The sequence below is a fragment of the Colwellia psychrerythraea 34H genome (assembly GCF_000012325.1).
GTDB classification, from domain to species: domain Bacteria; phylum Pseudomonadota; class Gammaproteobacteria; order Enterobacterales; family Alteromonadaceae; genus Colwellia; species Colwellia psychrerythraea_A.
In genome coordinates this window covers 3748646-3806316 of the sequence record NC_003910.7, presented here as the reverse complement: position 1 = coordinate 3806316, position 57671 = coordinate 3748646, and the positions used below count along the sequence as shown (strand labels likewise).

The 57671-nt window shown below is 37.9% G+C and carries 48 protein-coding genes and 1 pseudogene (2 of these 49 running past the window's edge); 36 read left to right on the top strand and 13 right to left on the bottom strand.

The genetic code is table 11. From position 1 onward, the window contains the following. On the top strand, positions 1–1112 hold the 3' portion of the coding sequence (locus CPS_RS16380) for a PilT/PilU family type 4a pilus ATPase (RefSeq protein ID WP_011044415.1). 16 nt of this gene lie to the left of the window's left edge; the window shows 1112 of its 1128 coding nt (coding positions 17–1128); its start codon lies off the left edge, out of view; the stop codon is at positions 1110–1112. Positions 1113–1268: 156 nt separating this feature from the next. Here CPS_RS16380 and CPS_RS16375 read toward each other — a convergent pair whose 3' ends face one another. Beyond that, the gene (locus CPS_RS16375) at positions 1269–1817 is read right to left on the bottom strand and encodes a hypothetical protein (protein WP_011044414.1); all 549 of its coding nucleotides are present in this window, start codon (positions 1815–1817) and stop codon (positions 1269–1271) included. Positions 1818–2263: 446 nt separating this feature from the next. Here CPS_RS16375 and cobT point away from each other — a divergent pair, with 446 nt between their 5' ends. The 6 genes from cobT (at position 2264) to CPS_RS16345 (ending at position 7887) form a co-directional block, all read left to right on the top strand. Next, a complete protein-coding gene (gene cobT / locus CPS_RS16370; RefSeq protein WP_011044413.1) occupies positions 2264–3442 on the top strand; it encodes a nicotinate-nucleotide--dimethylbenzimidazole phosphoribosyltransferase in 1179 nt (392 codons plus the stop codon). Next, positions 3439–4326 (top strand): adenosylcobinamide-GDP ribazoletransferase, encoded by an 888-nt coding sequence (locus CPS_RS16365; RefSeq protein ID WP_011044412.1) that lies wholly within the window; start codon positions 3439–3441, stop codon positions 4324–4326. The genes cobT and CPS_RS16365 overlap by 4 nt, the downstream gene beginning before the upstream one ends. Continuing rightward, entirely contained in the window at positions 4323–4883 is a 561-nt protein-coding gene (gene cobU / locus CPS_RS16360; RefSeq protein WP_011044411.1) for a bifunctional adenosylcobinamide kinase/adenosylcobinamide-phosphate guanylyltransferase, read from the top strand. Before CPS_RS16365 ends, cobU begins: the two co-directional genes overlap by 4 nt. Positions 4884–4900: 17 nt before the next feature. Continuing rightward, on the top strand, positions 4901–5734 hold the full coding sequence (locus CPS_RS16355; protein ID WP_011044410.1) for a histidine phosphatase family protein: 834 nt from the start codon (positions 4901–4903) through the stop codon (positions 5732–5734). Continuing rightward, complete coding sequence (locus tag CPS_RS16350; RefSeq protein WP_011044409.1) at positions 5724–7334, top strand: cobyric acid synthase; 1611 nt, start codon at positions 5724–5726, stop codon at positions 7332–7334. Before CPS_RS16355 ends, CPS_RS16350 begins: the two co-directional genes overlap by 11 nt. Positions 7335–7470: 136 nt before the next feature. Further along, on the top strand, positions 7471–7887 hold the full coding sequence (locus CPS_RS16345; protein WP_011044408.1) for a putative zinc-binding protein: 417 nt from the start codon (positions 7471–7473) through the stop codon (positions 7885–7887). 262 nt (positions 7888–8149) lie between these two features. Here CPS_RS16345 and CPS_RS16340 read toward each other — a convergent pair whose 3' ends face one another. The 3 genes from CPS_RS16340 to CPS_RS16330 form a co-directional block, all read right to left on the bottom strand. After that, the gene (locus tag CPS_RS16340; protein ID WP_138140305.1) at positions 8150–9307 is read right to left on the bottom strand and encodes a hypothetical protein; all 1158 of its coding nucleotides are present in this window, start codon (positions 9305–9307) and stop codon (positions 8150–8152) included. A 111-nt stretch (positions 9308–9418) separates the two neighbouring features. After that, positions 9419–9721, bottom strand: a complete 303-nt coding sequence (locus CPS_RS16335; protein ID WP_011044406.1) for a DUF3301 domain-containing protein — start codon at positions 9719–9721, stop codon at positions 9419–9421. Positions 9722–9749: 28 nt separating this feature from the next. Then, complete coding sequence (locus CPS_RS16330) at positions 9750–10802, bottom strand: DUF3549 family protein (protein ID WP_011044405.1); 1053 nt, start codon at positions 10800–10802, stop codon at positions 9750–9752. Between the two features lie 147 nt (positions 10803–10949). Here CPS_RS16330 and CPS_RS16325 point away from each other — a divergent pair, with 147 nt between their 5' ends. Together CPS_RS16325 and CPS_RS16320 are read left to right on the top strand one after the other, a co-directional pair. Then, positions 10950–11297, top strand: a complete 348-nt coding sequence (locus CPS_RS16325) for a YqcC family protein (protein WP_011044404.1) — start codon at positions 10950–10952, stop codon at positions 11295–11297. A 1-nt stretch (position 11298) separates the two neighbouring features. Then, positions 11299–12213, top strand: a complete 915-nt coding sequence (locus tag CPS_RS16320) for a tRNA pseudouridine(65) synthase TruC (RefSeq protein WP_011044403.1) — start codon at positions 11299–11301, stop codon at positions 12211–12213. A 140-nt stretch (positions 12214–12353) separates the two neighbouring features. Here the strand turns inward: CPS_RS16320 and CPS_RS16315 are convergent, their stop codons facing one another. Both CPS_RS16315 and CPS_RS16310 read right to left on the bottom strand, forming a co-directional pair. Further along, a complete protein-coding gene (locus CPS_RS16315; protein ID WP_011044402.1) occupies positions 12354–12932 on the bottom strand; it encodes a 5-formyltetrahydrofolate cyclo-ligase in 579 nt (192 codons plus the stop codon). A gap of 154 nt (positions 12933–13086) precedes the next feature. Then, positions 13087–14526 carry a peptide MFS transporter gene (locus CPS_RS16310; protein ID WP_011044401.1) on the bottom strand — a complete coding sequence of 480 codons (1440 nt, stop codon included), beginning with the start codon at positions 14524–14526 and terminating at the stop codon, positions 13087–13089. A 382-nt stretch (positions 14527–14908) separates the two neighbouring features. Between CPS_RS16310 and CPS_RS16305 the strand changes: the two genes are divergently transcribed. From CPS_RS16305 to CPS_RS16265, 9 genes are all read left to right on the top strand, one after another. Next, entirely contained in the window at positions 14909–17671 is a 2763-nt protein-coding gene (locus CPS_RS16305) for an SLBB domain-containing protein (RefSeq protein ID WP_011044399.1), read from the top strand. A 94-nt stretch (positions 17672–17765) separates the two neighbouring features. Beyond that, positions 17766–19046: a Vi polysaccharide biosynthesis UDP-N-acetylglucosamine C-6 dehydrogenase TviB gene (tviB, locus tag CPS_RS16300; protein ID WP_011044398.1), complete on the top strand. Its 1281-nt coding sequence runs from the start codon at positions 17766–17768 to the stop codon at positions 19044–19046. A 95-nt stretch (positions 19047–19141) separates the two neighbouring features. Continuing rightward, the gene (locus tag CPS_RS16295; protein WP_011044397.1) at positions 19142–20176 is read left to right on the top strand and encodes an NAD-dependent epimerase/dehydratase family protein; all 1035 of its coding nucleotides are present in this window, start codon (positions 19142–19144) and stop codon (positions 20174–20176) included. A 346-nt stretch (positions 20177–20522) separates the two neighbouring features. Then, the gene (locus CPS_RS16290; RefSeq protein WP_011044396.1) at positions 20523–22859 is read left to right on the top strand and encodes an ABC transporter permease subunit; all 2337 of its coding nucleotides are present in this window, start codon (positions 20523–20525) and stop codon (positions 22857–22859) included. 185 nt (positions 22860–23044) lie between these two features. Beyond that, positions 23045–24682, top strand: a complete 1638-nt coding sequence (gene pstA / locus CPS_RS16285; RefSeq protein ID WP_011044395.1) for a phosphate ABC transporter permease PstA — start codon at positions 23045–23047, stop codon at positions 24680–24682. A 151-nt stretch (positions 24683–24833) separates the two neighbouring features. Further along, on the top strand, positions 24834–25673 hold the full coding sequence (gene pstB / locus CPS_RS16280; protein ID WP_011044394.1) for a phosphate ABC transporter ATP-binding protein PstB: 840 nt from the start codon (positions 24834–24836) through the stop codon (positions 25671–25673). A gap of 48 nt (positions 25674–25721) precedes the next feature. After that, positions 25722–26423 carry a phosphate signaling complex protein PhoU gene (phoU, locus tag CPS_RS16275; RefSeq protein WP_011044393.1) on the top strand — a complete coding sequence of 234 codons (702 nt, stop codon included), beginning with the start codon at positions 25722–25724 and terminating at the stop codon, positions 26421–26423. A 217-nt stretch (positions 26424–26640) separates the two neighbouring features. Continuing rightward, positions 26641–27321 (top strand): TIGR00153 family protein, encoded by a 681-nt coding sequence (locus CPS_RS16270; RefSeq protein WP_011044392.1) that lies wholly within the window; start codon positions 26641–26643, stop codon positions 27319–27321. Positions 27322–27331: 10 nt separating this feature from the next. After that, on the top strand, positions 27332–28627 hold the full coding sequence (locus tag CPS_RS16265; RefSeq protein ID WP_011044391.1) for an inorganic phosphate transporter: 1296 nt from the start codon (positions 27332–27334) through the stop codon (positions 28625–28627). A gap of 131 nt (positions 28628–28758) precedes the next feature. Here the strand turns inward: CPS_RS16265 and CPS_RS16260 are convergent, their stop codons facing one another. Further along, entirely contained in the window at positions 28759–29037 is a 279-nt protein-coding gene (locus tag CPS_RS16260; protein WP_011044390.1) for a peptidylprolyl isomerase, read from the bottom strand. Positions 29038–29755: 718 nt separating this feature from the next. Here CPS_RS16260 and CPS_RS16255 point away from each other — a divergent pair. The 10 genes and pseudogenes from CPS_RS16255 (at position 29756) to CPS_RS16215 (ending at position 41794) form a co-directional block, all read left to right on the top strand. Continuing rightward, positions 29756–30307: a DUF2058 domain-containing protein gene (locus tag CPS_RS16255; protein ID WP_011044389.1), complete on the top strand. Its 552-nt coding sequence runs from the start codon at positions 29756–29758 to the stop codon at positions 30305–30307. 202 nt (positions 30308–30509) lie between these two features. Beyond that, entirely contained in the window at positions 30510–30878 is a 369-nt protein-coding gene (locus tag CPS_RS16250) for a glutaredoxin family protein (protein WP_041738008.1), read from the top strand. A gap of 152 nt (positions 30879–31030) precedes the next feature. After that, a complete protein-coding gene (gene msrP / locus CPS_RS16245; protein WP_011044387.1) occupies positions 31031–32047 on the top strand; it encodes a protein-methionine-sulfoxide reductase catalytic subunit MsrP in 1017 nt (338 codons plus the stop codon). A gap of 63 nt (positions 32048–32110) precedes the next feature. Beyond that, positions 32111–32350, top strand: a pseudogene (locus CPS_RS24170) (hypothetical protein). Then, the gene (gene msrQ, locus CPS_RS16240; RefSeq protein WP_011044386.1) at positions 32328–32957 is read left to right on the top strand and encodes a protein-methionine-sulfoxide reductase heme-binding subunit MsrQ; all 630 of its coding nucleotides are present in this window, start codon (positions 32328–32330) and stop codon (positions 32955–32957) included. Before CPS_RS24170 ends, msrQ begins: the two are co-directional and overlap by 23 nt. A 121-nt stretch (positions 32958–33078) precedes the next feature. Further along, entirely contained in the window at positions 33079–35274 is a 2196-nt protein-coding gene (locus CPS_RS22970; protein WP_049757910.1) for a bacteriohemerythrin, read from the top strand. Between the two features lie 250 nt (positions 35275–35524). Beyond that, on the top strand, positions 35525–36970 hold the full coding sequence (locus CPS_RS16230) for an amidohydrolase (protein WP_138140390.1): 1446 nt from the start codon (positions 35525–35527) through the stop codon (positions 36968–36970). An 8-nt stretch (positions 36971–36978) separates the two neighbouring features. Next, positions 36979–38271: an amidohydrolase family protein gene (locus tag CPS_RS16225; protein WP_011044383.1), complete on the top strand. Its 1293-nt coding sequence runs from the start codon at positions 36979–36981 to the stop codon at positions 38269–38271. A gap of 244 nt (positions 38272–38515) precedes the next feature. Next, complete coding sequence (locus tag CPS_RS16220) at positions 38516–40723, top strand: patatin-like phospholipase family protein (protein WP_011044382.1); 2208 nt, start codon at positions 38516–38518, stop codon at positions 40721–40723. A 147-nt stretch (positions 40724–40870) separates the two neighbouring features. Continuing rightward, positions 40871–41794 carry a D-hexose-6-phosphate mutarotase gene (locus CPS_RS16215; protein ID WP_011044381.1) on the top strand — a complete coding sequence of 308 codons (924 nt, stop codon included), beginning with the start codon at positions 40871–40873 and terminating at the stop codon, positions 41792–41794. A 21-nt stretch (positions 41795–41815) separates the two neighbouring features. Here CPS_RS16215 and mutH read toward each other — a convergent pair whose 3' ends face one another. Beyond that, on the bottom strand, positions 41816–42484 hold the full coding sequence (gene mutH / locus CPS_RS16210) for a DNA mismatch repair endonuclease MutH (protein ID WP_011044380.1): 669 nt from the start codon (positions 42482–42484) through the stop codon (positions 41816–41818). A 151-nt stretch (positions 42485–42635) separates the two neighbouring features. Here mutH and rppH point away from each other — a divergent pair, with 151 nt between their 5' ends. The 5 genes from rppH (at position 42636) to CPS_RS16185 (ending at position 48482) form a co-directional block, all read left to right on the top strand. Further along, complete coding sequence (rppH, locus tag CPS_RS16205) at positions 42636–43151, top strand: RNA pyrophosphohydrolase (protein ID WP_011044379.1); 516 nt, start codon at positions 42636–42638, stop codon at positions 43149–43151. A gap of 151 nt (positions 43152–43302) precedes the next feature. After that, a complete protein-coding gene (ptsP, locus tag CPS_RS16200; RefSeq protein WP_011044378.1) occupies positions 43303–45657 on the top strand; it encodes a phosphoenolpyruvate--protein phosphotransferase in 2355 nt (784 codons plus the stop codon). A gap of 84 nt (positions 45658–45741) precedes the next feature. Then, a complete protein-coding gene (locus tag CPS_RS16195; protein ID WP_011044377.1) occupies positions 45742–46536 on the top strand; it encodes a sulfite exporter TauE/SafE family protein in 795 nt (264 codons plus the stop codon). A gap of 222 nt (positions 46537–46758) precedes the next feature. Next, positions 46759–47631 (top strand): prolipoprotein diacylglyceryl transferase, encoded by an 873-nt coding sequence (lgt, locus tag CPS_RS16190; protein WP_011044376.1) that lies wholly within the window; start codon positions 46759–46761, stop codon positions 47629–47631. Then, entirely contained in the window at positions 47631–48482 is an 852-nt protein-coding gene (locus CPS_RS16185) for a thymidylate synthase (protein ID WP_011044375.1), read from the top strand. The genes lgt and CPS_RS16185 overlap by 1 nt, the downstream gene beginning before the upstream one ends. 173 nt (positions 48483–48655) lie before the next feature. On the opposite strand, the gene purU is transcribed toward CPS_RS16185, so the two are convergent. Continuing rightward, positions 48656–49525 (bottom strand): formyltetrahydrofolate deformylase, encoded by an 870-nt coding sequence (gene purU / locus CPS_RS16180; protein WP_420794797.1) that lies wholly within the window; start codon positions 49523–49525, stop codon positions 48656–48658. Positions 49526–50064: 539 nt separating this feature from the next. On the opposite strand from purU, the gene CPS_RS16175 reads away from it, so the two are divergent. Together CPS_RS16175 and CPS_RS16170 are read left to right on the top strand one after the other, a co-directional pair. After that, positions 50065–50526, top strand: coding sequence for an SRPBCC family protein (locus tag CPS_RS16175; RefSeq protein WP_041738004.1), 462 nt, complete (start codon positions 50065–50067; stop codon positions 50524–50526). Then, positions 50523–51347 carry a sterol desaturase family protein gene (locus tag CPS_RS16170; RefSeq protein ID WP_011044372.1) on the top strand — a complete coding sequence of 275 codons (825 nt, stop codon included), beginning with the start codon at positions 50523–50525 and terminating at the stop codon, positions 51345–51347. Before CPS_RS16175 ends, CPS_RS16170 begins: the two co-directional genes overlap by 4 nt. 120 nt (positions 51348–51467) lie before the next feature. Here the strand turns inward: CPS_RS16170 and CPS_RS16165 are convergent, their stop codons facing one another. The 3 genes from CPS_RS16165 to pabB all read right to left on the bottom strand — a co-directional run bounded on the left by CPS_RS16165 (position 51468) and on the right by pabB (position 55753). After that, a complete protein-coding gene (locus CPS_RS16165) occupies positions 51468–52844 on the bottom strand; it encodes an L-serine ammonia-lyase (RefSeq protein WP_011044371.1) in 1377 nt (458 codons plus the stop codon). Between the two features lie 549 nt (positions 52845–53393). Then, a complete protein-coding gene (locus CPS_RS16160) occupies positions 53394–53969 on the bottom strand; it encodes a CoA pyrophosphatase (RefSeq protein WP_011044369.1) in 576 nt (191 codons plus the stop codon). 290 nt (positions 53970–54259) lie between these two features. Further along, positions 54260–55753 carry an aminodeoxychorismate synthase component I gene (gene pabB, locus CPS_RS16155; protein ID WP_011044368.1) on the bottom strand — a complete coding sequence of 498 codons (1494 nt, stop codon included), beginning with the start codon at positions 55751–55753 and terminating at the stop codon, positions 54260–54262. Positions 55754–55897: 144 nt separating this feature from the next. On the opposite strand from pabB, the gene CPS_RS16150 reads away from it, so the two are divergent. Further along, entirely contained in the window at positions 55898–57421 is a 1524-nt protein-coding gene (locus CPS_RS16150; RefSeq protein ID WP_011044367.1) for a fumarate hydratase, read from the top strand. A gap of 137 nt (positions 57422–57558) precedes the next feature. Here CPS_RS16150 and CPS_RS16145 read toward each other — a convergent pair whose 3' ends face one another. Next, on the bottom strand, positions 57559–57671 hold the final stretch of the coding sequence (locus CPS_RS16145; protein ID WP_011044366.1) for a hypothetical protein. It continues 127 nt past the right edge of the window; only the last 113 of its 240 coding nucleotides appear in the window; its start codon lies beyond the right edge, outside the window; its stop codon occupies positions 57559–57561.

Sequence of the window (57671 nt, the reverse complement as noted above, 5' to 3'; positions counted from 1 at the left end):
TATTAGAAAGGATGGTAAAGCAAGACGCCTCAGATATGTTCGTTACGGCAAAATTACCAGTGAGCGCTAAAATAAATGGTGATTTACAGCCTATAGATGACGTGGTACTGACTGCTGAACAGTCATTAGCTTTAGTTTATGACTCCATGAATGAGAAGCAAAAAAATCAATTTGATACTGAAAAAGAATGTAATTTTGCCATTCAAATTGATGACATCGGTCGTTTTCGTATTTCTGCTTTTTGGCAACGAGATATGGCGGGCATGGTTGTTCGTCGTATTGTTACAGATATTCCTGATGTTGATGATTTAGGCTTACCTCCGATTTTAAAAGATGTGGTTATGTCTAAACGTGGTTTAGTGCTTTTTGTGGGTGGTACCGGTACTGGTAAATCGACATCGATGGCTTCATTGATAGGTTATCGTAACCGTAACTCTTGTGGGCATATTCTTACTATTGAAGACCCAGTGGAGTTTGTTCATGAGCACGGAAAGAGTATGGTCACTCAGCGTGAAGTTGGCTTAGATACCGTATCCTTTGATGCGGCACTGCAAAGCTCATTACGCCAAGCACCTGATGTCATTTTAATTGGTGAGATTCGAAACCAAGAGATAATGGAGCATGCGCTTAGTTTTGCAGAAACGGGGCATTTATGTATAGCTACCTTGCATGCAAACAATGCTAACCAAGCTATTGACCGGATTATGCACTTAGTGCCAGCGGACCAGCATGGAAAGTTGTTGTTTGATTTAGCGTTAAATCTGCGCGGTATTATTGCCCAGCAACTGGTACCGACAAAAGATGGTCATAGCCGAGTTGCCGCCATCGAAGTATTGCTTAATTCTCCTTATATTAGTGAACTCATTAAAAAAGGTGACATTGGTGGTATTAAAGAGGTGATGGAAAAATCAAATGAATTAGGTATGCAAACGTTTGACCAAGCATTATTCAACCATTACCAACAGGGTATGATTACTTATGCGGATGCATTACATCATGCGGACTCGCCGAATGATTTACGTTTAATGATTAAATTGCGCAGTAATGAGCAGGGTGGTACAGGCGGCTTATCAGGTGTCACATTAGATGGCTTCGACTCTACAGATAACTAGAAACGAGTAAGTTTTTAGATTATGAATGAAAAAAGCTGATATTTACCCAGTATAACTTAGGTAAATATCAGCTTTTTACTCTATGAAATACGTATGCTTATATCATAGAGTATCTTTAGATAATCATTAGCCTACGTTTTAAAATCAAATTCATGATTACTTATTATTACTTGGCTTTGAGCTATTGCCAACATAATAGTAAACTGTCCATGTTGTGGAAAATAAACCTGAAGTAGGTACTAAGTGCGTTGAAAAAGTCACTTTCTCATTCGGTTTAGCATCATGGTTGGTAAAGGTCGTTTTCATACCATCGTCATGTTTTCTTTTACTTTCTTCCAACTGCCATTGTTCACCTAAACACTCTTGGGTGACTCTTTTAGCACTTTGGTAATAGCTTTTAGCCGTTTCTTCATTCGGCGCTACTAAGTTGCAAGAATAGGTATGCTGTTTTCCACCCCATGAGAACACCTGGCAGTTTTCACCAAAAAGCTGATATTTAGCTTTCCATATATTACTGGCTCTCCCTGAAACCTTAATCTCTTTTAATGAAGAAAAATCATCATAATAAGCACTCTTAAGTAAATCGAGTTTAGTACAAGCATTAGTGGTGGGCATGATGTTTGTGGCAATTTTTGTATTTTGATTAACGCAACTTGTTAATAAAATGCTAGAAAGGATAAGGGTATATTTTGCATATTTTTTCATAAAACTATATCAGCCTGACGTAAAATTTTAAGGTAATACCAATAAGTAATACCACTTGTATTAATTAAGGTTACATAATTCAGTGAGGATAAATTTGCAAGAACAAGGCGCTTGATTGAGTAATAGCTGGCTATTGGGATTGAAAGCAACAATGTTATTGGATATTTAGACCTCTTGAAAATGATCAATTATTTAGTGCAATTGGTATTTGTTTGATTGGTATAAATACTTTCTAGTACTGATGGTACAGAGTTTTAACAGTTTTTCCTAGTTAACATCGGAGTAAATGTTATTAGGTAAAATATTAACATCTTATGTCAGAACATAAAATTATGATGTATTTAACGACATATCATAGTGAAAAAGAATTATATTTTTAGTGATTTAAATAGCTTAAAATACTGTCATTATTTTTTCTATATCCAACAACTATTTAGACTATCCCAATGATCCCCATCACGCCTTTAAATGTAAAAAGCATAGAATTTATACAAGCCCAAATTGATAACAAAACTAAACCATTAGGTGCATTAGGGGCACTAGAGCCTTTGGCGCTGCAACTTGCTTTGATCACTAATCAAAGGCATCAAAAAAATTCAGATTGTAATGACTCAGACTTTAGTCATTCTGAGCTAGAGAGTTCTAGCCAAATCAGTATAAATAATCCTGTTATGTTAGTTTTTTCTGGTGACCACGGTATTAATGATAATAATGTTAGTATTGCGCCCAGTGCAGTTACTAAACAGATGGTACTAAATTTTTTAATGGGTGGTGCTGCGATAAATTGTTTTTGTCAAAGTAATGATATCGCTTTAACTGTGGTCGACTGCGGTATATTACAGCCTATTTCCGCTGATGAAGTCCCTCAAGTTGCAAGCAAAACAATGAATAGTGTTAACTTTATTGAGCAACGACTTGGTGCAGGAACAAATGATTTCTCAGTTGAAAGCGCTATGTCTATCATAGCGGTAGAGCAAGGATTCGACTATGCAAGACAACTGGTTGAAGCACAAGTTAAGCAAGGTGCTGAGATATTGTTATTAGGTGAAATGGGCATTGCCAATACCAGTTCAGCTGCTGCATTAATGTCGGCTTTAACTTTATCTAGTGTTCCTGAGTGTGTTGGTCGGGGTACCGGTATTACTGATGAGCAATTAGAGAAAAAAATAGCCTTAATTGAAAGCGCACTTCAACGCGTTAAAGTATCAGAGAAGAATGTTGAAAATTTAACTCAAGATGAGATTATATTGCTGTTATCTGAGTTAGGCGGTTTTGAGATAGTTCAAATGGTCTCTGCTATATTATCAGCGGCGACTGCTAGTATACCGGTTGTTATTGATGGCTTTATTGTCAGTGTCGCTGCTTTAGTTGCACTGCGCTTAGATAAAGATGTGGCTAACTATTTAATTTTCTCTCACGTTTCTCAAGAAAATGCCCACCAAAAATTGCTTGAAGAACTGATCTCGGCGCAAACATTTAATGAGTCAAGCAGCCAACCTTTATTGAATTTAGGTCTTCGCTTAGGAGAGGGAACAGGTGCCGCACTTGCTTTTCCTTTAATAAAAGCCTCTGCAAGTTTTTATAATAATATGGCCAGCTTTGAAAGTGCAGGTGTTACGGTATGAGTGTATCAGTGAATGAGCCGCTAAAAAATAAAGTAGCTGCGCAGCTGAATTTATTTTATTTAGCGTTAAGCTTTTTTACTCGTTTGCCTGTTCCTAAAACCATGCATTATTCAGAAGCATTATTAAATAAAGCTAATCGATACTTCTCCTTAGTAGGCTTAGTCACTGGTTTACTGCTCGCGTTAAGTTATGTCTGTTTTAGTACCTTTTTACCCGCCAATATATCTATATTGTTAACTATGACGATAAGCTTGTTATTAACAGGCGCTTTTCATGAAGATGGTTTAGCTGATATGGCTGACGGTATCGGTGGTGCTTTCACCATAGAAAAACGACTGACTATTATGAAAGATAGTCGTATCGGCACTTATGGTGCCGTTACCTTAGTGATGGCTTTATTATTAAAATTTACATTACTGGTAAAACTAGCTGAGCAAGATAGTAATCACTTACTTTTAGCTATTTTATTAGCAGAGGTTTTATCCCGAGCGGTTGCTGGCAGCTTAATCTCATCTATGCCCTATGTAAGTGATATTGAACAAAGTAAGAGTAAACCATTAGCCCAAGCACAATCCTCATCAGAATTAACTATTTTGCTCTTGATAGGTCTCGCTCCGCTCATTTTTTATTCTAGTGAAGTGATTTTCTCGTTGTTGATCGTTTTAGTGTTGTTTCGTTGGCTTTTTAAGCAATGGCTTATGGCGAGGATAGGAGGTTTTACTGGTGACTGTTTAGGTGCCGGGCAGCAACTCTCTGAGTTACTTATCTATTTAACGATCGTTTCTTATATTAATAAAGATGTATTCATAGAAGTTGCTCTTACGGGGCACAACTTTATGGGACATAGCCTCACAGGACACAGTTTTATGGGAATAGTCGGATGATTCATCTTGTTTTAGGTGGAGCTAGATCGGGCAAGTCTCGATTTGCCGAGCAACAGACACTCGAGTTATCAGTAAAGCAGGGAAAACAAGCGGTTTATATTGCAACAGCAACCGCCATTGATCCAGAAATGGACAATAGAATAGCCCAACATCAAAGTGATAGAGGTGCTCGGGGTGAAAGTTGGCAATTAATTGAATGCCCATTAGCCCTCGCAGAAACATTGAGTGATCTTGATAACAATAATGTCTACTTGCTGGATTGCTTAACGCTGTGGTTAAACAATCAACTTTATGCGGTTCATGAAGAGAATCGTGGTCAGCAATCCCAACATTTACAAACTGAAATAGACAAATTAGCCACGGGCTTAGCCTCAGTAAATGCTGACATTATTATTGTTAGTAATGAGATAGGGTTAGGTGTAATACCCATGGGTGAATCTACCCGATTATATGTTGATTATTGTGGCTGGTTAAACCAGAAAGTTGCAGAAGTTTCAGATAAAGTCACCTTGGTTACTGCGGGTATCCCGCTTTGTATAAAAAGTAATGGTGAGTAATATAGTGAGCTTTCAATATGCTTGAAATTGACTTAATAAGACATGTTAAAGTCTTGGGCAAGCCAGCCTTATACGGCTCTACTAACGTTGCCCCTATCGCTGCAGAAAATGCGCGTTTGCTTGGACGTTTACTGGCACAACAAAAAACCTCTAACGCCTATCAAGGAGTTATTTCTTCTCCGTTGATACGTTGCCAAAACCTAGCAAGAGAATTTTCACAGTTAGGCCAATTATCCTTAGAAATATCACCTGAGTTACAAGAGATGAACTTCGGCAGTTTTGATGGTGTGCCTTTTGATGATCTTCTGTTCGAAGAAAGTGTTTTCGAAGGTAGTGTTGTTGAAACTGAACAAGAGGGTGTAGAGAAAACTCAACTGCATTGGTCACAACTTGAAGGCTTTTTTCAGGCACCTGCAAACATTGTATTACCACAAGCTGAAGCGTTGCCTGATTTTCATCTTCGCGTGAAACTGGCTTGGAAAAAGCTGATAGAACAGCAAGTCAGCATTGCCACTAAGCAAAAAGAAGCACTTATATTAGCGCAAGGCCAGGGGAAAAAAGAATCACAAAAAAATAAGCGAATTTTAGTTATCGTGCATGGCGGCGTTATTCGCATGATTTTAGCGCATATATTGCAGTTAGATTGGCAACAAGCCAGTTGGCATCAAAAACTACAGATTGGCCATGGCAGCATTTCCCGCATTTTAATTAGTCAGCCTTATCAAGATAAACAACTAGATCAAGCCGTAAAGCAAACTCAAACCAAAGACCAAGTACAGTACCAACAATTAACCCAACAAGTGACGACCATTGCTATGCCGTTTCTTGAGGAAATATCAGATGAACACTAAGCAAAGTAACAGCCATTCTACACCGAGTACTTTTGAGGGAGCTCAAATTAGGCAAGGCAAAGCGAGTCAATGTAAAACCTTGATGGTACAAGGAACGACATCTGATGCGGGAAAAACAACTCTCGTGGCAGGGCTATGCCGTGTGTTTGCTGATTTACAGGTTAAGGTCGCACCCTTTAAACCACAGAATATGGCGCTTAATAGTGCCGTGACACCATGTGGCGGTGAAATTGGACGAGCACAAGCGTTGCAAGCTAAAGCGGCGCGTTTAGCGTTAGATGTAGACTTCAACCCCATATTGCTCAAACCTAATAGTGATACTGGCGCGCAAGTTATTGTGCACGGTAAAGCACTTATGCATAGATCATCGTCTAATATGGAGGCTAGTGAGTACCAAGATTATAAAAAAGTGGCTATGCAAGCGGTATTGAGTTCGCACCAACGCTTAACACAGCAGTACGATTTAGTTGTTGTTGAGGGGGCAGGAAGTCCAGCAGAAATAAACTTACGCAAGGGTGATATTGCTAATATGGGCTTTGCCGAAGCCGTTGATTGTCCTGTATTGATTATTGCTGATATTGATAAGGGGGGCGTTTTTGCTCAGCTCGTTGGTACCTTGATGTTGCTGTCACAATCAGAGCAAGACAGAGTGGTTGGTTTTGTGATTAATCGCTTTCGCGGGGACATTAAATTACTTGAATCTGGGCTGACATGGTTAGAAGAAAGGACCAATAAACCTGTGCTGGGAGTTTTACCCTATTTACATGGCTTAGATATATCTTCTGAAGATGCCTTAGTCACACAACAGGCGCTAGTTGAGGGAACATCGACTTCATCAAAAGTGCGTATTGTAGTTTTAGTTTATCCACATATGAGTAATCATACCGACTTTGATGCTCTGCGCCATCATGAAGATATTGATTGCCAGTTCCTTTTTGCTAAGGGGTCGAAAGATGAGATTAATCCCGAAAAAATAGCTATCCCAGCGTGTGATCTTATTATTTTACCCGGTAGTAAAAATGTCCGTGGCGACCTTGATTTTTTAAGGCAACGAGGCTGGGATGACGATATTGCCAAACATCTACGCTATCAAGGCAAGGTAATTGGTGTTTGTGGTGGTTATCAAATGTTAGGGGCGTTGATTGCAGACCCCGAAGGATTGGAAGGACAACCTGGCGTAAGCGAAGGGTTAAGTTATTTTGCGATGAATACCGTTTTAGAGTCGAAAAAAACGTTAATTAATGTTTCAGGTATTTTGGAATTAACAGACAAAAAGGCTGATATTAGTGGTTATGAGATTCATGCTGGTGTGAGCACACTCAATAACTCTGGCGCGAAACTGTCTCATTTAATTACTATCGCAGGAGAAGGGCAAGGGTTAATAAGCGATGATGGTCAAATCGCTGGTTGCTATTTACATGGACTATTTGATCAACCTGAAGCGTTACAACTCTTTATGGGTTGGCTTGGTTATGATGTAAAAAAAGCGCCCAGCATAGAAATACTTGAAGAGCAGGCCATTGAGCGGGTAAGTAAAGCCTGTCAAGTACACTTAGATATGGTGAAAATAAAACAAATAGTTACAGAATGGTACAAATAACCACAGATATATCATGGGTATTATTTACTGTAATGATCTAAATCAATTCGTCGTTATGTTTACTTGTTAAAATACTCCTATTGGTCATGTTGCCAGCGCTAGTAAGGTAACTATAGGTAGCTTAGGAGTGACTTAAATGTCGAATGTACATAAATTATCGAAAATAATCAGTGACGAAAAAAATTGTAAACCAATAGTTTACTCTTGTTCTGGGTGCTCAAACCTTGCACAAATGGCGCATAATATTTCATTAACTCTAGATGGTGATGGTATTGCTGAAATGTCTTGTGTTGCTGGCGTAGTAGGTAAAATAGAGCCTATTATGGCGATGGCTAATTCAGGTCGACCTATTATAGCCATTGATGGTTGTGCGTTAGGTTGTACAAAAGCTTGTTTAGATAAAAGTGGCATAAAAACCGATCACTATTTTAAAATTAGTGATTTAGGATTCGAGAAACGTGACAAATGGGATGACTCTCTTACCGAGAACACCGTTGCGATGAAAAGTGTCTATGCGAGTTTAATAGAAGCAGGTATTGGCTTTACTCAATAAGTATTTTATACCAATTACACTAATTAATTGCCCATCTTCAAATGGTCTACATCTACAATTTCTGCGTTGCGCTCAATCCCAATAGCCAGCTATTGCTCAATCACGCGCCTTGAACTTGAAGATTTATCCTCGTTGAATTTAGATCACTAAATTAATGTAAATGGTATTATTAAAAGTTATTTTTAGCCTAAAGAACATTAAAAAAGCTGCCAAATATATTGAGCAGCTTTTTTTGTATCTTTTTTTGGAGTAAACCGCTTATTTAAGCGTCTTGTTCTAAGAAAGGTGCGTATAGGTTGTGCTTACCCAATACCGCTTGGCTGCCTTTAAGAGAAAAGCTATAACCACACAGCGAAAATTTACCGCGAAAAGCTAGCGCTTGAATTAACTCGCCACTATCAAGAGGAGAAAAACTAGCAAAATATTCACTACCATTTTCAACCAATACAGTTAAAGGACGTATTGAAGAGCCCTTGTTAAACTTAATACTTTGACAACTTTTATCACCGTTTGTGGATAATTGTGACCATAGCTCGCCATTAGCAACTTGATCGGCTTGCCAGTGAATAATTACGCCTTGGTATTCTGATAAGTATAAATTGAAATTATCAGGCATCGCGAGCAAATGATTTTTATTGGCAAGAATGGTAACGGATACATTGTTAGATACTACTTGCGGCTCACTCAACTCGGTGTTGTTAGTATTATTCTGCTCTGTGGGGATAGCATTAATTGCACTATTAACTAGTACACCGATAAAAATTAACGCGACACTGGCGATAAGCCCAAGCTGTATTTTGCGGTTACCAAGGAATTTTAAGCGAATAAGTTCGCCAATATCAGCTTGTTTACCATCAACCTCACGATCAATTTCATCATTAAATGTGTCGTTAGGTGTAATACTTTGTTCAGCAGTAGTGTTATACGCATAAAGCTGCTCACTAGCACCATCAGCAGCTAATGTTGGCTCAATGCGTTGATTATGAGTTTTCATGACGACGGTTTTTTGTTTATAACTACTAAGGTCAACAGGACCGTAATAACCCAAGATATAATTATTTTTTTCTTTTGTATTTTTACTTGGGTAGGTAAGTAGAAGGGCGGCGCTTAATAGAGGTAATATCAATAAATAATAACTACCACTGTTTTCAAGAAGTAAACTCAAGATACCAGTAAGTAACAGTAAACCACCAGGCACTAATTGCCAGTTTTTATTAAGTTTAGCGTCATGTAATCGACGTTTAGCGCTGCAGCTCAGTACCGCGGTTAATATTAATAACATGATAAAATTTACTGCCAAATAATTAGATAAAATGGCAGAGCAAAAGATAAAGCCCAAAATAGTAAGTATTGATGTTGCAAAAAATCGATTACGATCATCAAATCCTTTTAGACAAAAAGCGGCTTGTAAAAATGGCACGAAAACTCCAAAAAGATAAATTGAACTAGGTGTTAATTGCTCATAGCATAACACTAGTTGATGGTACTTATGACCGAGAATAACCATAACAATGGTTATTCTCGGGCAGTATTAACTCACTCGATAAGCGGGTAAGTCGATTTTTTCTAGTTTTAAGCCATAAAGTGTTAGGCAGCCCTGATTGTTGGATTCACCGTCACCACTAAAATCAAAGTCAAAAATGCTATAAATACAGGGGCCGTGTTTCTTGGTAAACTTTAATCTACTAGAACGTCTAGCGAGGGAAATAAACTGCAAACCACCGTCTTTACAGTAACGATGAATATGACGTTTAGCTGCTTCAGAGACCTGTCTTAAGTAAACAAAGTACCAGCAGAATAAACAAAAGAGTAATAAATAATAAATATTTTCCATAAATGATACTTTCCACAATTAATAATAACTAAGTTTGGCTCAATAATTGCCCAATGGCTTGTGCTAATGCTGGTGAGCGATCCTCACTACGAATACACTGGAAAGCAACAGGTCTAATTAATGGGATAGTCACTAAGTCTTTAAAAATGCTAGAAAATAGGGGTAAGTTATTATTACTGAGTAAATGTTCAAAATAACACATAAGCATTTTTTCATCAGCTAACGCTTGCCAGCATCTACCAGACAAAGTGATAAGTAATTCGCTGCTGACTTCTTGATTGCTCAACAGTTGTCCTACGACTTTTCTCACATGAGTATGGTCACTATTAGCGGCTAGTGATCGCAGTAATTGCATCGTTTTTACTGAATTATCAGGGATTATTAATGCGTTTTCTAATGCAGATACCAAAGCGTCAATTAAAACGACTGGATATTGCTCATTTTCTAAGGCGCTACAAACGGGAGATAGCACTTCATCAGGCAAGTGCGGTAGCGCGTTGAGTAACAACTCACTATGATTATCATGTTTAATTCTCGCAATAAAATCGGTGATACCTTGTACGCCGACACCTTGCCAATTACCCCAATCAGAACCATGGCTGAGATATTCTCTAAAAGGGGAGAAATACGCACTCGGTTGCTGTTTTAAATCCACTTTTATTTTGCTGTTTAAGCTAGCTAATTTATATTGTGCTGGGGTGAAAAGGTAAGGATTACTGCTGAGTAATTCTTCCTGTTTTTTAGAGGTTTCTTGAGTTAAGTCAGCGCCTAAAGCCTCAACAATAATAGCAATAAAGTGATTTCTTGCCCCTTGGTTTAATAAACCACGTTCATCAAGTGGTAATTTCAATAACCATAAATAAGGCTGAGAAGATTGTTTCTGCCAAAATGCTATAGCAATACAAGCACACCCTTGAGTAGGAGTAGGGTATGGCAATTGATTCAATTCAACTTTTTCAAATTGCTCTTTAGGTAATTCACTAACTAGTCGACCAATATCATAAAGGCGGTATTGTGAACCTGAAAGTTTAAGTAATTCTGATAGGGTAGCTATGTTAGCTGCTGGTGCTGTGTCAGTCATAAAGTCAAAAATATTGCTGCTTGTTATAGCGCGTTATTATAAGGATAATGACGCCATTAACATAGTAAATTATTTATCTGAGATAATTTACTGGTAATTATCGACATTGACTAATCACCTTAAAGAACCGACCTAAAATAATCACAGATGATGATAAAAACTGACCCTGAACATATCAGCACTTTGCTGGCTGACCTAGCTTTTGAGCTTAAATCACTTAATCTTTGGCAAATACCGCAGCCAAGTGCTGCAGAGCTTTCAAGTAACGCTCCTTTTTGCTGTGATACTTTAGCATTTGGTCAATGGTTACAGTTTATATTTATTCCTAAGATAACTATGATGATACATCAACAACAATCGTTGCCGACAAAGATTTCTTTAACGCCAATGGCTGAAGAGGCTTTTACACACTTATCAACGAGTGCTAAGCCTTTGATTGATGTTATCCAAAAAATCGATAAAGCATTAGCAGAAAAAGTAAGTAAAGGTGAATGATATGAATAATTCTACTTTAGAAGTAGCAATTTCCGAGGATATAGAGCCGGAAAAACCTGTACTTGATATCCTATATCAAGATGAGTATATGGTAGCGGTTGATAAACCTGCGGGGTTATTTGTACATCGAAGTTATATGGATAAAGATGAAATTTATTTTGCTTTGCAGTTAGTTCGAGATCAGGTAGGGCAATATGTTTATCCCGTTCATCGATTAGACAGACCAACTTCGGGTGTACTTCTTTTTGCTTTAACTAAAGACGTAGCGACTAAACTAAGTGAAGCTTTTGCCAATAAAAGTAGCCAAGCTGAGTTTAAGTCTGACACTGAGCTTGAGGGCAAGGTTCATGATAAGACTCAGACGGGTCAACAAGGCCAGCAGAGTATGACCGAAGGACTTACTACGGATAAAAATATCGATGGCAGTGATTTAGCTATGGTGAAAACCTATTATGCCTTAGCACGTGGTCACTTGGCAGTACCGGTAGATTTAATCGATCATCCACTGAAAGAGAAGCTAGATAAATTGGGGGATAAAAATGTTAGCCGTGACAAGCCAGCACAATCGGCGCAGAGTTATTATCAAGTAAAGCAGCAAGCGAGTTTGCCGATAAAAGTCGGTAAGTTTGATAGTGTGAGGTATTCTTTAATTGAAGTACGCCCTATTACTGGCAGACGTCATCAAATTCGTCGTCACTTAGCGCATTTACGTCACCCTATTCTAGGGGATATCAACTACGGCGATAACAAGCAAAACCCATTTTTCATCGAACACTTTGGTTTTAAACGCTTGATGTTAATAGCCAAGTCATTAGAATTTAACCACCCCATCAACAATGATAGAATTAAAATATCAGCGCCGTTTGATGAACAATGGCAGCAGGTTTTTACTACATTTGAATGGCCACTAAGTTAGGAAAATACTTTTGGTTACTGCTAATAGCCAAGCTAGCTAAACACATCATTGACTGATGTATAGCCTAAAATAGTCGGGCTTTAATTTGTATGCTAGCAATTAACTTGCACGAATAAAATATCGACTCCCTCCTGATATTGCTAAATAAATCGATAGTTTTTACTTGGCGTAATTATTTCAGGTAAGGGAATGTCCCAACCTTCTACTGGCACAGTATCGACCAGCTGGCAATCATGGGCTAAGCCGAGCGGGTATGTTTTATTTTGTTGCCAGTGAGCTAGGCTGCGGTCATAAAAGCCGCCACCCATGCCTAACCTTGCGCCTGAGTTATCAAAAGCGACTAAAGGCGTACATATAATATCAAGCTGCTCAAGTGGACAAACCAAAGTAACGTCTAACTTTGGCTCTAAAATGCCATACCTGTTGCTAACTAGCTCAGTATCTTGCTGGTAATGCAAGAATAGTAGGTTTCCCTTACTGAAAGGATGTACTACTGGTAAGTAGACCTCTTTGTTATTCTGCCAACACCAACTTATAAAGTTATCCGTTGATAATTCGCCATCATTACTTAAGTAGATTGCGATGCGTTTAGCTAGCAGAAGCTGACTATGACTAGACAATCTTTTGGTCAAAGCTATCGCTGCATTAGACTGTTCCGTTACGGATAGCGCATTACGGCGTTGTCTAATTTCTTTTCGCAATTGTGAACGTGCATTCATTAGAGGGGTCATCATTAAATAGTTAACGGCTATTAATTATCGACTATTATTACCAACATTAACATCTGCTTTAACGTCTGTTTTCAAATATAAAAAAAGCTGGGAGATTGCTCACCCAGCTTAATATTATTCTGTAACCTGTAACGTAAACTAATTAGTTATGAGTTTCAGCAACACCTTCGTGAGTACCGGTAACTGATATTTCTTGTTCGATTTTCTCTTCTAAATTAGAAGGAATATCGCCTTCTGCACCATGCATCCATTCAACTAACTTACCAGCAGATAGGTAGATGATAAGACCAGTAATTAAAGCACCGACACCAACACCCATAAAGATGTTTGCTGCATTATTAACCATTTCTTCACCTTCACCAACGAATGAACCAATAAATGCGGCTAAGAAGTTAGATAAGGCTGTAAAGAAGAACCAAATACCCATTAATAATGACGTAAATTTAAGTGGGGCTAATTTCGTTACCAGCGATAAACCAATTGGTGATAAACATAATTCACCCAAGGTATGAAATAGGTAAGCAAAAACAAGAAACAACATGCTCACTTTAACAGCAACATCACCACCTTGAACCATAGTAGCCCAGAACATAACGAAGAAACCTAAGGCTAAAAACAACATCGCCAAAGCAAATTTCTTCGGAGAAGTCGGTTCATTTGAACCCATCTTAACCCAAACTGAGGCAACAAAAGGTGCTAATAAAATAATGAACATAGCGTTTAATGATTGAAATGAAGAAGCAGCGATTTCAAAACCAAAGAGAGTACGGTCAGTAAAATCAGAAGCATAGATAGTGAATAAGCCACCTGCTTGCTCAAAACCCGCCCAGAAAACAACTGAGAACATGCTCATGATCAAGATAACTTTCATGCGGTCCATATCTTGAGACGTTAATGGTGCATGAGATTTTTGCTCTCCTTTAGTGCGCTTAGCTGATGGAACTACGCCAATATCACCTAAATATTTGTTAGCTAAAGTAAGCTGAAGGGCCAAACCAATCAACATACCACAACCTGCTAAGATGAAGCCGTAGTGCCAGTTAACTTGCTCACCTAATATACCGACAGTTATTGGCGCTAAAAAAGCACCTAAATTGATGCCCATATAAAAAATAGTGAAAGCAGCATCACGTCTGTGATCGCCATCGTCATAAAGCTCGCCCACCAAACTAGAAACATTGGCTTTAAATAAACCATTACCCGTAATAATAAGTGCTAAACCAAGGTAAAATACCGTTTCTTCCATGCCAACAATCATTGACTTTGGAATACCTAGGGTAAAATAACCTAATGAAAAAATTATCCCGCCCCAGATAATTGCTTTACGCTGACCAATATAGTTATCAGCTAACCAGCCACCTATTACCGGTGTTAAATAAACAGCCATAGTGAAAAAGCCATAGAGCCTTAACGCTTCTTGATTGGTCCAGCCAAAACCGCCGTCTTGAACAGAGGCAATAAGATAAAGTACCAATAGGGCACGCATGCCGTAATAACCGAAACGTTCCCACATTTCAGTACCAAATAAAAGGAAAAGTCCTTTTGGGTGGCCAAACAAGGTACCTGCATTAGGTTGAGTCATATCATTATCCTAGATTTTATTTTTATAATCATTAGCGTTAGTTTTTACCGTAACTTTTTAAGTTTAGTTTTTTTAGTTACGCGAGTGTTATACCCGTGTGAACAAATAAAGGCAAGTTTTGGCATAAATCAATGAATACCTTGCTTTGGGAGGTGTAGAGAAATCTTTCCTCGTGCTCACTGAATGACAACTCGATAATAAGGGCGGCTAGCTTAGTTAACATATTGTTTGCATAACGATATACTGGTAAACTTTGTCGTCACTAAATTTAGTGATTAAACTTAGGGTTCTTGGCATTAGCTTCTTGGAATTATTCAGGGATAGATTGAAACCTTCGCTTTATATGTATTACGCACGGGCCATATAGGAACTCTTTGTTAAAATGATAACCGCTATTGAAAATTTTTTTAAGAATAACAACGTTAATGTTGTAAAATCTTTATTTGGTATTTTACTGATATCGACTTTCCTCCTTGCTAATTTACCTTTGAAAGCGCTTGCTGCAAATCAGATAAGCCAACAGCAAATGGAGCAATTTAAAAAATTACCTCCTTCGCAACAAGAAGCGCTTGCTAAAAGTATGGGCGTTGATCTAAACAGTATAAAAGGTCAATTATCGAAAGGGGGTTCTAGTGAAGAAAAAAAGAATACAGAGACCTTCCCACGTGGAACTCAATTTGATGCTGAAGGAAACCCTATTTCTGAAGAAGAATTAGAGAAGCTAGAAAATAGCGATGAACTCAAACCTTTTGGTTATGATGTTTTTGCTAATTCACCGCAAACCTTTGCCCCTATGATGGATATTGCTATTCCTGCAGACTATATCATTGGTCCAGGTGATAACATTTCTATTCAAGTATTTGGTAAAGAAAAAGATGAACTTGAATTAACGGTAAACCGTGAGGGACAAATTATTTTTCCTTCTCACGGGCCTTTTACTGTTTCAGGTTTATCATTTAATGAAATGAAGCGTTTGTTGACCGCACGAATTAAAGAAAAAGTTATTGGTGTTGATGTTGTTGTCGGTATCGCTTCTTTGCGCTCTATGCGTGTTTTTGTTTTAGGTGACGCTCATAAACCAGGGCCTTATACTTTAAGTTCATTATCTAGTATTACCCATGCTATTTTTGCGGCTGGCGGTATTAGTGATATCGGTAGTTTACGTAATATACAACTTAAACGTGCTGGTAAGTTAGTTACCACCCTAGACCTATATGACTTGTTGATTAAAGGTGATTCACGTAGCGATGTACTATTGCAATCTGGTGATGTTATTTTCATTGCACCTAAAGGCAATACTATCAGTATTGAAGGTGAAGTTCGACGCCCAGCTATTTATGAATTAAGCCAAAACGAAAACTTTAATGATGTTTTGGCTATGTCCGGTGGGCTTTTACCTACAGCCTTTGCTAAAACAACTCGTGTTGAACGTTATAATCAAGACTCCTTACGTACTGTTGTTAATATTGATCTGACTAAAAAAAATGACTTAGCTAAAAAAGCACATGCAGGTGATGCGGTTTATGTGATGAAAGCTGCTGAGATGTTTGAACAGTCTATCACTGTTATCGGTGCAGTAACCCGTCCTGGAAAATACCAATGGCAAACCGGTCAGCGTATCACGGATATCTTCCCTAATATCGACTCTCATTTATTACATTCGGCCGACCTTAATTATTCTATTGTTGTGCGTGAAATTGATATTGCCCGTAATATTGAAATCTTACAATTTGATTTAGCTAAAGCTATTTCAGCGTCAAACTCAAAAGATAATATTATTTTACAAGGCAACGATAAGATCATAGTTTTTGCCAACATCATTAAATTAATTGACAGTAAAATCAACTTAGATTCTTTGGCTTTTACTCAAGATAACCTCACCAAAAAAGAACAAGATTTAGCGAAAGAGAAATATAAACAAAAACAATTTTGGTTGAAATACGGCGATAGTGAGCAAGTCGCTCAATTTGATAGTGAAGAAGCTGCTGCAGCTAAATTAGTTGAACAATCTATAGCTCAGTTTAGTGGTGGAGAATTAGAAGAAGAACTTGATCCTAAAGAATTAACAATTTTTTCTCGTCAACGTTTATTAATGCCTATTATTGAAAAATTAAAACGTCAAGGCAAGTCCGGTCAACCAATTCAATTAGTTGAAGCGGACGGTGAAGTGAAGTTTCCAGGGATATATCCTTTAGCTAAAAATGCCCGTGTATCTGATTTAATTGCCGCTGCAGGCGGCTTAACTGAGTCGGCTTATGTGGTACGTGCTGAGGTTTCTCGTAATCAGATTATTAATAATAGAGCACAACAAACGTCGCTAATGTTTAGTTTAAGTGGGGCTCTTGCTGGTGATGAAAAAGATAATGTTATATTAAACTCAAAAGATAGGTTGAATATTCATCAAGTTCCAGCCTGGAGTGAAAACAGCGTTGTTGAGCTACGAGGTGAATTTGTCTTTCCGGGTAAATATACCGTACGTCGTGGTGAGAGTTTGGCCGACTTAATAACTAAGGCCGGTGGTTTTACCAAATTTGCCCATCAAGAAGGCTCTGTTTTTACGCGGGTGCAATTACGCGAAATTGAGCAACAGAACTTGTTAAAATTGACCGCAGATTTACGTATAGAAATGGCCTCTAAATCCATGTCTGATCAAAACTATTCGCAATCTTATGCTGAAGTACAGCAAATGTTAGCAGATATGGCTAATGTACAGCCCGTTGGACGTCTAGTGCTTGATTTACCTAGGGTAATGAATAACAAAAGCTATGACGTTCTTCTTGAAGGTGGTGATGTGTTATATGTTCCTACTTTGAAAAATTCTATTAACGTTGTCGGCCAAGTACAAGTCACTTCATCACATATATACGATATTAATTTATCAGCAGATGATTATTTATCTCAAAGTGGTGGTAGCAAAAAACGTGCAGATGAAGACCGAATTTATATTATTTCTGCCAATGGTAGTATTAAAATGATGGACAGCGGTAATTGGTTTAGCAGTGATTCCGGTGATAACTTAAGACCAGGTGATACCATCGTTGTACCACTTGATGCTGAGTATATGAATAACTTAGCATTGTGGACCAGTGTAACAGGCATCATCTACAATTCGGCAGTGGCAATTGCTGCTATCAGCGGTATTTAAATAAAGCGACAATAGATAATGCTCAACTTATAGCATTATCTATTACCAAAAATTTAAAAGAAAGATTAATCAAAATACAATAAATGGACATAGTATGTTGCACTCATTAAAAAACGTGAAGCTAGGCATTATAGGTTTAGGTTATGTTGGTTTACCTCTCGCAGTAGAGTTTGGTAAAAAATACCCTACTTTGGGGTTTGATATCAACACCAAACGTGTTGGCGAATTAAAGCAAGGACATGACTTTACTTTAGAAGTATCGAGTGAAGAATTAGCTGATTCTGAATTTATTTCATATTCTGCTGACGTTGACGATTTAAAAAATTGTAATATCTATATTGTTACCGTGCCGACGCCTATCGACAAACATAAACAACCTGATTTAACCCCATTAGTAAAGGCGAGTGCTATGCTTGCTAAAGTGATTAATAAAGGTGATATCGTCATTTATGAATCTACGGTATATCCGGGAGCAACCGAAGAAGTTTGTTTACCGGAAGTTGAGCGTCACTCTGGTTTAGTGTTTAACCAAGATTTTTATGCCGGTTATAGCCCTGAACGCATTAACCCGGGTGATAAAGAACATCGAGTAACGAATATCCTTAAGGTAACTTCGGGCTCAACGCCAGAGATTAGCGACTTTATTGACAGTTTATATAAATCAATTATTACAGCAGGTACCTATCAAGCATCAAGTATTCAAGTGGCTGAAGCGGCAAAAGTCATTGAAAATACTCAGCGAGATCTAAATATTGCTTTGATCAATGAGCTTGCCGTCATTTTTAATAAATTGAATATTGATACTGAAGAAGTATTAAAAGCAGCCGGTACTAAATGGAACTTCTTACCATTTAGACCTGGTCTTGTCGGCGGTCACTGCATTGGTGTTGATCCTTATTATTTGACTCATAAAGCACAATCTATAGGTTACAATCCCGAGGTCATACTTGCTGGTCGTCGCATTAATGACTCTATGGGCGAATATGTGGTTTCACAGTTAGTGAAAACTATGCTTAAAAGGAAGTTACCAGTTAATGGCGCTAATGTTCTCGTTATGGGTTTGACCTTTAAAGAGAACTGCCCTGATGTGCGAAATACCAAAGTTGTTGATATTTTGTCTGAGTTAGCTGAATTTGATATTAATGTTGATGTATACGATCCTTGGGTTAATCCTAAAGACGCAAAACATGAATATGATGTTGACTTAATATCAGCACCTAAGCATAGCTTCTATGACGCGGTTATTTTTGCAGTAGCTCATGATCAATTTAAAGCATTATCCGCAGATGATATTAAGTTATTGATGAAAAAAGATCATGTGATTTATGATTTGAAATATATGCTAGACAAAGAATTAGCTGATATTCGCTTATAAATTATTTGACTATAACTTACTTAGATATAGATAAAACACCCTTAGTTGAAGATTCAGCTAAGGGTGTCTTTTTAAAGAAAGGACTATTTAAACAAATGACTCAATTTAAAAAAATTAAACAAGAACTACTCAATTCACCAAAGACTTGGCTTATCACAGGTTGTGCTGGTTTTATTGGTTCGAATCTTTTAGAAACATTACTTTTATTAAATCAGAAAGTTGTCGGTTTAGATAACTTCGCTACGGGTCATCAGCACAACTTTGATGAAGTTCAAACACAGGTTTCGGCTGAGCAATGGCAAAATTTTTATTTTGTTAAAGGTGATATTCGCCAATTGGAAGACTGTCAAACCGCGTTAAGCCATTACAAAAGTGGTGTTGATTATATCCTTCATCAAGCAGCGTTAGGCTCAGTACCTAGATCAATTGCTGATCCCCTATTAACTAACTCAGCAAATATTACCGGTTTTTTGACTATGTTAACGGCAGCGAAAGAAACTCAAGTTAAAAGCTTCGTTTACGCTGCATCAAGTTCTACTTATGGAGATCACCCAGCATTACCTAAAGTTGAAGATGCTATCGGTAAACCGCTATCTCCTTATGCAGTAACTAAATATGTAAATGAGCTTTATGCCGATGTGTTTCATAAAACCTATGGTTTGAATTGCACTGGCTTACGCTACTTTAATGTTTTTGGTAAAAGACAAGACCCTGACGGCGCTTATGCTGCGGTAATCCCTAAGTGGACAGTTGCAATGATCGCTAATGAAGAATTACTTATAAATGGTGATGGTGAAACGAGTCGCGATTTCTGTTTTGTTGAAAATGCCGTACAAGCTAATATTTTAGCTGCAACGGCCAATGATGCAGGTAAAAACCAAGTGTATAATGTTGCCCTCGGTGATAGAACGAGTTTAAATACCTTATTTAATAGCTTGAAAGTTGCCTTACAAGCAAATGGTGTTGATTATCAAAAGTCGCCAACGTATCAAGATTTTAGAGCAGGTGATGTTAGACATTCACAGGCTGATATTTCTAAAGCAAAATCTTTGATTGGCTTTGAGCCTGAGTTTAAAATTCAACAAGGTATAGACAAAGCGATGCCTTGGTATATTAAATTCTTGAATTAAAGGGGCTTAATACCCCCTAACATCGTTGAAATCAACCACAATAGCCAACTATTACTCAATCAAGCTCCTTGTTTTGGAACATTTATTTTCATTACTTATGTAAAACGAATAACTCCCTGTTAATTCATAGTCGCAAGGCTAGGTAGTCATAATATTAAAAAAGCAGCTCTCATTTAAAGCTGCTTTTTTATTCCCCCTGGTACTCCCAAAACAATTTTTTATCTAATCGATTTTCCGTTGTAATAAAATTGTCACATAACTGACTTATACTTCGCTCAGTTATTTTTATCATATTCTCTATATTGAATGAGCTATTTTTTAGCTTGTTGATAATAAGGTTAATTAAGTGGCAAGTCTTATTAGTTCGAACCGAAGCCGTGGGGTTAAAAATTCATTGGCAAAATGGTTAATAACCCTCGGTGGTATTAGCGTTTTATTTACCCTAGTGCTGATTTTTTTGTATTTACTTTACGTAGTAAAACCTATTTTTGACTCTGCTAAAATTGAGCCAAAGGTTAGTATTAGTCTAGACTTAACAAGTAATGAAAAAGTGTTAAGTACTGGCGTTGATGAGTTACAAGAAGTGGCTTATGAAATTACAGAAGCTGGTAACATTGATTTCTATTATTTAAAAGCCAGCGCCTCTGAATCAGACAACCAGTTTGCTGTTGGTGATAATGCGCTTTCTATGTCTTTATTTTCAAGTGAAGACTTCAATCAAGAACAAGTGGTTAATGTAGTTAATTCTTTTTCAGCGAATAAATTACTTCATACCATCAAGGGTAAAACGTTATTAATTCAGCCAAGCTTTTATGCTAAATACGCTAATGATACCCGTGAAATAATCCCTCAAGTAAATTATCCTCTCGGTCAAAATTCACTAGTTATTGATGAACAACAAACACCGCTTTCTCAATTAGCCTTTGCAATGGATGATGAAAGAATTGTTTTTGTTGCTTTTACTGAAGATAAACGTTTAATAAAAACAAGCTTTATTGCTGAAGATGACTTCAGTTCTTCTAGTGATGGTGATGATGTTGAATACGAAACTATTTTTCAACAAATTGAGCTTACTGATGATGTCATTGATGAAATAAAAGTGACACCTGACTTAAGTTTAGCTTTTATTCGAAGTGCTTCAACGGTGTATGTATATTCGCTAAATGATGACGAAGAAGTCAGCCTTAAAGCAACAATTACACCGACTCTCGATAATAGCAATACTTACCTTACCTCAATGGCACTGCTTTCAGGGAGTAGTTCTGTTTTATTAGGTGATAGTAGTGGTCGAATCAGTCAGTGGTTTGAAGTCGCAACGGAATCAGGTCGCCAGTTTAAGCAAATTCGAAGCTTCAACGCTAATGATGGCGAAGCGAGTTATGACAAAAACAACAAAACATCAAGTGCGATAACCGCTATTTATACTGAGCAATACAGAAAGAGTTTTTACACCATGACCAATTCAGGTATGGTTAATGTTTTCTATACCACCAGCTCAGCACATCTTTGGCAAGGCAAACTTGCCTCAACTCAACCCGAAGCATTTTCGATAGCGCCTCGTGCTAATGGTTTGATTATTATTGGTAATGACCCTCTTGATGCTTCTAATAAAAGTTTACAGGCTTTTAGTGTTCATAATGAGCATCCAGAAGTTACTTGGCAAGCGCTATGGCAGGAGGTTTGGTATGAAGGTTACCCTGAGCCAGACTATATCTGGCAATCAACATCAGGCTCTGATGACTTTGAAGGTAAGTTTTCTCTAGTACCTATTTCTTTTGGTACTATTAAAGCGGCTTTATATGCGATGTTATTTGCAGTACCTATTGCCTTAACTGCTGCGATATATACCGCCTACTTTATGACACCGGGAATGCGTAAAAAAGTTAAACCGACCATTGAAATGATGGAAGCATTACCTACCGTTATTTTAGGGTTTTTAGCAGGTTTATGGTTAGCGCCGTTAATGGAAGAATATTTACCAGCAATATTCCTGTTATTTATTTTCTTACCTTTAGCAACACTAATCACTGCGTTTTCTTGGCATAAATTACCAAACCAGCTCAAAGACAAACTGCCAGAAACATTAGCACCCATTTTGTTAATTCCTGTGATAATACTAGCCACCTATGCGGCCTTTTCTTTATCACCACTGCTTGAAAACAGTTTCTTTAATGGTGATATGCGCCAATACCTAACCAATGACCTAGGTATCAACTTTGATCAACGTAACGCTCTAGTTGTTGGTATTGCGATGGGATTTGCTGTTATACCTACTATTTTCTCTATGGCTGAAGATGCTATTTTCAGTGTGCCAGGTCATTTAACAAGCGGTTCATTAGCATTAGGGGCAACACAATGGCAAACATTAATCGGTGTGGTACTTCTAACTGCCAGTCCCGGCATATTTTCTGCTGTGATGATGGGCCTTGGTCGTGCAGTTGGTGAAACAATGATTGTCTTGATGGCAACGGGTAATACGCCGATTTTAGATTGGAGTATCTTCCAAGGTATGAGAACACTTGCAGCAAACATTGCGGTAGAAATGCCCGAATCTGAAGTAGGCAGTTCCCATTACCGAATATTATTCTTGGCAGCATTTGTACTCTTTATCTTCACCTTTATTTTCAATACCGCAGCAGAATTTGTTCGTCAACGATTACGCGAAAAATACAGCTCAATGTAGTTAATCGTATTGAATTTAGAAAACAAACAATAATTTATATATAAGTGGCTAGTCAGCTTTAAGCTGTAGAGTTCAATTTAAAGGAAAATGTACGGAGTTGATAAGTATCAATGAGTACATTTGACGCATAAGTTGGGCTTTACAGCAACAAGATGAAAAGTCACTCACCAATGACGAGTTACTTTATGAATAAGTGGTTTAAATCAGGTTCACCGTGGATATGGTTATCGGCAGGTGGCGTAAGTATCAGTTTAATTTCAGTGTTAGGCCTATTATGGCTTATCGCTTCACGGGGCTTGTCATATTTTTGGCCAAGTGAGTTATATCAATTTGATCTTACCGATCAACATGGCGCTAAGAGTGTTGTCATTGGTGAAATCTACGATAGAGAGCAAATTCCGGTAAGCCAATTAGCACATTTAAATTTGGCGCTTGATCCAGAACAAGAAATATTAGAGCGACTGTTAATCAAAACAGGTAACCGCGAGCTGGTGAGTTTAGATTTTCGTTGGTTGTTAAGTCATAACATTCAAAAGACACAAACACCAAAAGATTTAGTTGTGGTTGAACGTCGTACTCATGGTAACTTTTACGGTTTCATTGAAAGTGTAGTGGTTGATGGAAAAGAAGTAGATAAAAACAAGTTGGATGAATTATTAACGCGTGTTGATAATTTTCAAGACCAGATCGATGATTTACAAAAGTCAGATATTGGTGCTATCAACTATCAATTAGAACGTTTGCGATTAAAAACGCGTAAATATCAATTGCAAGATAAGCTAACGGCTGAGTTACAAGTAAAAATTGATAGCGAAATAGCGGCACTGAACCAGGACTACGAAATACTAGAAAACGAGCTGATGGGATATCGAGAGCAGATATCACGTGATCATATCGTGATGCGTGCTATGGACGGTCAACTCGTTACTATTAACTTTGAATATATTCTTAAAGTCACATTTAATAATCAACTTAATACCTTTGAGAAAACGGCATTATTCTTTAGCCATATTGGTTCATTTCTCATCGAAGACCCTCGCGAAGCTAATACAGAAGGCGGTGTATTCCCTGCTATTTTTGGTACCGTGCTTATGGTGTTATTAATGACAGTCATTGTTTCACCGTTTGGTGTTATCGCGGCTATCTACCTACATGAGTATGCCGGTAAAAATGCATTTACTAAGCTGCTACGCATTGCGGTTATCAACTTAGCCGGCGTTCCCTCTATTGTTTACGGGGTATTTGGTTTAGGGTTCTTTGTTTATATGGTGGGTGGCTCACTCGACCAACTATTTTATTCAGAAAACTTACCTAGCCCTACTTTTGGTACGCCGGGTGTTTTATGGTCAGCGTTAACGTTAGCCATATTAACCTTACCGGTAGTTATTGTTTCAACAGAGGAAGGCTTATCACGCATTCCATCGACTATGCGTCATGGTTCATTAGCGTTAGGAGCAACCAAGGCCGAAACGTTGTGGCGAATTATTTTACCTATTGCCAGTCCTGCTATTATGACGGGTATTATTTTAGCGATTGCTAGAGCAGCTGGTGAGGTTGCGCCATTAATGTTGGTTGGTGTAGTTAAGATGGCACCTAACCTACCTTTGGATGGTAACTTCCCATTCTTACACTTAGATAGAAAGTTCATGCATCTAGGCTTTCATATTTATGATGTTGGTTTCCAAAGTCCTAATGTTGAAGCCGCACGTCCATTGGTTTTTGCAACAGCCTTACTATTAGTAACTATCATTGTTGCTTTAAATATGACCGCCGTTTCAATCCGTAATAAATTACGTGAAAGATATAAGATGCTAGAGCACTAGTTTGCTCTCACAACAGTTAGCAATGAGTAATGGATAGTTATTCATTGCAGTTATTAATAGTAAATTAGTAACGAGCAATTAATAATTTTAAATTCATAACGATCAATTAGTAAATAAAGATTAATCAAAAGTAATTAGAGAAACACCTATTATGATTTCTATTAGCCCAAAGGCGTTAGCGCCTGGCTCAGATAAAGCAATTGAAAAAAAGCTAGATTTAACCAATTTAACACCAGAACAAGTTGCCTTAGATATTAATAAATTAAATTTATTCTATGGTAAAAAACAAGCGCTAAATAATATTACTATGTCTATTCCCAAAGGGCAGGTAACAGCGTTCATTGGTCCAAGTGGTTGTGGTAAATCTACGTTATTACGCTCTATTAACCGTATGAATGATTTAGTTGATAATTGCCATATAAGTGGCGAGATAAACCTTCATGGCAGCAACATCTATGATAAACATGTTGATGTCGCTGAGCTAAGACGCAAAGTTGGCATGGTATTTCAACGACCGAACCCTTTTCCGAAAACCATTTATGAAAATGTAGTCTATGGTTTACGTATTATGGGGGAAAATAACCGTAGAAGGCTTGATGAAGCTGCCGAACAATCACTTCGTAGCGCGGCGCTTTGGAATGAAGTAAAAGACAGGTTGCACGAGAGTGCATTAGGTTTATCGGGCGGTCAGCAACAACGTTTAGTCATTGCTCGTGCTATTGCTATTCAACCTGAGGTTTTATTACTTGATGAACCTACTTCAGCACTCGATCCTATTTCAACCTTGACCATTGAAGAGCTAATCAATGATCTTAAAAAGCAATTTACCGTGGTCATTGTTACCCATAATATGCAACAAGCAGCACGGGTGTCAGATCAAACAGCATTTATGTATATGGGAGATTTAATAGAGTACAGTGACACCAATACTTTGTTTACCACGCCATTGAAAAAGAAAACTGAAGATTACATTACTGGCCGTTACGGTTAATTATAAATTAATAAAAGATGCAAGCACATACCTTTGAAAGGATATCCCATGGATAATTTACAAATTGGTCGTCATATTTCCGGCCAGTTCAATGAAGATTTAGAACGCGTTATAAATAATGTTATGCATATGGGCGGCTTAGTTGAGAAGCAATTAACTGACGCACTTATTGCTGTAGGTCAATCTGATGTTGATTTAGCCAAACAAGTGTTGAGCAACGATTACCAAATTAATGCTTATGAAGTCAGTATTGATGATGAATGTACACGTATTATTGCAAAGCGCCAACCGGCTGCTGGTGACTTACGTTTGATTATGGCTGTTGTAAAAACGATTGCTGACTTGGAGAGAATAGGTGATGAGGCAGAGAAAATTGCTAAAGTTGCGCTAGAAAGCTTTTCTTCATCACAGCAAGATTTACTGGTTAATCTAGATAACCTAGGACGACGAGTACTGGAGTTTTTACAGGCTAGCCTTGATGCATTCACTCGAATGGATTGTGAAACAGCGATTAAAATTCACCAAATGGATGACAAAATAAATCGTGAATATGAAGCGCTTATGCGTCAATTGATGACATATATGATGGAAGACCCACGCTCAATTCCGCAAGTTATGACGGTTATTTGGTCAGCACGCGCACTGGAACGTATTGGTGATCGTTGTCAAAACATCTGTGAATACATCATTTACTTTGTTAAAGGTAAGGTTGTACGTCATACCACAGCAGAAGATATGAAAAACTTATAACTCGCTTGCGCGCCAACTGAGTAATTAAAATTATAATAAATTCAATTAATTAACTATGCACTATACTAGTGTTTAGCAAAAAATAAATCACACTATTGCGCTGAGTTAATAAAGGCATGCGTTTAAGCTGATATTAGCATTTAACATTAGAAGTTAAATGGGGTACTATCCGCGGCGAATAGCAATGACGAGAGTTAGACTGACTGGAAACACAATTATGGCTAAAAATTCAATCTTAGGTGTATTTGCAAAATCACCGATTAAACCGTTAGTAAAACATATTCAAATAGTTGTTAAATGTAGTAAACAACTAATCCCATTTTTTGAAGCATGTACTGCAGAAGACTGGAGTGAAGCGGCTAAAGTTCGTCGTAAACTCTCAAAATTAGAGCAAGATGCTGACGCCTTAAAACGTCAATTACGTCTAGAGCTTCCAGGTGGCTTATTTATGCCAGTTGATCGAGCTGACTTACTTGAACTCGTTTCTCAACAAGACAAAATAGCGAACAAAGCAAAAGACATTGCTGGTCGCGTTCTTGGACGAAAACTTGAAATACCTGTCACCTTACAAGCAGAATTCACTGTTTATTTAGCACGTTGCATTGATGCTACCGAAAAAGCAGCTGAAGCGATTAATGAATTAGATGATTTATTAGAAACAGGCTTCCGTGGACGTGAAGTGGTATTGGTAGAAAAAATGATCAGCCAGTTAGATGCTATCGAAGATGATACTGATGACTTGCAAGTTATTTTGCGTAAAAACTTATTAGCGATTGAAAAGGATTTGAATCCAGTTGATGTAATGTTCTTATATCAAATTATTGATTGGGTCGGTGATTTAGCCGATCTTGCTGAATGTGTAGGTGCACGTTTAGAAATTCTTCTCGCTAGAAAATAGGGTTTATTTGATGGAAATTATACTTAACTCAGGCGGCACTTTTGTAATTCTTGCTGCCGTTGTTGGCTTCTTCATGGCGTGGGGCATTGGTGCCAATGATGTTGCTAATGCAATGGGAACCTCTGTTGGATCGAAAGCATTAACGATTAAACAAGCCATTATTATTGCGATGATTTTTGAGTTTGCGGGTGCTTACCTTGCCGGTGGCGAAGTAACTTCAACCATTCGTAAAGGCATTATAGATGCCAGTTACTTTGTCGATAGCCCAGAATTACTGGTTTACGGTATGATCTCAGCACTTTTTGCTGCAGCTACATGGTTATTAATAGCCTCAGCTTTAGGTTGGCCTGTATCGACTACCCACTCAATTGTTGGTGCTATTGTTGGTTTTGCTGCAGTTGGTGTTAGTACTGATGCTGTAGAATGGGGCAAAGTAGTTGGCATCGTTGGTAGCTGGATTATCACACCGCTAATATCAGGAATTATCGCCTTTATTATCTTTAATAGTGCGCAAAAGCTTATTTTTGATACGGATAAACCATTGCAACAAGCTAAGCGTTGGGTTCCTGCTTATATGTTCCTTGCTGGCTTTGTATTATCACTGGTTACTATCAAAAAAGGTCTTAAGCATATCGGCCTAGAAAACGTCAATTTAGGCTTTGTTAACTTTGAAATTAAAGGCGCTGGTGGTTTCTATTTGGCAGCCATTGTCGCAATTATTGTTGCTATTATTGGTAAATTCTTTATTAGCCGCTTAAAGTTTGATGAAAACCTTGCTAAAGAAGCTCATTACGTAAACGTTGAGAAAGTATTCGCAATATTGATGATTGTTACTGCGTGTGCAATGGCGTTTGCTCATGGTTCAAATGATGTTGCCAATGCTATTGGCCCATTAGCTGCCGTGGTTAGTATTGTTGAACATGATGGACAAATTGCCGCTAAATCAGCAATAGCTTGGTGGATATTACCACTGGGTGGTTTTGGTATTGTTGCCGGCCTTGCCTTGTTTGGCCATAAAGTTATTGCAACTATCGGCCAAGGTATTACACATTTAACACCAAGTCGTGGTTTTGCAGCTGAGTTAGCGGCTGCTAGTACTGTTGTTATTGCTTCAGGTGCAGGCTTACCTATCTCTACCACACAAACTCTTGTTGGTGCTGTGTTAGGTGTAGGTATGGCACGTGGTATCGCAGCTATTAATTTAGGTGTTGTACGTAACATTGTTGTATCTTGGGTTATAACCTTACCTGTTGGTGCTGGTTTATCTATTGTTTTCTTCTGGATTATGCAGGCAACATTTAGTTAGTCTCTTACTCCTGAAAAACAGAATTAAAAAAGCCGCAACTTGTTGCGGCTTTTTTATTTTCTTTATTTAATCACGACTTCTAAAGTACCTTGATTAAATAGCTACCTATTTAACTCTTTAGTTAACTAGATTTAGTTACGTGCAGTAACTTCTAATAAGTGGTAACCAAACTGAGTTTGTACAGGGCCTTGTACTGTATTTAAAGGAGCTGAAAAAACAACTTTATCAAATTCAGGAACCATTTGACCTGGGCCAAAGCTACCTAAATCACCACCTTGGGCATTTGATGGGCAGTTCGAATGTTCTTTAGCCACTTCAGCAAAATCTTTACCTGCTTCAATTTCTGCTTTTAAGGCTAAACATTTTTCTTCTGTATCCACTAAAAGGTGGCGTGCACTTGCTTGAGACATACTTCTTTCCTATTTCTGTATTATGAAATTATAACTATTTTAAAATATTTATAATTGAGCAAAGCTACATTAACGCATTTAATTAATAATTGAAAGTCAGGTAAATATAAGTAATTTATTAGCCCTTGAATTCATTGAACTATTAGCTGTAGTAGAGATATATTTAAAACGGATAAAACTAAGGTAAAGTCCTTATACCACGGGCTTCGTACTTTAAAAGAACGATAGTGGAAATAAGTAAAAAGTTAACTTAACCGTTAAGAGTAAAGTAGCCATATTAATAGAGAGGATAAATTATCCTGCGTTAGCTATTACGAGAGTAGATTCGCACTTTAACTTATACCAATTCCATTAAATTTATTCCCACCTCAGAGCTATGTCAGAAGAGTTATAACAAACAAAATTTTTGCTGGTATAGTCATGTCTATATCTCAAAAATTTGTACAGTTATTGCTTTTATGACAAGCTCCCAAGGGCGAGTTTAAAAGGCTTACATGCTGTGTTATTGATTTTGACAAGGGAATAACCATTCTCTTCAATCAATACCTTGCCTTTAAACCTTTTAATTCTCGCTGAGTGGGAAATAACTTAATGGACTTGGTATTAAAAATAGGTAGAATAGCGGCAATTTTTGATTCACCTATTGTACTGATTCTGTACTCATATCGTACTAATACCAATAAATAGTACGATTGGTATAACACAGTAAGGATTACCGATGGCCTCTCTCCAAGATCAATTGCTCAAAGCCGGATTAACCACTAAACAAAAAACGCGGCAAGCTAATGCTGACAAGCGTAAGAAAAACAAACAACAACGCAGTGGTGTTGAGCATGGTGCAAGCTTGCAAGAGCAAGTAAAGCAAGACTTAGCACTATCAAAAGCAGATAAGCTTGCTAAAGATAGTGCGCTTAATGATGCAAAAAATATTGAGATCGCTAATAAAGAACAACAATTACGCATCAAACAGATTCTTGAGCATCACCAACTAACTGGTGTGAGAGGGGAAAGTGAATATAATTACACTTTCGATAATAAAGTTAAAAAATTAGCGCTAGATAGCAAAACGCATAAAGCGTTAGTCAATGGTCGTTTGGCACTGTGTGGTTTGAATGAAACTACCTATCTTGTTACCAGTGAAACGGCAGAAAAAGTCGCAGAACTTGATAAAAACATCATACTTGTTCAGAACGATAAAGTTGATGCTGAAGAAACAGATGAAAATGATCCGTACGCTGATTATCAAATTCCAGATGATTTGATGTGGTAGGACGAATCAGGAATGCATTTTATGTAAACTGTTTCCCCGGTTAATAGCGGACAGATAAATGTTCGTTGCATGTGTTAGAATACTGCGAAATTAGGTGTCGAACACACCAATAAAACTAACGCTATTACAATGGCTAGCATAAACAATATGTTAGCTTTTTTTAGATTTATTTGATTTACAAGAGTTGTTATTTATTATGTTGATGAAAGCTATCCGTTGGCCAATAGGTCAATTAATTTTGTTACTAAACCTTACTTTTTCACCACGATCGCCAAAACGCGCCGCAGACGAGCAAGCCAAAATTGACGATAAAACACGAACACTCAGTTTATATCAACTACCATCGTGTCCATTTTGTGTGAAGGTCCGTCGTACAATGAAGCGTGAAGGGTTGAAAATTGAGCTGCGTAATATCAATGGTAATAATGACTACAGTGCAGAGCTTGTGCGTGAAGGCGGTAAACGTAAAGTGCCTTGTTTACGTATTGAAAAAGAAGATGGCCAAGTGCAATGGTTATATGAGTCAAGTGATGTAGTTAGCCACTTACAAGCGTTAACTAAGGCTGCCTAACCTTGATTATTTTTATACTCACTAACATTTGATTGAAAAGTTAATGGGTGTTGATCTCCTTAGGGTGATTATAAAGTTATTATTGAAATTATTTATCAAAAAAATGTGTCTATTAAGTTAATCACTTGTTCTGAAAACTTAGTAGGCCCTTTATGTTGATAAAAACCCCACCAAAATCCGCACTAAAAACATCCGACATTACTGATGAGTCAGTTTATATACAGCGCCGTCAACTTATCAAAAGTATGGGATTTCTCGGTGCAGGTGCTCTATTAGGCTCAGTAATATCTAAAACAGCCAATGCTGGTTTTTTTGATAATAAAGACGCTGATGCGAGTAGTTTTAAAACAACGCCTTTAAAGTTTACTGCGGATAAAGATAATGTTTCGTTAATTAAAACTCCGGAACAAAAAGTTATTAGCCACAATAATTTTTATGAGTTTGGCGCTCAGAAAAATCAACCCGCTGAATTGTCTCAAAATTTTAAAGTGAACCCTTGGCAACTATCTATTTCCGGTGAATGTGATAACCCCATTACCTTAGATTATGATGATTTAACGACTATGTTTGCCCTAGAAGAGCGCATTTACCGACTTCGTTGTGTAGAAGCTTGGTCAATGGTGGTCCCTTGGATTGGTTTTTCTTTAGCTGATTTATTAAAAAAAGTTGCGCCAAACTCATCGGCTAAATACGTGCTTTTTGAAACACTGCATGATCCTGAGCAAATGCCAGGTCAAAGCGATAGACGTTTGGGTGGCGGTATTGCTTACCCTTATATAGAAGGATTACGTATCGACGAAGCGATGAATCCACTCACTTTAATGAGTGTAGGTTTGTATGGTAAAACGTTACCCCCACAAAATGGTGCGCCAATTCGCTTGGTTGTTCCATGGAAATACGGTTTTAAGAGTATTAAATCGATAGTATCAATTAAGTTGGTACGTGAAAAACCCCAAACAACGTGGAATAAACTCGCTGCTAATGAATATGGTTTTTATGCCAATGTAAACCCAGCGCACGATCATCCAAGATGGAGTCAAGCCAGCGAAAGGCGGATAACCTCTGGCGGGTTATTTGCTCGAAACCGCATTGAGACCTTACCTTTTAATGGCTATGGTGAACAAGTAGCGCATATGTATAAAGATATGGATTTAACTAAGTATTACTAGGGACTGTTTATCTTTAGCGGTTAAGTTTTGTTCGAGGTAAAAGGGATTTAATCGCGGCGAGTAGTGTGTAGCCTAGTAATTCTAAGCAAATACTACTCAACAAAGAGTAAAACACTTTTAGCCGAATCCTTCGGACAGCGTTTGTTGGTTGTTTTTACTTCGTTATCGCTTTTTTATGTAGAATAACCACATGACAAAAGTTCTGCCTTGTATAAACATCCAACAAATCACTGCAAAAATAATCTCAAAAGTTCAACAGTCCCTAAGGCCTTATTGTTATATGCTTTTCACTACATCGAATAAAGTTTTACTGTTAAAAGTCGTTATTCATCTAGCTGCGTTTTTACCTTTACTAAATTTATACTACCTTGCCTTTAATGATCAGCTTGGCGCTGATCCCGTGCAGGAAGTCATACATTTTACCGGTATTGGCGCTTTTAACTTGTTATTAGTAACACTGACTGTGTCACCTATAGCCAAAAAATTTAAACTGGGCTATCTATTACAGATAAGACGTTTACTCGGTATATATACTTTCAGTTATGCGTTGATGCATTTATTTAACTTTTTGGTCTTTGATTTACAGCTTGCTTGGTCTTTATTTTTTAGCGAAGTGGTTAAACGGCCATATATCACTATTGGCATGATTGCTTTTGTTTTATTAACTACGCTGGCCATTACTTCCCTTAATAGTATTAAACGTAATATGGGGAAATCATGGCAAAGTTTGCATAACTACAGTTATTTTATTGCCATGTTAGTGTCAGTGCACTTTTATTGGTCGGTTAAATCAGAAATCATTTCACCCTTATTCTACATGCTGTTAACGGTTGCCTTATTAGCATTTCGCTATAAAAAAATTAAAACTTTGATCCTGTCTATATTTGTTAAAAAAATAAGGACTAAATAACTCTTTTTACATTGGTATAACATTGCTTTTTTCTATAATCTACCCGTCCTAATCGGATAATAAATATACAAGCTACTGTTTTACTACAGTGAAGTGTAATTAAAGGGAAGTTTAAGATTTTATGGCAGAGCTAGTTTGGGACGAGGGAATGAGTGTCGGCATTGATAGCCTAGATAACGACCATAAAAAGCTCATTGCCATTTTAGCGCAATTGATGTCTGCCAAAAATGAAAAGCTTGGACAGGATGATATTGATGTTATTTTTGAAAGACTTGAAGGTTATTGCCTATCACACTTTGCTCGAGAAGAAGCCTTACTAGCTAAAATTGACTATAAGCAGCTTGAGGCTCATAAATTGAGTCACCAAGCGTTTATTAAAAAAATACCACAGTTGAAAGAGCAGTGGTTTGCCAAGGTTACGGAATCTGAGGCAGTAAAAGATAAAATTATCTTATTTTTACAGCAATGGTTAATAAAGCATATTTTAGAAGAAGATCTAGACTATGTACCTGCCATACATTGCTTTCAAGAGTTCAGTCGTTATGAAAAAGATAAAAAAGCCAAACACCCTTGGTTAAGATTTTTCTCCATAAAACTGTCTCACTGTCTTATTTTAAGCCACCGAGTTTTAATCACAACACTACTGCCTGTTGCAGCAGTGTTACTACTTTGTTTCTTTATACTTAAAGACAACTACCAACGCTATGACAGTATTTCTAAGGTATTAGGTCTTAATTCTGTTATCGAGCAAGTCAATGGTATTAGTCACTCATTACAAGCCGAGCGAGGTTTATCTACCGGTTACACCAGTTCAAACTATAGAAGTTTTGCTAAACAACTAAGACAACGCCGAAAAAGTACAGATGCTAAAATCCAATACTTTTTATGGTTACTAGAGCAGTCTGCTAACCAAGAAATAAAAGTAAGTGTTAGTCGTTATATGACTAATTTTCAGGAAATAGTAGCGAACTTGTCGCGTCACAGAATGCATTTAGACCAGAAAATTGTTGGTTTTGAAGAAACTTATCATGCTTATACCCAATTAATTGGACAACTTCTGTCGGTATCTGACCATTTGGTCCATATAGAAATAGGCTCAAGTCACGCCAATGATATTTCAGCCATTAATGCCATACTACGTTATAAAGAGTTTATGGGGCAAATCCGTGCTATTGGTATGAAAATGGCTGAAAACCATCAAGAAAATATTTATGGAAATGTTGAAGTTAGTTTATTGATAGGAAAACAATTAAATACCTTGCTCATATTTAAAAATGCAGCAAATTCAGCTCAAAAGTCAATCTGTGGCCACTATTGTGATGCTTTTGCGCTGCGACAACACTTAGAGTCTTCTTATCTAGAAACAATGCAGTTTGAAGATAAAGATGTCAGAGCCGCAAGATGGTTCAAGGTGATGTCAGCAAAAGTCGATAATTTAAATAGCGTGGTTCAAAGACTCATTAACGAATTTGATGGGCAAATATACATTGAAAGTCAAAAATTGAAAAAAGAAGGTTATTTGATCATTCTTGCCATGTTGATATTTTTGTTGGTGGCTATATTCTTTGCGTTAGTGCTTAATTACAGCATTATTAGCCCAGTAAGAAAACTCACCTACGCATTAAATGATATGTCTGAAGGGCAGAATAACATTCACTTTAACCATATTGATAGCAAAGATGAAATTGGATCTATGCAATTAGCTTTTGAAAAGCTTCGCCGGAAATTGCTTCAAGGTGATGTGTATAAAGCGACAGTCAGTCAGCAGCAGAAAGAGATTAAATACCGAAAGTCTCAACAGGATCATTTTCAGCAACTAGCCTTGACTGATGCTTTAACCGGTGCTGTTAATCGCCACCACTTTAACGAGGTACTTGATCAAGAAATAGCCAATGTTAATAACCATGGCAGCCCATTATCTATTATGCTGTTAGATATTGATCACTTCAAAAGTGTCAATGACCGTTATGGTCATGGTGTAGGAGATGAGGTCTTGGTAATGTTCTATCAAACGTGCGTTGAAGCAGTTCGAAGTAGTGACGTTGTTGCCCGTATTGGTGGTGAAGAGTTCGTGATTATTATGCCAAATACTCAGTTGGTCAATGCCCAAAAGTTTGCTGAACGTTTACGCCAAAAAATAGCAAAACTTGAATTAAATATTGCCAATAATCAAATATCTGTAACGGTTAGCATTGGGGTGAGTCAGTGGCAAAGTGAATATTTTACCAATGCTGAAACTTTTGTAGCCCATGCGGATAAATCTCTCTATCAAGCAAAAAATAGTGGCAGAAATAAGGTTGTCGTTGCTCAACAGTGATCAATTAACGTATATATGTAAATAAACGTAGATAAGTGACTACTTATCGTCATTACCTTGTTGTTTTATCAAAATAAATTTATGGTGTTAGGCATTATTTTTCGTTACAGGAATTACAATGCTTAAAACGTCATTACCGCGTAATTTAGTTACCTTAGATTCATATAATAAGCCAATTCAGAAACCTATTAGTCAGCCTATTAGTCAATTTATTAGTAAAAAAACTACGTTTACTCTGCTCACCACCACTATGCTATCGTTGGGCTTAACGGCTTGTTTACCCAATGAAAAACAAGATGCAAAAGTAGTTATCAATAAAAATCCTTACCCGAGCACCTATCAAGCATTACCTAGTGAAAGTACTTTATTAACTAATGCCACAATTTTAACCGGTACCGGTGAGCGTATCAATAATGGGGATATTTTGTTAGTTAATGGCAAGGTCACTCAGGTGGGCAATAATTTGTCAGTAGAGCAGGCCACTGTTATTGATATGAAAGGTAAATGGATCACGCCAGGCATTATTGATGTTCATTCTCATTTAGGCGTTTATCCTAATCCAGAAGTAGAGTCACACTCCGATGGTAATGAGATGACGTCTCCTAATACGTCAGAAGTATGGGCTGAACATAGTGTTTGGCCACAAGATCCTGCTTTTCAAGCAGCGCGTGCTGGCGGTATAACAAGCTTACAGATTTTACCTGGTTCAGCTAATTTATTTGGTGGTCGCGGCGTTACATTACGCAACGTACCGAGTGAAACTATGCAAGGCATGAAGTTCTCGGGTGCGCCTTACGGCTTGAAAATGGCGTGTGGTGAAAACCCTAAACGTGTTTATGGGAGTCGAAAAGTTTTACCTTCAACGCGAATGGGTAATGTTGCTGGTTACCGCAGCGCTTGGCTTGCCGCTACAGAATACAAACGTGATTGGGATAAATATGACAGTGACTACAGTGCAGGGAAAAATCCTGATGCACCTAAACGTGATTTAGCACTCGATACCTTAATGGGCGTTTTAGACGGCGAAATTTTAATTCATAACCATTGTTATAAAGCGGAAGAAATGGCGGTAATGATTGATCTTGGTAATGAATTTAATTATCACTCAGGTACCTTTCATCATGCAATTGAAGGTTACAAAGTCGCCGATTTATTAGCGGCTAATGGTAACTGTGCTGCTATGTGGCCAGATTGGTGGGGATTCAAAATGGAAGCCTATGACATGGTTGAAGAAAATGTTGCCATTGTTGATGCCGTTAAAAATTCTTGTGCTGTTGTTCATTCAGATTCAGCAACAACTATTCAGCGTTTAAACCAAGAAGCGGCGAAAGTGATGTACCGCGCCAATGAAAATGGTTTTGCCTTAAAAGAAGAAGATGCCATAAAGTGGATTACCGCTAATGCAGCCAAATCTTTAGGTATTAACGATGAAGTAGGTAGCCTAGAAGCTGGCAAGAATGCTGATGTTGTGGTTTGGAATATGAACCCATTTAGTGTTTATGCCCAAGCTGAACAAGTGTTTATTGATGGTGCTAAAGTTTATGATCGTTTTGATGATAAATACCAAGCTAAAAGTGACTTTTTACTTGGTCAACAGCTAGATAATCACGTGAGTAAAGTGGTTACTCAATTAGAAAAAAAATCAGCTACTAATCCGGCAACTCATCCGGCAATTAAGCCAGCAAATAAAAAATAGGAATCACAATGAAAAATACTCAATTACTTACTTCATTGCGCTATGTTTTGCTTGGCGCACTTACTGTAACAACTAGTGTTGTTCAGGCTGAATCAATCGCAATTACCAATGCTACTGTTTATACCGTAGCTAAAAAAGGTGTTTTATTTCAAGCAACCGTTATGGTCGATGAAGGAAAAATTACCGCCGTATATGGTAAAGATGAAGTGCCTGAATCGCTTAGTGCGGACACTATTATCGATGCTAAAGAACGTATTCTAACGCCTGGTTTTATTGCAACGCATAACTTACTTGGTTTAGTGGAAGTCGGTGCAGTGTCCGATACTCGCGATAGCTCGGATAAAGATGCTGATATTACTTTTGATGCCAGTTTAGCGTTTAACCCTAAATCTACGTTAATCGCCTATGCTCGAAAGGGCGGTATTACCAGTAGTTTAGTTATGCCCTATGGTGGTGAAGATGTTATTACGGGCCAAAGCTTCGTTGTTAACTTATCAGGAGACTTTGACAGTGTGATCATGCCACAAAATGCCGTGATCGTTTCGCTGGGTGCTTCGGGCAAAGGCTCTCGGGCAACAAAACTTCAAACGTTAAGCAATGAACTTGAAGATGCGCAAAAAGCGTTAGCTAAAGCAGAAAAAGTTAAAGCTAGCAGTAAAAAAGAGAAAGAAGAAAAAGAAGCCGAAACACCATCACGATCTGAGCTGGTTCTAAATGAGCTATTATCGGGAGATAAGCCTTTAATTGCTTATGCTGATAGGGCGACTGATATCTTAGCTTTACTTAAGTTAAAACAGAAGTTTAACCTTAATTTGATACTCGCTGGCGCCAGTGATGCGGTATTAGTTAGCGATGAAATAGCTAAAGCCAATGTTGTTGTGATGATGAGTGCTATCGATAATTTACCTAGCAGTTTTGACTCCTTGCATAACTCACTTACTAACGTTGCTAAACTGACTGATGCTGGTGTGAAGGTGATTATCAGTAATAGTGGTGAAAGCTATAATATTAATCAATTACGTTTTGATGCGGGTGTGGCGGTTGCCAATGGTGTCGCTGCAACTACTGCTTTAGCAGCCGTTACAGCTAATGTTGCCGATAGTTTTAACTTAAACTCTGGTCGTATTGCGGTTGGTAAAAATGCTGATTTAGTTTTATGGAGTAGTGACCCTTTTGAAATAAGCACCAAAGTGGATGCTATGTGGATTAACGGTCAAGCCATGTCATTAAAATCACGTCAAGATGCATTACGCCAGCGTTACATTGTCGAAACGGATATGCCACGTGCGTACACTAAATGATTTATTAAGCGTGTAATCATTCACAAAAAGTTTATGTACGATTAAATAAATCCTGTATTTTAAGAAGCATTTAAAATCCAGGATTTTTTATTTTAATCGCTTCAATGATTGAAATAACCACACTGATCACCTAGCGCTTCGCAATCAGGACATGGCATCAAGAGAATAAACTTGTATTTTAACCTCCATTCTCTATCATTGGAGTAATTCTCATACTTAACTAACTCTTTTATAAGCAACTATCATGCGTTTCATTATTACTTTATTTTTAATACTTCAACTTACTACTTTGGCTTTTTCGGCCCACTCTAGAGACAAGATTGGTCTGGTGTTAAGTGGTGGCGGTGCTAAAGGCTCAGCCCATATTGGCGTACTTAAAGTACTCGAACAGCATAATATTCCTATCGATTATGTGGTCGGTACGAGTATTGGCGCCTATGTTGGTGGAATGTACGCGTTAGGTTATGAAGTGAGTGAAATTGAAGCCATTATGCTTGGCATGCCTTGGGATGAGAGCTATTCAGACTTTATACCCAGAGAATCATTGGCTTATGATAAAAAACAGCATAGAGATAGGTATAACATATCAATACGATTAGGTTATAGCGATGGTGAATTTAAAGTTCCACATGGGTTGTTGTTAGGTCAGAGTGCTTACCAAATTCTACAGCGTTCAACGGATACTGTTCGCTCTTTTGACAGTTTTGATGATTTGGCAATCCCTTATCGCGCTGTTGCTTCTGATATCGCCACAGCAAAAATGGTCGTTCTCGATTCTGGCAGCATTAATGAGGCTATGAAAGCATCAGCAGCGGTACCAGGTATTGTAGCAGCCGTTGAAATTGATGGTAAAACGCTAGTTGATGGCGGCATCACCAATAACATGCCAATTGATGTAATCAAAGCAATGGGCGCCGATATTGTTATTGCTATTGATATAGGTTCGCCGCTCGCTGAACAAAGTGAGCTAACCAGTACGGTATCTGTACTCAATCAGCTATCTACAATTCTCACCAACAATACCAGTTTGGCGCAAAAGGCGTTACTTACTGATAAAGATATTTTGTTGCGTCCCGCTATCGATAAATTAAGTACCACTGACTGGTCTGTTATGCCTGAAGCTTTGAAGTTAGGTGAGCAGGAAGCACAGGCACAATCACAAGCGTTGATGAAATTAGCAATCAGTGATGTTGATTATCAAGCCTATAAAAATCAAAAAAAGCTGAAGGCAAAAAAATGGTTTGATGCTTTACCCAGACATATTACTAAAATTAAAATTAACAATAACTCTAAAGTAGAAAACGACATAATAGAGAAAGTTTTTGCGGTTGAACTAGGAAAAAAGCTCACTAAAGAAGCCTTAGATTTAGCTATAAATAGAGTCTATGCGTTAGATAAATTTGAACAAGTCACCGTTGAATTTGATGATTCGCCAGAAGGACGAATTATCACCTTAACTACGCAAGCTAAGTCTTGGGGGCCAAATTATTTTGATTTTGGCTTTAACTTAAAAACAGATTTCTCTGATCAGTCTATTACGTCAATCAATATGTCTTATTTGATGACAAATGTTTCGATGAATGGTGGACGTTGGTTAAACGAGCTTGAATTGGGGTGGGAAAGTTTACTCGCGAGTGAGTTCTATCAACCGCTTGATCACAGTCATGATATATATAGTAGAGCAAGAGTCTCTTTTGCCCAAGATAAGTGGGAGAAAACAAGTTTTCGTGAAGAGCTCAGAAATGAGTATTATCAAGCGACACTAGCATTGGGCTATGATTATTCTTTTAAAGGGATTATTGAGTTAGGCGTTATTGCTGAAACAGGTGATCTTTCTCTTGATAAACCAGGTACTGATGATTTTGATTATGACAGTTACGGGAGTTTTATAACGTTTGGTTACGATACCCTAGATAGTATTAATTTCCCCACCAATGGTAATAAATTATTAATTGAAGTGAAGTGGTTAAAAGATGAATATTCACCTCAATTAAGTGATGTAGAAAAAGATACTGCGACTACCTTTGCCCTTGATTGGCGAGGCGCTATAGGGATTAGAGGTCATACTTTTGTTGGAATAGCCTCTTTTGCCACTATCGACAATGAAAGCGACTTTAGTGTCCATGTAACTGAATTAGGTGGATTTCTAAACCTTTCAGGTTACCAAGAAGATGCGCTAATTGGCGTACATAAAGTCTTTGCTGCAGTTGTTTATCAATATGATTTAGGTCGTGAAATACCCGGTGGCTCAGGCTTACCTATTTATTTAGGCACAAGTTTAGAAGCCGGGAATGTTTGGGGGGGAGAAGACAGGATTAGGTATAATGATTTAATCAGTTCAGGCAGTATTTACCTAGGTACAGATACCAGTTTTGGGCCTGCAGTTTTAGGGATGGGCTTTGCGACAAGTGGAGAACATTCATTCTTCTTATCAATAGGTAAAAACTGGTAGTGATAAAGGTGAATATTTTTATACGGCTTGTTATCAAGTAAAAGCAGAGAGGTAACATTTTATGCTATCAAACAACCTCTTCTTTTTATAGAATTTAACTGCTTATAGAATTTACCGTTTCATAACCTAACCATATTAGTTTACGCCATGACAAAAATACCACTAAATAATGATTTTGCTCAAGTTACTTCAATTACACTAAACCAAGAAAGTGGTGAAGAGCGGTTTGAGGGACTTAATATTTCTCATGCCTATTGCCAAGCAAAGGTAAGTTTATACGGTGGGCAAGTCTTAAGCTTTAAACCCAGTGGTCATAGGGATGTTTTGTGGTTAAGTGAACAAGCTAGTTATCAAATGGGTAAAGCTATTCGTGGTGGTATCCCTTTGTGCTGGCCTTGGTTTGGTGCTAATGATAAACAAAGTCAATATCTCACAGAAAATCCAAACACAGCATTAAAACCAGTGAATCATGGTTTTGCTCGTCAATTGCCATGGCACATAACAAGCATTAATGCTGATGAGAGCGGTGTTACTTTAGTTTTAGTGTTAAGTGGTGATAAGCAACACCCGCTCTGGCCTAATGCGTATACCTTAACGCAAACCTTATTTTTTGGTAAAAACCTTAAACAAACACTGACGATGAGCAATGACTCTTTAGAGGATGCACAATACTCTGCTGCCCTACATAGCTACTTTACGGTCAGTAATCCAGGCAATGTGAGTATCGATGCCTTAACAGGAGTTCGTTATAGTGACAAACTCACGGGCAATTCAAGTACTCAACAAGAGGCTGTAAGTTGTGTTGGTGAAATAGATCGTGAATATCATAGCAGTGAAAAAATGACGGTTATTGATAATCATTGGCAGCGTAAAATTGACATAATAAGCAGTAATTGTCAGCAATGGGTATTGTGGAATCCCGGTACGGAACTAGCAAACACTATGGCAGATATTCACCCTCAAGGTGAGCAAGAGTATGTTTGTTTAGAAGCAGCAAATACTAGCTGGCAAATAATACCAGCGGGTGAAACGGTTGTTATTTCACAAGAAATAACTGTCACTAACTGTTAATACTAAAAAGATCATCCAATATTAATTGATACGCAAATAACGATGTAGTAAACCTTGCGTGAAGTTAATCTTAAGGTAAAAACCACGGGGTAAGGTCATAAAAGGTTTACCATTACGATCGAATGCTTGGGTTCTTGCTTTGTTGTTAGCCGCTTTGGGTCTCAGCTGCATTACTTGTCCATGCTTACCATGAATATTCTCTACTTCACCGAGTACAATCATATCGGTGAGTTCTTGCCAGTCCTGAGCTAATAAGGCTTCTTCTTCAGCGTTAGGTGACCACAAAAAAGGTGTGCCCACTATACGCTCACTAATTGGTACATCTTTAGGCGAGATCACTGGCACCCATAATACTCGTGCTAATTTTTTGCGTACATAGCAATTATGCCAATTTACACCGACAAGGCCTGTTAAGGGCGCAACACTGACAAAGGTTGTCTCAAGTGGTTTAGCTTGCTCATTAATAGGCAATGATTTTAACTCTATGCCTAAGTGGGGGAAGTCAGGCTCAGGCCTAGAGCCTGCGCTAGCACCTAAAACATGCTCCAGTAATAAACCGATCCAACCTTTATTACGGGTTAAGTCTTTTGGAATGACAATACCCGCTTGCTTAGCCAAGTCACCTAACGTTAAACCAGCTAAATTTTGGGCGTTGTGCATGAGTGCTTGTTCAGAAGAGGGTATGTTCATAAAAGAAACGACATTAACCAGGAAATATTTTCTTACTAAGGTTAGTGACTATTATCATAGATTTACTAAAAAAATTAAAGTAATCATTTGCTCCACTGACGTTAATATGGTTGAATTGAGGCAAGTATTTTATATATTGTCAGGAGTTCCTGTGATCGATGCCGAAGGCTATCGCGCCAACGTCGGCATAGTAATAATTAATGACATGGGACAAGTATTTTGGGCAAGGCGGTATGGACAACATTCATGGCAATATCCACAAGGTGGAGTTGATGAAGGTGAGACTGCTGAACAAACCATGTATCGAGAACTACATGAGGAAGTTGGTTTAAAACCTGAACACGTGAAAATTGTTGCTTCAACTAAGCATTGGCTAAAATATAAATTACCAAAACGTTATATTAGGCATGACTCTAAACCCGTTTGTATTGGTCAAAAGCAAAAGTGGTTTTTATTAAAGCTCACTGCAGCTGAGTCATCAGTTGATTTACTTCATAGCTCGCATCCTGAATTTGATGACTGGCGATGGGTAAGTTATTGGTATCCAGTCAGACAGGTAGTATCTTTTAAACGAGATGTTTATCGAATGGTCATGAAAGAATTTGCTAATTTTGCTTTACCTCTTACGTATGAAAGGCGACCTGATCGCCGTAAACGTAGGGCTTAATAACAATAACACCTAATTATTACTATGATTGTAAATCCTAATAGCCCACTTTATTGTGGGCTATTTTTTTATAAACTTTCACTCTACAGTAACCACTAATTAGTTCGTTCGAACGATCTTATTGGCCCGTATCGAATTACAGAGGAATTAAATGTTAACTACCTTGCGTCGAATAGTATTAGAGTTTAGTCAAGAAGCTGAACTGCAAAATGCGCTTGAACGTATGGTTTACAATGTAAAGAAAGCGATGAAAACAGATTGTTGTTCAATTTATCTCGCTGATTATCACCAACAACATTTTTTATTAATGGCGTCTGATGGTTTGGCTAAAACGTCAGTAGGGGAAACGAGTATCGGTTTCTCTGAAGGATTAGTCGGTTTAGTGGGCCAGCGAGAAGAGCCGTTAAATATTGCTGATGCTCAGCAGCATCAAGACTATATGCATGCGCCAGAAGTAGAAGAAGATGATTTTAATGCCTTTTTAGGCACACCCATTATTCACCAACGTAAAGTGCTTGGTATTTTAGCTATTCAGCAAAAAGAGTCTCGTCATTATACTGAAAATGATGAAGCTTTTTTAGTGACACTGTCGGCGCAACTTGCCAGTGCTTTAGCAAATGCTGAAGTTAAAAATTTATTAAGTCACCAACAGCAAAAAAATCAAGGCGTAAAACAGCTACATGGTATTGCTGGTGCTCCCGGCATTGCCCTAAGTGAAATTATTGTCTGCCAGCCGCAAGCGGATCTTGCTGCGGTCTCATTAAAAAAATCTCCAGACAGCCAAAAACAGTTATTGCGCTTTGAGCAAGCCGTTGAAAAAACGCGTATAGAATTTGATGTTTTAAGTAGTCAGTTAAGTGAAGCTATTGATGACGATAGCTTAGCTATTTTTGATGTGTATAAGCAATTGTTAGAGCAAGCCAGTTTAGGTCACGAAGTCGCGGCTAAAATATCAAAAGGTTGGCGCGCCGATAGTGCATTAAAGCTAGTGATTGAACATTATATCAGTCAGTTTGAAGCCATTGAAGACAGCTATTTTCGCGAGCGCGCGAGTGATATTCGAGATTTAGGTACTCGTTTATTGGTTAATATTCAGCAACAAGCAAAAGAAGAGCTGGAGTTACCTAAAGAATTTATTTTATTAGCACAAGATGTCAGTGCATCCTTGGTTGCTCAATATCAGCACCAAGGGTTGTTAGGAATTATTTCTTTAACAGGCTCTAATAACTCTCACGCCGCAATTTTAGCGCGTTCATTAGGCTTACCAGCCATCATGGGAGTTAATGCATTAGTGCTTGGTCAGTTGCATCAGCAACAGGCTATCATTGATGGTTATAGTGGTGAGTTATTTATTAACCCAGATGAAGGGTTAATACGAGAGTATCAATATTTATTAAGCCAAGAAAAAGCGCTTACCGATAAAGTGATGGAAGTAGCGCAATTACCTTGTATTACCCAAGATGGTAGAGCCATTGAAGTATTACTTAATGCTGGGTTATCAGCTGGTTTCGAACACTCAGCTAAACTTGGTGCTTTAGGTATTGGTTTATACCGTACTGAAATACCTTTTATGAATCGTAACTGTTTTCCATCAGAGCAAGAGCAAACTCAGCTGTATCGTAAAGTGTTACAGGTTTTTCCTAAACACGGCGTTACCATGCGAACTCTGGATGTTGGTGGCGACAAATCATTACCCTATTTCCCTATTAACGAAGAAAATCCTTTTCTTGGTTGGCGCGGCATACGAATCACCTTAGATCACCCTGAAATATTTCTGGTACAAGTACGTGCCATGTTACGGGCAAATCAAGGATTAAATAACTTAGAGATCATGTTGCCTATGATCTCGGGTGTTGAAGAAATTGATGAAGCGAATAGATTAATTAATCAGGCATTTTTTGAGCTTAAAGCTGAATTGACCAAAGATATAACGACAGAACTTATGTCAGCGAGGAATGAAGATGGTCATTTAACGCTACAACAGGCACAGCAAAAGGCGCAGGCGGTCTCTGCCAAATTAGTACGACCCAAAATCGGTATTATGTTGGAAGTGCCTTCTGTTATTTTTCAAATGGAAGCCTTAGCTAAACGCGTTGATTTCTTTTCCGTTGGTAGTAATGATTTAACACAGTACTTATTAGCTGTTGATCGAAATAATAGCCAAGTCGCTAATTTATATGATGCTTTTCATCCAGCAGTCTTAAATGCTTTAAATAGTATTGCGCAACAATCAGCGAAATATTTAACACCCATTAGTTTATGTGGAGAACTTGCCTCACAACCTGCAGGGGCCATTTTATTATTGGCGATGGGCTTTGATAAAATTAGTATGAATGGCCATAACGTTCCCCGTATTAAGTGGGTTATTCGTCATATTTCTTTTGAACAAGCACAGAATATTTTAAATAAAACATTAACATTAACTACAGCTAAAGAAGTGCACAGTTACCTCAACGAACAGCTTGAAGTGCTCGGTCTTGGTGGATTTATTCGGGCAGGTTTTTAGTTTATAGCCATAACTAATAAAGACCAACGATCAACCACGCATAGTTTTATTCCATATTTAGGAGCGGGTTTTCCGCAAAACAGAATGATTTTAACAGTATTAATTTCTTGTATCGTTTTAGGTAGTGTTGTTGGTTTTTTAGCGGGCTTATTGGGTATTGGCGGCGGTCTCATCATAGTACCTGCCTTGGTGTATTTACTTCCTATGGTGGGCGTTAGTAGCGATGTGGTTATGCCCATGGCGTTAGGCACTTCTTTAGGGGCGATTGTTATCACCTCAACCAGTGCTGCCTATGCTCATCATCGAAAAAGCAATATTCCGTGGCAGTTGGCAAAACAGTTAATGATCTTAGTTGCAGTAGGGGCATTGGTAGGAGCTTTTATTGCTGATTCACTTTCGAGTGAAGCATTAACGAGATTTTTCTCTTTCGTCGTTATTTTACTCGCCGCTTATATGTTGCTCTCAATAAACGCCTCCAAAGAAAGGTCGTTGCCCGCCACTTACGTATTGCAATTACTAAGCTTTATTACGGGTATCATTTCAAGTTTAATGGGCATTGCCGGTGGGGCTATTTTAGTCCCATCCTTGAGCTTTTTTGGCGTACCGGTTCGACACGCAATAGGCATTGCAACCGCTTGTGGTGTAATGGTTGCGCTATTCGGCTCCCTTGGATACATTATTACCGGATTTAATTTACCTAATCTTCCTGATTTGAGCTTAGGGTATCTTTATTTACCTGCTTTATTAGGCATTGTAATAAGTTCATCAATATTTGCGCCAATAGGTGTTAAATACGCGAGTAAACTACCGGTAAAAACCTTGAAGAAATTCTTTGCGGTTTTTCTTATTTTCGTCGCTATCAAAATGATGATAGGTTAATGTTTTTTCTGTGAGTACTTTGCGGTTTAACAGCGTATAATATTGCGCAATAAAAGATCTCGTTTTAATCGTATATTATGACGACATTTAACAGCTCAATTTTAGAAATATAACTTTATATACCAAAACTACCTGAAGATGCGTCTTCAAGTGGCTTGGGTATAGTAATATTTAGTTTTTAATTTTCTACTTTAAGCTCTACTTTTTAGAGATGGACAAGCAATGACAGACAAGTTTTTACAATTTCCGGTGATAGACCCGATCATATTTAGCATTGGCCCGGTATCTTTACGTTGGTATGGCACCATGTACTTAATTGGCTTTCTTGCCGCTATGTTTATGGCAAACAAGGCTGCTGATAGAAGTAACGGTTTATGGACGCGAGATCAAGTTAGTGACGTATTATTTTATGGATTCTTAGGTGTCATTCTAGGTGGCCGTGTTGGTTATGTACTATTTTACCAATTCGAATATTTCTTATCAGATCCACTCTATTTATTTGAAATATGGCAAGGAGGCATGTCCTTCCATGGCGGGTTATTGGGCGTCATTCTTGCGGTGTTTATTTTTGCCCGTAAAACCAATAAATCCTTTTTAGCGGTAGGCGATTTTGTTGTACCCCTAGTACCCATTGGTTTAGGAATGGGCCGTTTAGGTAACTTTATTAACGCTGAACTTTGGGGACGTCAAACCGATGTTTCTTGGGCTATGGTCTTTCCAACCGATCCATTACAAGTGCCACGTCATCCATCGCAATTGTATGAGTTTGCTTTAGAAGGGGTCGTGCTCTTTGCTATCTTATATATTATTAGCCGTAAAACACGCAGCCTAGGACTAGCATCAGGTACTTTCTTAATTGGTTATGGCGTATTTAGAAGTATTGTCGAATTCTTCCGTGAGCCTGACGCGCACCTTGGTTTGTATTTCTCCTTTATTTCAAAAGGCCAAATTTTGAGTATCCCGATGATCTTAGCAGGTATACTTATTATCTATTTAGGCTATTTATCGCAACAAAAATCAGCCATTGCTCAAGGTGATAAAGCTCTAGCAGCTGGCGGAAAATCAGGTAAAAAAACAGTAAAAGGAAATAACTAATGCGCGCTTATTTAGATTTATGTCAACGTATTATTGACCAAGGTACTTGGGTTGAAAATGAGCGTACAGGCAAACGTTGTTTGACTGTGATTAATGCTGATTTAGAATACAATGTGGGTAATAACGAATTTCCTTTAATTACCACACGTAAAAGTTTTTTTAAATCAGCCATTGCTGAATTTATTGGTTATATTCGTGGTTATGATAGTGCGGCCGATTTTCGTAAATTGGGCACGAAAACGTGGGATGCTAATGCCAACTTAAATGATGCTTGGCTTAATAATACTCACCGTAAAGGTGAAGATGACATGGGGCGAGTATATGGTATTCAAGGCCGAGCATGGGCAAAACCAGACGGTGGAACTATTGACCAGCTGAAAAAAATTGTTGATAACCTTAAAGATGGTATTGATGATCGTGCTGAGATTATGACCTTTTACAATCCTGGTGAGTTTCACATGGGTTGTTTAAGACCTTGCATGCATACCCATAATTTTTCTTTGCTTGGCGATACCTTGCATTTAACTAGCTTTCAACGTTCATGTGATGTTCCATTAGGGCTTAACTTTAACCAAGTGCAAGTCTTTGTTTTTCTAGCGCTAATGGCTCAAATAACGGGTAAGAAAGCCGGAATGGCATATCATAAAATAGTGAATGCTCATATTTATGAAGATCAGTTACCGCTGATGAAAGAAGTCCAGCTCAAGCGTGAACCGTTAGCTTTACCAAAACTTATTATTAACCCAGAAATTAAATCGTTAGAAGATCTTGAAACCTGGGTAACTATGGATGATTTTAAAGTTGAAGGTTATGAATGCCATGAAGCGATTAAGTATCCATTTGCAGTGTAGTTATTAATAATACTTGTCAATTATTAATGTAAAAAAGGCCACTTTATGAAGTGGCCTTTTTTTCTCTGCAGTGCGAGGAAAAGTCGTTAACCCAGCACAGAAACAAGTAAAGTTGTTGTTATTTAATTTATATTAAAGATATAAATATCAATTTTTTACCTGATTTTTTGGTGTTACTTAGCAAATACGACGGATTTTTTACCGTGTAAGAAAATTCGATGCTCAATATGGCAGCGTACCGCGCGAGCTAGCGTTAAACATTCTATATCACGTCCTTTAGCGGCTAGATCTTGAGGGTAATAACTGTGGTCAACAGTTTCAACACCTTGGCTAATAATTGGACCTTCATCAAGATCATCACTGACATAATGCGCAGTAGCGCCGACTAATTTAATACCACGATCATAGGCTTGATAATAAGGTCTAGCGCCCTTAAAACCAGGTAATAACGAGTGGTGAATATTAATCGCTTTACCGGACAGTTTTTTACACATATCACTAGAGAGTACTTGCATGTAACGTGCTAATACCACTAAATCTGCTTCAGAATCTTGAATGATCTGAAAAACTTTAGCTTCTTGTTCTGGTTTAGTTTCTTTAGTGATAGGTAGATGGTAATAAGGAATATCATGCCATTTGGCCAGATCTTCTAAATCAGGATGATTAGAAATAATTGCTGGAATTTCAATATTAAGATCACCAGTGCGATAACGATATAATAAGTCATTAAGACAATGATCGTGCTTCGACACCATGATCACAACTTTAGATTTATAAGGACTCGACGCCAGTTCCCATTTCATTTCAAATTCACTTGCCCGTTCACCGAACTGTTGGCAAAAGTCATCTCTATTAAAGTTTGTTGCTGTATCGGCTCTAAACTCTATACGGATGAAGAAACGATCTTGATCGGTATCATCGAACGAATGAATTTCATTAATATAAAAGCCTTGTTCAAACAAAAAACGGGTAACAACATCAACCGTTCCAGGCTGGCTAGGGCAGCTTGCGGTGATAACGTGGGTTTGCGATACTGGTTTGATATCGGACATTTTCGATCCTCTATTTTAATTTTAAAAGCGCTGAGTCTGATAAATTCAAATTTGAGCGGCTTTATTATTGTCGGTATTTATTCCCTTAAGTGGTTGAAAAAAGGCTTAAGGGGCTGTTGGTGTTATGTAAATAATGGTTAACCCGTATTATTGACTGCCTTGCGGATCCATAACCAAATATAGTCAAAAAAACTAATGTGAACAACTCATTATAACGTATCTTCACCTAGACGAAAATGTGATTAATAGCCTTAACGAAGATAGTTTTAACAATTTTTACTAGGAAACTGTCTATGCAGATTATAGTCAGTTAATTTGTGCTTGAGTTTGGACATATTCATCCAAAACCTTCTAGAAACGTATCACTGCTACTGTTGAGTTGATATAAAAAAACACTGTTCAAAACACCTCCATTATTTGTTATTTATCATTTATATTTCACAGCAGAAAAAATAAACACTTGTTGTTTTAGGTGAACTCTGGTTGAATCGATTTAATTAAACACCTGTATGATTTATCTCGTGAGACTTATGATTACCATTGAAGTGACACAGAAAGTATTAGCCCCAGCAGAGCAAGTAAACCAAGTTTTATTAGATCATCTACAGTTAGGCCGATTTTTTAATGCCAAGTTTAAATTAATAAAAATACAAAATAAGGGTGAATTAATTGGTGGTAAAGGTGCTATTCGCCAAATATCTATCGGAAAAATAGTCTTTGAGGAAGAAATTATTAGTGCAACCAATGAGCACATTTGTTATCGCATTGTTGGTAATTGGCCAGTATCAGATCATCAAGGCGATATTCAATTAACATCATTTGACGTTGATAATCAAACCACACAACTTGACTACGTTATTAAATTTAATGGACCTAAATGGTTACCTGCATTTTTGTTAAAGTTCTTTGTTGCCAGTGATATTAGCAAAGCCATGAAAAAGTTAGCGGAGCACTTTGCCGATAGGCACATTTCAGTGGAGAACATTGCATGACTATTGAAGTGATTTTATTGGCATTAAGTCCAATATTTTTAACCTTTGTTATTTACGAGTTTGTTAAACACCGTAAGCTTTATGATATTAAAGACAGTTTAACAAATACAGCGTTAGCACTTTTACATCAAGGATCCGATGCGCTTGCTTTAGTATTATTGATGCCTTTTTTTTACTGGCTACATCAATTTGCAATGTTTGAATTATCACTCAGTTTCACTAGCATTTTTATCGCTTTTTTATTACAAGATTTTCTTTATTATTGGTTTCATAAAGCGTCACATCACATCCATTGGCTGTGGGCAGCACATGTTGTGCATCACAGTTCAACCAAGATGAACTTTTCAACTGCTTTTAGACAATCGTTAATGTATCCATTAGCAGGTATGTGGATTTTTTGGATGCCAATGATTATTGTTGGTTTCGATCCGAACACCGTTTTTACCGTGGTTGCACTTAATTTGGCATATCAATTCTTTGTTCATACGCAAATTGTTTATAAACTAGGGTGGTTTGAAAAAATATTTAATACGCCTTCACATCATCGGGTGCATCATTCAACCAATAAAGCCTATTTAGACAGAAACTTTGCCGGTGTATTAATTATTTGGGATAAAATTTTTGGTACCTATATTGAAGAAAACGCTGAAAAAAATGGTCCTTGTCGCTATGGTATCGTTGGTCAAATCAAATCTAATAATCCGTTTTATATTAGTTTTCATCAGTGGATTTATATGTTTAAAAAGGCCTTTGAGGCAAAAGGGCTAAAAGCTAAGAGTCGTGTATTATTTACCTACCCAACAAGTTCAGTTGAAAAATAAAAGTACGAAACAAAAGTGCTAAACAAAAATGCTCCACTAAGTATGACTTACTGGAGCTTTTAAATTTTTAACTAATCGTTCTAACCGATAGCTTCAACTAAATATTTTAAAATAGACTGACTAACACTCGATAATATTAACCGCTAAACCACCACGTGAAGTTTCTTTATATTTAGTTTTCATATCATTACCAGTTTCCCACATAGTTTTGATTACTTTATCTAAAGATACTTTTGATGTGCCATTACCACGAAGTGCTAAACGAGAAGCATTAATTGCTTTTACTGAGCCCATCGCATTACGTTCAATACAAGGTACTTGTACTAAGCCGCCAACTGGATCGCATGTTAATCCTAAGTTATGTTCCATACCTATTTCAGCTGCATTTTCTACTTGAATGGGAGTACCACCCAAAATTTCAGTTAATGCGCCAGCAGCCATTGAACAAGCTACACCAACTTCACCCTGGCAGCCAACTTCTGCGCCAGAAATAGAAGCGTTAGTCTTGTATAAAATACCAATGGCTGCTGCGGTAAGTAAGTAACGAATACAATCATCATCAGATACTGGCTTAACAAACTTGTCGTAGTAACAAAGTACAGCAGGAATAATACCTGCTGCGCCGTTTGTTGGTGCTGTAACTACGCGGCTTCCGGCAGCATTTTCTTCATTTACCGCCATTGCGAACAAGTTAACCCAATCCATAGCGGTAAGTGGATCGTTAGAATTTTCTACCATCAAGGAGCGATGAAGAGCAGGGGCTCTACGATTTAAGTTTAGACCACCAGGTAGAATACCTTCAGTAGCAATACCGCGGTCAACACTCGCTTTCATCGCATCCCAAATTTCAATTAATTTAGTGCGTATGGTCGCTTCATCGTTTAAGCACTTTTCATTATTCATCATAATGGTACTAATGCTTAAACCATGCACTTTAGCTTCATGGAGTAATTTATCGCCAGTAGTAAAAACATGCGGAGGATTGATATTGGTGTGTAGAGATAATGCTTTATCTTTTTCTTTTTCGAAGTCACAGTCTTCTACAATAAAGCCACCGCCAATAGAATAATAAGTCTTTTCTAATACCAAGGTATCGCCTTGATAGGCATACAAAGTCATGGCATTAGAATGAGCGGGCAATGTTTTCTTACGATGATAAATAATAGCGTCATCTTTAGGGAAATCGACTTCATGAGTACCATTGAGTGATATTTTTTGGCTGCTTACAACTTCGGCTAAGGTCGACTCTATTGACTCAACAGGGATATTTTCCGGTGTTTGACCAGAAAAGCCTAAAATTACAGCTTTACCCGTACCATGGCCAATACCTGTTTGTCCTAATGAGCCGAATAGTTCACATTTAGCTCTGTCGACACTAGTTAATAAATTTTGTTTAACTAATTCATCAACGAAAAGTTTCGCGGCTTTCATAGGGCCCACTGTATGTGAGCTTGATGGACCTATGCCAATAGAAAACATATCAAATACACTGATCATAATTTTTACCTTTGCTCTGCTTATGTAATAGACACTATTCTTTAATTATAGACTCAATTCTCTCTAAGCGATAGCTCGGTGAAATGGACCGCTACAATATCAAATATGGGCTGTGCCGTCATATTCCGAATTATAGTTGGTATTTATTAGAATAATGGGATTATTGTCGATTGCTTGTATCGATAGTAATTCTAGCTGAAAGTGAACAAATAAAGAACCAAAATATTCAACTATCAAAGAACTAAATGCACTAACAAGGGGACATATACCCGTCACCATTCAAAGAACTCGATTTCAGAGGGTGTTAAAAACGATTTAGGCAAGGTGCTTATGGTAAAGAATGATTATTACATTGTTCAAAGGAATAACGCAGCGTAAATCCTTTTTAAACCCATCTTATAAGGTTGTGAGCCATTCCATTTTGTTGTTACAGCAATAACATAGGGGGTAACCACAATTTAACCATTGCGCCTAAAACTGAAATGGCTTACAACCTCTGAAACGTGCGTCTAAATTGTTAACGGGTATATTGAAGAACTAGCGAATTGACTAGTTTATGTGGGCAACTAAATCTTTGAGCATTACCGCGGTAGCACCCCAAATATTGTATTCTTTATAGGGAAGGAAATGCACATTGTGTTGTTTTCCACCTTTATGGGCAACAAAAACATGATGGTCTGTAGTGGTTAAAAAATGCTGTAGGGGTACCTGAAATACTTCAGTGACTTCATTTGTATCTATCTGATAAATTTGTGAACTGGCAACAATGGCGATAATAGGTGTAACTTGAAAACCACTAATGGTCTCATAGGGGGGTAGTTGACCAGCCACAGTTACTGCTTCACGAGACAAACCTATTTCTTCAAAAGCTTCTCGAAGGGCGGTATCTATAAGTGATTTATCTTCTCGTTCTACTTTTCCACCGGGGAAACTTACTTGAGATGGGTGATGTTTTAAGTGGCTAGCTCGTTTAGTTAATAAAACTTGCAAACCTTCACCACTATCTGATTCGACTAAAGCGATGAGTACAGCTGCCGATCTTAGAGGTGAAGGGTGCTGATAGTTATGCTCAGACTCGGCCAACTGTAATAAATTAAAGCGTAATAAAAATTCATCTTTTGTCATTGGTACTACTCTTTAAAAGTACTCTTTAACAGTACTACTTTTAGTATCGATTTTAGTTGTCTTAGCTAAGGTATGAATTAAGGCGTTAGCTAAGGTGTTATACCCGCTCCACTTGAATATGCTCGTTTCAGGAAGTCTGAGCGATTCATAATTAAGGCACTTTTATTTATTAAGGGTTATTCCCTTAAAAAGAAAGGTAACGCAGAGTATGATTTGCCCAGCCTTCCCCCAAGGCGTTTCTAATTCCAGCTGAATCATGCATCTTCAAGTGGAACGGGTATAGTTAAAGCCTACACCTGATTGAGTTTTGATAATACCGGTAAAATGCAATTAACTTTGTCAAAAGTTTCTTGATACTCACTTTCTGCAGTTGAATCAGCGACCAACCCGCCACCAGCCCAGCAATGAATCGTCTTCTCGCTGTTAGACGATTCCTTTGAAGTCTTTTCGCTTGGCTGACAAATTAAGGTACGAATGGTAATACTGGTATCCATAGTGCCACAATTGGAGAGGTAGCCAATTGAGCCGCAATAAACACTGCGACGGTGTGGCTCTAGCTCTTCAATGATTTCCATCGCGCGTATTTTAGGAGCACCTGTAATAGAGCCTCCCGGAAAGGCACCGCGCAGTAAATCAGTGGCATGTTTATCACTAGCAAGTATGCCTTCAACGGTACTCACTAAATGATGTACCGCAGGGAAGCTTTCAATATCAAAAAGTTTAGGTACCTTGACCGAGCCAGCTTGACAACTTTTACTGATGTCATTACGCAGTAAATCAACAATCATTAAGTTTTCAGCATTATCTTTACTTGAATGCCTTAGTATTTCGGCATTTTTAGCATCTTGAACTTTATCATCACTACGCGGCATTGTGCCTTTAATGGGTTTACTTTGTACCTTACCTTGCGATAACTGTAAAAATCGCTCAGGGGATACACTTAAAATGGCAGCATGGTCTAAGCGAATAAAAGCAGAGAATGGCGCTTTATTTGCCGATTTTAAGGCTAAGTAAGCTTCAAACTCATCACCTTGGTATTGGGCACTAAAGCGTTGCGCTAAATTAATTTGGTAACAATCACCGCTCAATAAATAAATTTGCACCTTATCAAATTTTTCAATGTAATCGGCTTTATCCATGTTTGATTGCCAGCTACTGGTTAAGTGAAAATTATCAGTTGTGACATCAGCTTTTGCTGGCGGTATATTTGAACTCACAGTTGAATTAATAAGTGCTACTTCAATCTCGGCTCGCTTGTCATCAGGGCAAACTAAGTAAAACTTTGCTGAGTTTTTATCAAAAATAACGGCGCGATCATAAAGACCAACGGCCATCTCAGGTAAATCAATGTCCTGTTTTGCTAAATTAGGTAGTTGCTCAAATCGACGACCTAAATCATAGGAGAAATAACCTAATGCACCACCTAAAAAAGGCAGGAACTCATGTGGAGACTGAAGTGTTGTAAATAACTGTGCCTGAAGCTGCTTAAGCAATAATAGTGGGTCTTTAGTACTTTTTTCACTAATACTCTTTTCAGGGGTATAGACATCAGGAAAACAGATTTCGGTGCTATTACCTTGTGCAGTTAGGGTTGCAATGGGCTGCCACACTAAAATATCAAAACGGCTATCAATATGTTCACTATTACCTGAATCTAGCCACATAGCCCAAGCTTGTTGAGCCATAGGGGCAAATATGGCTTCTGCTGTAGTGCCACTTTTTAGGGACAGTTCTTTAGCTGAGATAACAGTAGTTGGGTGTTTGGCAGTGATTGTCTGGAACAAGGTTTTTATTACTCTAAGTATTCGCTAGTTAAATAGTTATTATCAGTAACAAGAGACTGGCAGCACTTTCAATAGCGGGTTATTATGTGTAGTAGAATTATTATAACTTTCAACCACGCATTATTAAAGCTAATAGAGAGCACTATGGCCATCATTAAACAACAAGACGTAATCGATAGTATTGAAGATGCATTGCAATATATTTCTTATTATCACCCGATTGATTTTATTCAGGCACTAGAAAAAGCCTATAACAAAGAAGAATCAACGGCGGCGAAAGACGCAATAGCACAAATTTTAATTAACTCACGTATGTCAGCACAGGGTAAACGCCCAATCTGTCAAGATACCGGTATTGTTACCTGTTTTGTTAAAGTAGGTATGGAAGTTCAGTGGGATAAAACTGACATGACCGTACAGCAAATGGTTGATGAAGGTACGCGTCGTGCGTATTTAAATCCTGATAATCCATTACGCGCCTCAATAGTTAAAGACCCAGCAGGAAAGCGTATAAATACTAAAGATAATACGCCGGCCGTTGTTCATATCGACATGGTTCCGGGCGCTGGTCTTGAAATCATGATTGCTGCTAAAGGCGGCGGTAGTGAAAACAAAACTAAAATGGCGATGTTAAACCCATCTGACTCAATTGCTGATTGGGTTGTTAAAACTCTACCTACAATGGGCGCAGGTTGGTGTCCACCAGGAATGTTAGGTATAGGTATTGGTGGTACTGCTGAAAAAGCAGGCGTATTAGCGAAAGAAAGCTTAATGGACCCAGTAAACATTCAAGACTTAATTGAACGTGGTCCACAAAATGCAGAAGAAGAATTACGCCTTGAAATTTTTGAACGTGTAAATAAATTAGGTATTGGCGCGCAAGGTTTAGGTGGTTTAACAACCGTAGTTGATGTGAAAATTAACTCAGTACCAACGCATGCGGCTTCTAAACCTGTTGTTATGATCCCGAATTGTGCCGCTACACGCCATGTACACTTCCACCTTGACGGTTCTGGTCCTGCTGATTTAACGCCACCTAAGCTTGAAGAGTGGCCAGAAATCACCTGGGAAGTTGGTGAAAATGTTCGTCGTGTCAATGTTGATGATTTAGGTAAAGCGGATATTAGCGATTGGAAAACTGGTGAAACTGTTTTACTTAGCGGTACCATCTTAACGGGTCGTGATGCTGCGCATAAACGTATTCAAGATATGTTAGCTAAGGGCGAAAAACTGCCGGTAGACTTTACTGACAAGTTTATTTATTACGTAGGCCCTGTAGATGCCATTGGTGATGAAGCGGTTGGTCCTGCGGGCCCTACAACAGCAACACGTATGGATAAATTTACTGAGATGATGTTAGCTGAGACAGGTCTTTTAGGCACAATCGGTAAAGCCGAACGTGGTGCTCAAACTTGTGAAAGCATTAAAAACCATAAGTCTGTGTACTTAATGGCTGTCGGTGGTGCTGCTTACCTTGTATCAAAAGCAATCAAAAAAGCGAAAGTGGTTGCCTTTGAAGACATGGGTATGGAAGCTATCTATGAATTTGTAGTAGAAGACATGCCAGTCACTGTTGCTGTTGATAGCACCGGCGAATCTGCTCATGTAACAGGCCCTGAAATTTGGAAAGTTAAAATCCAAGAAGCTGAAGACAAAGCAAAGACTTAATTTAAGGGGGAGTTAGTAAAAACTAGTTACCACTTAATGACACTTTATGAAAAGGCGCTTATAGCGCCTTTTTTGTGCCTGACTCCTTAAAATGTGATGATTGAAGTGTGGGGCATGAGGTATCGTTATATAAAATGTTAAGTTGCGATGTAACTTTTCACTCCACGCTTTTCAGTCTTTGTTCGGACTAATATTTTCATGGTGATGGGCATCACAATATAAGAAATAATAGGCACAATAATACCGACTA

Bases quoted from the DNA above. Each gene is read 5' to 3' on its own strand.
- CPS_RS16220 (WP_011044382.1), top strand. From the start codon at position 38,516: ATGCGTTTCATTATTACTTTATTTTTAATACTTCAACTTACTACTTTG.
- CPS_RS16175 (WP_041738004.1), top strand. From the start codon at position 50,065: ATGATTACCATTGAAGTGACACAGAAAGTATTAGCCCCAGCAGAGCAA.
- CPS_RS16345 (WP_011044408.1), top strand. From the start codon at position 7,471: ATGTCGAATGTACATAAATTATCGAAAATAATCAGTGACGAAAAAAAT.
- msrQ (WP_011044386.1), top strand. From the start codon at position 32,328: ATGCTTTTCACTACATCGAATAAAGTTTTACTGTTAAAAGTCGTTATT.
- CPS_RS16230 (WP_138140390.1), top strand. From the start codon at position 35,525: ATGCTATCGTTGGGCTTAACGGCTTGTTTACCCAATGAAAAACAAGAT.
- CPS_RS16215 (WP_011044381.1), top strand. From the start codon at position 40,871: ATGACAAAAATACCACTAAATAATGATTTTGCTCAAGTTACTTCAATT.
- CPS_RS16320 (WP_011044403.1), top strand. From the start codon at position 11,299: ATGAATAATTCTACTTTAGAAGTAGCAATTTCCGAGGATATAGAGCCG.
- CPS_RS16335 (WP_011044406.1), bottom strand. From the start codon at position 9,721: ATGGAAAATATTTATTATTTATTACTCTTTTGTTTATTCTGCTGGTAC.
- CPS_RS22970 (WP_049757910.1), top strand. From the start codon at position 33,079: ATGGCAGAGCTAGTTTGGGACGAGGGAATGAGTGTCGGCATTGATAGC.
- CPS_RS16170 (WP_011044372.1), top strand. From the start codon at position 50,523: ATGACTATTGAAGTGATTTTATTGGCATTAAGTCCAATATTTTTAACC.
- CPS_RS16270 (WP_011044392.1), top strand. From the start codon at position 26,641: ATGGCTAAAAATTCAATCTTAGGTGTATTTGCAAAATCACCGATTAAA.
- CPS_RS16160 (WP_011044369.1), bottom strand. From the start codon at position 53,969: ATGACAAAAGATGAATTTTTATTACGCTTTAATTTATTACAGTTGGCC.
- cobU (WP_011044411.1), top strand. From the start codon at position 4,323: ATGATTCATCTTGTTTTAGGTGGAGCTAGATCGGGCAAGTCTCGATTT.
- CPS_RS16305 (WP_011044399.1), top strand. From the start codon at position 14,909: ATGATAACCGCTATTGAAAATTTTTTTAAGAATAACAACGTTAATGTT.
- mutH (WP_011044380.1), bottom strand. From the start codon at position 42,484: ATGAACATACCCTCTTCTGAACAAGCACTCATGCACAACGCCCAAAAT.
- CPS_RS16165 (WP_011044371.1), bottom strand. From the start codon at position 52,844: ATGATCAGTGTATTTGATATGTTTTCTATTGGCATAGGTCCATCAAGC.
- pstA (WP_011044395.1), top strand. From the start codon at position 23,045: ATGAATAAGTGGTTTAAATCAGGTTCACCGTGGATATGGTTATCGGCA.
- CPS_RS16325 (WP_011044404.1), top strand. From the start codon at position 10,950: ATGATGATAAAAACTGACCCTGAACATATCAGCACTTTGCTGGCTGAC.
- CPS_RS16260 (WP_011044390.1), bottom strand. From the start codon at position 29,037: ATGTCTCAAGCAAGTGCACGCCACCTTTTAGTGGATACAGAAGAAAAA.
- CPS_RS16225 (WP_011044383.1), top strand. From the start codon at position 36,979: ATGAAAAATACTCAATTACTTACTTCATTGCGCTATGTTTTGCTTGGC.
- CPS_RS16375 (WP_011044414.1), bottom strand. From the start codon at position 1,817: ATGAAAAAATATGCAAAATATACCCTTATCCTTTCTAGCATTTTATTA.
- CPS_RS16250 (WP_041738008.1), top strand. From the start codon at position 30,510: ATGAAAGCTATCCGTTGGCCAATAGGTCAATTAATTTTGTTACTAAAC.
- CPS_RS16195 (WP_011044377.1), top strand. From the start codon at position 45,742: ATGATTTTAACAGTATTAATTTCTTGTATCGTTTTAGGTAGTGTTGTT.
- CPS_RS16355 (WP_011044410.1), top strand. From the start codon at position 4,901: ATGCTTGAAATTGACTTAATAAGACATGTTAAAGTCTTGGGCAAGCCA.
- msrP (WP_011044387.1), top strand. From the start codon at position 31,031: ATGTTGATAAAAACCCCACCAAAATCCGCACTAAAAACATCCGACATT.
- cobT (WP_011044413.1), top strand. From the start codon at position 2,264: ATGATCCCCATCACGCCTTTAAATGTAAAAAGCATAGAATTTATACAA.
- CPS_RS16295 (WP_011044397.1), top strand. From the start codon at position 19,142: ATGACTCAATTTAAAAAAATTAAACAAGAACTACTCAATTCACCAAAG.
- CPS_RS16150 (WP_011044367.1), top strand. From the start codon at position 55,898: ATGGCCATCATTAAACAACAAGACGTAATCGATAGTATTGAAGATGCA.
- CPS_RS16350 (WP_011044409.1), top strand. From the start codon at position 5,724: ATGAACACTAAGCAAAGTAACAGCCATTCTACACCGAGTACTTTTGAG.
- tviB (WP_011044398.1), top strand. From the start codon at position 17,766: ATGTTGCACTCATTAAAAAACGTGAAGCTAGGCATTATAGGTTTAGGT.
- CPS_RS16330 (WP_011044405.1), bottom strand. From the start codon at position 10,802: ATGACTGACACAGCACCAGCAGCTAACATAGCTACCCTATCAGAATTA.
- CPS_RS16185 (WP_011044375.1), top strand. From the start codon at position 47,631: ATGCGCGCTTATTTAGATTTATGTCAACGTATTATTGACCAAGGTACT.
- CPS_RS16315 (WP_011044402.1), bottom strand. From the start codon at position 12,932: ATGAATGCACGTTCACAATTGCGAAAAGAAATTAGACAACGCCGTAAT.
- CPS_RS16255 (WP_011044389.1), top strand. From the start codon at position 29,756: ATGGCCTCTCTCCAAGATCAATTGCTCAAAGCCGGATTAACCACTAAA.
- CPS_RS16265 (WP_011044391.1), top strand. From the start codon at position 27,332: ATGGAAATTATACTTAACTCAGGCGGCACTTTTGTAATTCTTGCTGCC.
- lgt (WP_011044376.1), top strand. From the start codon at position 46,759: ATGACAGACAAGTTTTTACAATTTCCGGTGATAGACCCGATCATATTT.
- CPS_RS16310 (WP_011044401.1), bottom strand. From the start codon at position 14,526: ATGACTCAACCTAATGCAGGTACCTTGTTTGGCCACCCAAAAGGACTT.
- phoU (WP_011044393.1), top strand. From the start codon at position 25,722: ATGGATAATTTACAAATTGGTCGTCATATTTCCGGCCAGTTCAATGAA.
- pstB (WP_011044394.1), top strand. From the start codon at position 24,834: ATGATTTCTATTAGCCCAAAGGCGTTAGCGCCTGGCTCAGATAAAGCA.
- CPS_RS16365 (WP_011044412.1), top strand. From the start codon at position 3,439: ATGAGTGTATCAGTGAATGAGCCGCTAAAAAATAAAGTAGCTGCGCAG.
- ptsP (WP_011044378.1), top strand. From the start codon at position 43,303: ATGTTAACTACCTTGCGTCGAATAGTATTAGAGTTTAGTCAAGAAGCT.